This is a genomic window from Streptomyces specialis (assembly GCF_001493375.1).
Taxonomy (GTDB): domain Bacteria; phylum Actinomycetota; class Actinomycetes; order Streptomycetales; family Streptomycetaceae; genus Streptomyces; species Streptomyces specialis.
In genome coordinates, this window is the sequence record NZ_LN929757.1 from 115,344 (window position 1) to 172,340 (window position 56,997).

Here is a 56,997-nt window from a genome sequence, read left to right on the forward strand (position 1 = left end):
AGCCCGGCCAACGTGGCCGTCGGCCTGCACCGGCTGGAGCGGCCCGTCACCCTGCTGACGTCCTGGGGCGACGATCCGCCCGGTGAGCTGGTGCGCGACCACCTCGACGGCATCGGCGTGGACGTGCGGCGGGTGCCCGCCGGGCCGGGCCGCACCATCGTCGCGCTGGCGTACGTCGGGCCGGACGGCGCGGCGACGTACGACTTCCTCGCGTCGTGGGATCCGCGGGCGCTGGAGGTTCCGGAGGACACCGCGGTGCTGCACACCGGATCGCTGGCGGCCGTCGTGGAGCCGGGCGCGACGCGGGTGCTGGAACTGTGCGGCGAGCAGCGGCGGGCCGGCCGCGCGGTCGCCGCCGACCTCAACGTGCGCCCCGCCGTCCAGCCCGACCCGGACGCCTACCGCGCGGGGGCGGCGCGGCTGGCGGGGGCGGGGGACGTGCTGAAGGCCAGCGACGAGGACCTGGCCTGGCTCTACCCCGGACAGGAACCGACCGCCGCGGCCCGCGCGTTGCTGGCCGCGGGACCGGGGCTGGTCGTGGTGACGCTGGGCGGGAAGGGCGCGTTCGCGGTGACCCGGGACGGCGACGAGGTGTGGGTTCCGGCGCCGGGGATCGCGGTGGTGGACACCGTCGGCGCGGGCGACACGTTCCAGGCGGCGCTGCTGGACGCGATAGCCGAGCACGGCGGTCCGCCCACCGGACGGGAGGCGCTCTCCGCCGTGCTGACGCGGTGCGCGACGGCCGCCGCCATCACCTGTACGCGGGTGGGCGCCGACCCTCCGACCAGGGCCGAACTGACGGCGTTCAGCCAGCCTTAACAGCCTGGAAACGGGGCGTCCGTGAGGGGCGGTCAGGTCTCGTAACAGACTCCCGTGAGAAGGTTGTTGTTCGCCGCTCTGATGATACGATCGCCGGGCTTGCCAAACGGGCTGACAGCGCGTAAGGCCAACAGCCGACTCGTAAATGCAGCCGAGAGGGTTTCACCGAGGAGCACCATGCCGTCAGTAGGGCATATGGAGCCGAAGCGGCGGGGCGGCTGGCGGCGGTCGCCGTCGGCGCGGTCGAAGTCATCCTCCCAGGCTGAGCGGGCCCCGTCATCGCGTCAGGTCGGTTGGTAGGGCGGATCCGCGCGGGGGAGCCGGTTCCGCCGGCCGTGGCCCCCTCATATTCAAGTACCTGGCGGTCTAGCTTGAAGAGAATCTCATGACCCAATACCTACAGGATCCTGCCCTATGGGGCCTCGTCGCCGGAACTCCCCTGGCCGCATCGGTTATTTATCGGGGGCGGAGGACGAGCGCGAAGCTACGGAGACAGAATAGCGAGCTCGAAAACCGCCACCGGGAGCTGCAGAACACCTTCAACGAGGCTGTCGAGGACGCCCGCCTCCGCGCCGAAGAGGCCACGAAAACCGCTCTGAAGTCCGCCATGCGGACCCTCCAGGGCCTGGCCAACGAACAGCAGTTGGTCATCTCCAAGCTTCAGGGGAAGTACGGGGACCAGGAGATCCTTCAGGACCTCCTCGAAATCGACCACATGAACTCGCAGTTCGGCCGGCGCGCGCAGTCCGTCGCCGTGCTGTGCGACGGCTGGCTCGGACGGCAGCGCGCCGTCGCCTCCGTCTACGACGTCGCGCGCAGCGCCAAGGGCCGCATCCGCCACTACACGCGCGTCGAGATCCGTTCGCAGACGAACTTCGCGATCGTGAGCCAGGTCGTCGAGCCGGTCGCCCTGGTCCTGGCCGAGCTGCTGGACAACGCCACCAGCTACTCCGCGCCCGAGACCACGATCGACATCAACATCAGGACCGTCCCCAAGGGCGTCTGCGTGATCATCGACGACGCGGGCGTCGGCATGAACGAGGAAGAGAAGGCCAGGGCCTCCCGGCTGCTGTCGGGCGAACACCCGGTGGGCGTCACGGAGCTGGGCAACCCGCCGCAGTTCGGCTTCGCCGTCATCGGCGTGCTCGCCGCCCGCTACGGTTTCAGCGTCTCTGTGGACTCGGCGTCGCCCTACGGTGGGGTGCGCGCCGTGGTCCTCCTTCCCCAGGAGCTGCTCACCAGCATGCCCGAACCGCAGAACCCGACCGTGACCGACGCCGCCGCCCCGGTGGACGGCGACGAGGACGCCACGACGCCCGGGGGACTGCCCAAACGCCGCAGGAGAGGCGCCATCGCCATCGTGCCGCAGACCCGTTCGGGTGAGGACAGGGGTCCGGTGCGGTCCAGCGAGGAGACCGCGTCCATCATGGGCGCCTTCCAGCGCGGCACGCAGTCCGGCCGCAGCGCCGATCCGAGCAGGGAAGGGTACGAGAACCCGTGAACACCGAACTGTCCTGGATGCTGGAGAGCGCTCTCGAGGTCCCGGAGGCGCGCCACGCCATCCTGGTGTCGGCGGACGGTCTGCTCATGGCCCGTTCCAACGACGTCGACAAGGACGAGGCGGACACCGTGGCCGCGGCGATGAGCGGCATGCAGTCGCTGAGCCGCACCGTGGCCGGTTTCGCCGGCGGCGCCGCGATGCAGTGGCGCCAGACCGTGGTCGAGTTCGACGGGGGATGGGTGTTCCTGATTTCCGCCGGTGAAGGGGCGTACCTGGCGGTCTCGGCGTCCCCCCGCGTCGACATGGCCGACATCACTTTTCGGATGCAGCAACTCGTCGCACAGCTTGGCAAGGCACTGACCACCCCGCCCCGTGAGAATACTGGTATTCAGGCATGACAGCACCCGATGACGAGCTTGGGCCCGAGTCCGTGGAATTAGTACGGCCTTATGTCATCACCAACGGCCGTGGTCTGCCCGACCGCGACCGGTTCGACCTGATCACTCTGGTCACGGCGTCCGCCGGAGACAGGCGGACGGACCGGCTGGACCCGGAGAAGCGCAGCCTCGTCAAGCTGTGCGAGGGAGGCTATCTTTCCGTTGCCGAAATAGCGGGACATCTGCGCCTGCCGATCGGCATCGTCAAGGTGCTGCTCTCCGATCTCGCGGAGGCCGGTTATGTCCAGACCCGTACCCCGGTACCTCCGGCTCAGCTCGCCGACATTCAGGTTCTTCAGGAGGTGCTGGATGGACTCCAGGCGCGCTTTGGGTGACAACGTGCATCTGCCGGAGAAAGTGCAGATCGCCGCGAAGATCCTCGTCGTCGGGCATTTCGCGGTGGGGAAGACGACTTTCATCGGAACGCTGTCCGAGATCCCCCCGCTGCGCACCGAGGAAACGATGACGCAGGCCGGGGCGGATGTCGACGATCTGAAGGGCATCAGGGGCAAGACGACGACCACCGTCGCCATGGACTTCGGTCGGCTCACGCTCAACGAGAGGCTTGTCCTCTATCTCTTCGGAACCCCCGGCCAGCAGCGTTTCGTACAGGTGTGGGAAGACATGACCCGAGGCGCCCTCGGGGCGCTGATCCTGGTCGACCCGCAGCGGCTCAGGGAATCCTTCGCCGTCATGGATCTGGTGGAGAAGTACGGAATTCCCTACGCGATCGCCGTCAACCGGTTCGACGGTACGCCGAGCCGCGCCGACGAGGAGCTGAGGGAAGCACTCGACCTGCTTCCCGAGACTCCCATCGTCACCTGCGACGCGCGCGACGAGAGGTCATCGGCGAACGCGCTCATGGCCCTCGTCCGCTATTTGCAGAGCCGCACCCGATAGGAGAACACGATGAACTCTCATCCGGACTTCGCGTCACCACCCCCCGGTTGCCCCGCCCATCAGCACAGCGGGGAGGACGCCCAGGACCAGCAGGAGACCGAGGCGCCCGTCCCGCTGTACGGCCCCGAGTTCGCGGCGAGCCCGGAGTCCTACTACGACTACCTGCGGCAGTTCGGCCCGGCCGCCCCGGTGGAGCTGTCCCCGGGCGTCCAGGCCATGCTGGTCACCGACTACACGGCGGCCCTGCACGTCCTGCAGAACCCCGAGCGGTACTCGAAGGACGCCCGCCGCTGGCGCGACTTCAACGAGGGCCGCGTCAGCGAGGACAACCCGGCGGTGCCCATGCTGGGTTACCGGCCGAACTGCCTCTTCACCGACGGCGCCGAGCACATGCGGCTGCGCCAGGCCGTGACCGACAGCCTCGCCCGCGTCGACACGCACCGGCTCAGCCGCCACATCGAACGCGTCTCCACCTATCTCGTGGGCCAGTTCGCCCACCGCGGCACGGTGGACCTGCTCCACGACTACGCCAAGATGCTGCCGCTGCTGGTGTTCAACGAGATCTTCGGCTGCCCCCCGGAGATCGGCGACCGCCTGATCTACGGCACCTCCGGCATCTTCGACGCCGACGCCGACGCGGAGAACGCCAACAAGGAGCTGACGCAGGGCCTGCTGGAGCTGGTCGCGCTCAAGCGCGCCCACCCCGGCGAGGACATCACCTCGTGGCTGATGCAGCACTCGGCCAAGCTGACGGACGAGGAGATGATCCATCAGCTCGTGATGCTGATCAGCGCGGGCACCGAGCCGGAGCGCAACCTCATCGCCAACGGCCTGCGTCTGGTGCTGTCCGACGAGCGGTTCTCCGGTGGCCGGTACGGGGGTTCCCTGCTGGTCGAGGACGCCCTGGACGAAGTGCTGTGGGACGCCCCGCCGATGGCCAACTACGCGCCGCACTACCCGGTGCAGGACACCGAGTTGTTCGGCGTCCCGCTGGAGGCCGGCGAGCTGGTCCTGATCAGCTTCGCCGCCGCCAACACCGACCCCGCGCTCCCCTCGTCGCGGCACACCCTGAGCAAGCGCGCCCACCTCGGCTGGAGCGCGGGTCCGCACGCGTGCCCCGCCAAGGACCCGGCGCAGCTCATCGCGGTGATCGCCATCGAGAAGCTGCTCAACCAGCTCCCGGACATCGAACTGGCCGTCCCCGTCGACAGCCTGGTCTGGCGGCCCGGACCGTTCCACCGGGCCCTGGCCTCCCTGCCCGCCCGGTTCACCCCCTGTCTCCTACACCCATCTGACGCCCCCGACGAAGCGAGAGAGGCGAGAACGTAGCTGCTGTGTTATCATAGTAAAACACCGCGCTCACCGCGTGCCTTCCCGATCCTCCTCGTCTGCCGCGTCCGGTGGGGCCCGAAGAACCCCCCGACGGTGGGCGCCGCGCCGGCCGCCCGGCCCCAGGCGACGCAGGCCAAGCCCGAGAAGGGCAAGTGGTGGAGTTCGTTCCTCGACTGGTGGCGTGTGTAACGCAGGTAACAACTTGGCATATGTAGGAGGTATATGTATGAGTATTTAGTTATACGGGTAGTCGTATACGGATTCACGCCCGTGGCCGGAATATGCCGGTGACAGGCGTGAATCCATACGGTTGGCCTAGTGGGCATGAAGGGGTATCTCGTGGAATCCGCTGCTGACACAGCAATCAATCCACGTTCGGTTCTCTCCCGGATCTCGTATCTGCGCTCGCCGCGAGGACAGGCGAATCCCTACCCGATCTACACCGAGCTTCGCGAGATGGGGGATGTCGTCGCCGCACCCTGGGGTGCTTTCCTCCTCACCACGTACGACGTCTGCGACCACGTGCTCCGTAGCAAGACCTGGCTGGCACTCGACGGCGAATGGCGGGCGCGCCAAGGCGATGGAAATCGCTGGGCGGCGCCCGCTTCGCGTGAGCTGGGCCGGGCCCTCCAGGGACTCAACCCGCCCCACCACACCCGGTTCCGCCGGTCCGTCGGCCACATCTTCGACCGCGCCACCCTCTCCCGGCTCCGCGACCCGATCACCCGGACCGTCGACCGGCTCCTCGACGAGCTGGCCGTGCGGATGCGCGACGGCGAGGCCGACTTCGCCGACCTCGTCGGCGAGGAACTGCCGGTCGCCTCGATGGGACTGTGGCTCGATCTCCCCCGAGCCGACTACCCGTTGCTGCGCCACCTGGCCCACGAGCAGGGCTACGCGCAGGAGTTGCTCCCCTCCGCCAGCCAGATAGCCCGCTCCAACGCCGCGACCCTCGGCCTGCGCGACTACTTCGGCGCCCTGGTCCGCGAGCGCCGCGCCAGCCCCGGCGACGACATCGTCTCCGGCTGGCTGCGGACCTGGGACGAACTGGAGGACGGCGACCAGGACGCCGCCGACGAAGCGGTGTACCTCCTCACGATGTTCCTCGTCATCGCCGCTCTGGAGACCAGCTCCACCTTCCTGTCGGGCATGGTGTGGACCCTCGACCAGCACCCCGACCAGCTCAACTGGCTGCGCTCCAACCCCCAGGAGGTGCCGGGCGCCGTGGAGGAACTCCTGCGCTACGACGCCCCGGTCCACCTGACCACCCGGGCCGCCGCCGAGGACACCGTCCTGGCCGGAGTGCCCATCGCCAAGGACCAGTTGGTGCACACCCTGATCGCCTCCGCGAATCACGACCCCGCCCGGACCACCGACCCGGAGGTCTTCGACATCCGGCGGCCGGGCCGCCATCTGTCCCACCTCGCGTTCGGCGGCGGCATCCACTACTGCATCGGAGCGGGGCTCGCCCGGCTCCAGGCCCATGCGCTGCTGGAGGGAATCCTGCGGCGGTTCCCGACCCTGCGCGTCAGCGTCCCACCGGTGTGGGAGCCCCGGGTGGCGTTCCGCCGCCTCACCGCCCTCCAGGTCGTGGACCACTGACGGAAGAGGAACGAGCCCCCATGTTCGACAACGTCAAGCAGGTTCTCGACGTCCGCCAGGAACAGCACGTCGTGCATGTCCGGCTCAACACCCCGGAGAACGGCAACCTCGTCAACGAGCCCCTCCTCGACGGCCTGCTCGCCGTCTTCTCCGCGGTCCGCGACGACCCGTCGGTCCGCGTGCTCGTCCTCTCCGGCGCCGGGGACGACTTCTGCCTCGGCGTGGACCGCAAGGAGTACGACCGGCTCGTCGCCGAGGACCCCAGCGGGTCCCGCATCGCGATCATGGGAGCCAAGGCCCGCCAGGTCTGCGAGGCCATGGCCATGAGCGACGTCGTCACCGTCGCCCGGGTCCACGGCCGGGCGATCGGCGCCGGGCTGGCGTTCACCGTCTTCTGCGACCTGCGCGTCGGGTCGGACGACTGCCGCTTCCGGATGCCGGAACTGGCGCTGGGCATCCCCATCTCCTGGGGCGGCGCCCTGCCCCGGCTGCTCCAGGAGGTGGGCGCCGCGCGGATAAGAGAACTGATCCTCACCGGGGACAGTTTCGACGCGGCGACAGCGCGCGATTTGGGCGTACTGCACCGGGTCGTGCCGGAGAGCGAACTCGACGACGCCGTGGCGAAATGGGTCAGACCCATGGTGCGCAGGCCGGCCGGGGCGCTGCGCACGACCAAGGCCGCGATCAACGCCTACACCGCGGCCACCCGGCTCGCGGACGCCTCACTGCTGGAGGGCGAGGTACTGGCGTCGGCGTTCGCCGCCCGGTACCACCCGCGGGGCGGGGACTGACGCGGCGACCGGGGCGGGGCTCAGCCGTCGGCGCCGTCCTCCAGACGGAAGCCGACCTTGAGCCCCACCTGATAGTGCTCGACCGAACCGTCCACGATGTGGCCGCGGATCTGCGTCACCTCGAACCAGTCGAGCTGCCGCAGCGTCCGCGACGCCCGGTCGATCGCGTTGCGGATCGCGGCGTCGATCCCCTCGTGCGAGGAGCCGACGATCTCGGTCACCCGGTAGGTGTGGTCGCTCATGCTGGGCCTCCCGATGGCCTGGGGCACGGTGGGTACGGGCACATCCACCGTGCCCCAGGGGCCGGGATTCCGCGAGCGCACGGCGCGGGGGGCCCGAACGGCGATGCTAGGCTCGATCCGGGCCGTGACTGGCGCGTGAAGGATGGGACCAACCATCGGGGAGCGGCCCGCCGCCGAGCGATGAGGAGCCGTGCGCCTGGGCTGTCGCGACTCACGTCTAGGAGGCCCGAAGTGACCGCAGAACCGTCCGCGCGCACCACCGAATCCACCGCCTTCCGCAGCGGACTCGACGTCGTCCGCTCCGTCGAGCCGCGCATCGCCGACGCCATCGCCGCCGAGGTCGAGGACCAGCGCGCGTCCCTCAAGCTCATCGCCAGCGAGAACTACGCGTCCCCCGCCGTCCTGCTCGCCATGGGCAACTGGATGAGCGACAAGTACGCCGAGGGCACCGTAGGCCGCCGTTTCTACGCCGGCTGCCGCAATGTCGACACCGTCGAGTCCATCGCCGCCGAGCACGCCCGCGAGCTGTTCGGCGCCCGGCACGCCTACGTCCAGCCGCACTCCGGCATCGACGCCAACCTCGTCGCGTTCTGGGCGGTCCTCGCCCAGCGCGTCGAGAGCCCGGCCCTGGAGCGCGCCGGCGCCCGTCAGGTCAACGAGCTGAGCGAGGAGGACTGGGCGGCGCTCCGCCGCGACCTGGGCGGCCAGCGGATGCTGGGCATGTCCCTGGACGCGGGCGGCCACCTCACCCACGGCTTCCGGCCCAACATCTCGGGCAAGATGTTCGAGCAGCGCAGCTACGGCACCGACCCGGCGACCGGCCTGGTCGACTACGACGCCGTCCGCGCCGCCGCCCGCGAGTTCCGCCCGCTCATCCTGATCGCCGGGTACTCGGCCTATCCGCGGCTGATCAACTTCCGTGTCATGCGCGAGATCGCCGACGAGGTCGGCGCCACGCTCATGGTCGACATGGCGCACTTCGCCGGCCTGGTCGCGGGCAAGGTCCTCACCGGCGACTTCGATCCGGTGCCGCACGCCCAGATCGTCACCACCACCACCCACAAGTCGCTGCGCGGCCCGCGCGGCGGCATGGTGCTGTGCGACGACTCGCTCGCCGACCAGGTCGACCGGGGCTGCCCGATGGTGCTCGGCGGCCCGCTGCCGCACGTGATGGCCGCCAAGGCCGTCGCCCTGGCCGAGGCCAGGCAGCCCGCCTTCCGCGACTACGCCCAGCGCATCGTGGACAACGCGCGGGCGGTGGCCGAGGGCCTGACGCGGCGCGGCGCCCGCCTGGTCACCGGCGGCACCGACAACCACCTGGCGCTCATCGACGTCTCCGGCTACGGCCTCACCGGCCGCCAGGCCGAGGCGGCCCTGCTGGACGCCGGGATCGTCACCAACCGCAACGCCATCCCGCAGGACCCCAACGGCGCCTGGTACACCTCCGGCATCCGCATCGGCACCCCGGCGCTGACCACGCGCGGCCTGGGCACCGCAGAGATGGACGAGGTCGCCGAGCTGATCGACACCGTGCTGTCCCGCACCCAGCCGGGCACCGCCAAGAACGGCAAGCCGTCCAAGGCGGCCTACACGCTGGAGGACGGCGTGGCCACCTCCGTCCCCGCCCGCGCACCCGCGCTCCTCGGCTCCGCCGGCCGCCCGCGCGTAGCCCGCCCTGATCGACCTTCCGACTCGCACTGCCGCCTCCGCCTCCTGTCCCCTCCGTATCACCCAACGAGGCGCGCAGGTTCCCCCCGCGCGCCGCCACCACGACCCCGGCCTCGCGCAGCGCGGACTCCGCGCCGCCCAGCCCCGGCACCGCGACGATGGGGGAGTCCGCCGGGACCGCCGCCAGCCCCAGCCCCGCCAGCCCGTCCCGGAAACGGTGGGCCAGCCGCAGGCCGTGCTCCGCCATCGCGGCCCGGCCCGTTTCCTCGACCAGCTCCAGCGAACGCGCCGCCGCCACCCACGGCAGATAGCCGGGCGGCTCGTCGAACCGCCGCGCGTCCCCGGCCAGTTCACCGACCACTCCATAGGTGCTGTCCGCCAGGTCCTCGGCGGCCATCCAGCTCGCGTGCACCGGAACGAGCCCGCCGCCGTCCTCCGGCACCGTCAGGAACGAGGTGCCGCGCGGGCACAGCAGCCACTTGAACCCCGCGCACACCGTGAAGTCGAAGTCGCCGGAGGACAGCGGCAGCCAGCCCGTCGCGTGCGTGGTGTCCACCAGCGTCCGCGCCCCGTGGCGCCGGGCCGCCGCCCGGATCGCCGCCAGGTCCGCGACCCGTCCGTCCACCGACTGCACGGCGGACACCGCGACCAGCGTGGTACCCGGCCCGATCTCCCCGGCCAGCGCGGTCAGCTCCACCGCCCGCAGCCGCACCCCCTCGCGCTGCGCGAACGGCGTCACCAGCGAACTGAACTCCTGGTGCGGGTACAGCACTTCGGAGCCCGGCGGCAGCGAGGCGGCGATCACGGCGGTGTGCACGGCCACCGCCGAGCCGATCGCCACCCGCCCCGGCGCCACGCCCGCCACCCGCGCGAACGCGGCCCGCGCCGCCTCCACCTGGGCGAAGTACGCGTCGGTGTCGATCCGCCCGTCGCCCATCGCGGTGACGGCCGCGCGCAGGGCGGCCGTCGCACGGGCCGGCAGCAGGCCGTGCGCGGCGGTGTTGAGGTACGCCGTCTCGGGCGCGAACTCCCCCGGGGCCAGAGGTTCCACGACTGCTCCTCACCTGCGGGCGCGGAGGCGCCACGGCTTCGCCGCAAGTGTGGCACCGCCCCTGTCGCCTATACCCATCCGACGCCGCCGGCGCAGAGGGTGAGTGGGGTCCCGGTTGGTGGCGGCCTGCTCGAACGCACTCGTGGGCGGCAGCGTCAGAGGTGTATAAGGGACAGGGGTCCGGCGGACCGGTGATCCGGCCCGGAGGCGGAACGGCTGGGAGGAGGCCGCCGTGGAGGCGAGACCACTGCGCACCATCGGGGGCGACGGCCGGGAGATCACGCTCCCCTCGACGGTCCGCGACATCCGGGCGGCGCTCCCGGCGGACCGGCGTGAGGCGTTCAACGAGTCCATCGAGAACGCCAGCGTCTTCGACATCCACGCCGTGGTCCGCCGCTGGGTGATGGAGCTGCTGGAGCAGTACGACCCGCAGATGCGGCACGACCTCGACGAGCTGGCCCGGCGGGACCGCGACCGGGCGCCCGGCGCGGACGGAGACGCGTGATCCGTTACCGCCTCGTCTACGACCCCGTGGCGGAGAAGGCCCACGAGGCCATGGACGCGGCCGGCCGGACGCGCTTCGACGCCGCCCTCGCGGCCACGGTCGCGCTCGATCCGTACGGACATGGGTCGAGCGCGGTGAACGGCGAGCGCGACCGCAGGGACGCCACCGTGGAGGGCGTGATCATCCGCTACTACGTGGGCGGCTCCGTGTTGACCGTCACGGTGGTCCGGGTGGTCAGCCTCTGAGGCAACCCTTGCCAAAAAGTGAAACACGTTCTTAGAATCGCCCCGAAGTCACCGCAATGGCCGCGGCGCGCCTGGGGGTCCCATGACAACAGTGACAACGCAGGGCGAAGGCCCGCTGACCGGCGTGCGCGTCGTGGAGCTGGCCGGGATCGGACCCGGCCCGTTCGCCGCGATGCTGCTGGCGGACCTCGGCGCCGACGTCGTCCGGGTGGACCGTCCCGGCACCGCCGCGCTCGGGCTCGACCCGGCGCGGGACGTCACCAACCGGAACAAGCGGTCGGTCGTCCTCGACCTCAAGTCCGCTGAGGGCGCCGCGCGCGTCCTGGAGCTGGCCGCCCGGGCCGACGTGCTGATCGAGGGGTTCCGGCCCGGCGTCACCGAGCGGCTCGGCGTCGGCCCGGCCGACTGCCTGGCGCGCAACCCGCGCCTGGTCTACGGGCGCATGACCGGCTGGGGACAGGACGGCCCGCTGGCCGACAGCGCCGGACACGACATCGGGTACATCGCCACCGCCGGAGCCCTCGGCATGATCGGCCGGAGCGACGGACCGCCCGCGATCCCCGCCAATCTGCTGGGCGACTACGCCGGCGGCTCCCTCTACCTCGTCGTCGGCGTGCTGGCCGCTCTCCACCACGCCCGCGCCGCCGGGCGCGGGCAGGTCGTGGACGCGGCGATCGTGGACGGCACCGCCCACCTGGGCGCCATGATCTGGGGCATGCTCGACGCGGGCGTCTGGCAGGACCGGCGCGGCGCCAATCTGCTGGACGGCGGCGCCCCCTACTACGCCGTGTACGAGACGGCCGACGGCGGCTGGATGGCGGTCGGCGCGCTGGAGCCCCGGTTCTACGCAGAGTTCGCCGAGCTGCTGGACCGGGGCCCCGACGCCCCCGGGCAGAACGACTTCGCCCGCTGGCCCGAGCTGCGGGAGCTGATCGCCGCCCGGTTCAAGGCCCGCACCCGCGACGAGTGGGCCGCGGTCTTCACCGGCACCGACGCGTGCGTGGCGCCCGTGCTGTCGCTGCGCGAGGCCGCCGAGGACCCGCACCTCACCGCGCGGGGCACGTTCACCGAGCACGGCGGCGCCGTGCAGCCCGCGCCCGCTCCCCGTTTCTCGGAGACACCCGCCACCATCCGCCGCGGCCCGGCGATCCCCGGCGCCGACGCGGACGCGATAGCCCGTGACTGGGGACTGCCCCCGTTCACCACCCCGTAAGGACGATGCGATGAAGCGTCAGTTGTACACCGCCGAACACGAGGCGTTCCGGGAGACCGTGCGCACCTTCCTCGCCAAGGAGGTCATCCCGCACCACGAGCAGTGGGAGCGCGACGGCATCGTCTCCCGCGCGGCGTGGCTGGCCGCCGGCCGGCAGGGGCTGCTCGGCCTGGCCGTGCCCGAGGAGTACGGCGGCGGCGGGGTGGACGACTTCCGCTACAGCGCCGTACTGGGCGAGGAGTTCGCCCGCGCGGGCGCCAGCGGCTTCGCGATCCCGCTGCACAACGACATCATCGGCCCCTACCTGACGAACCTGGCCACCGACGAGCAGAAGCGGCGCTGGCTGCCGGGGTTCTGCTCGGGCGAGCTGATCACGGCGATCGCCATGACCGAGCCGGGCGCGGGCTCCGACCTCCAGGGCATCCGCACGACCGCCACCGACCAGGGCGACCACTGGCTGCTCAACGGCTCCAAGACGTTCATCTCCAACGGCATCCTCGCCGACCTGGTGGTCGTGGTGGCCCGCACCACCGCCGAGGGCGGGGCGAAGGGGCTGAGCCTGCTGGTCGTCGAGCGCGGCATGCCCGGCTTCGAGCGCGGGCGCAACCTCGACAAGATCGGCCAGAAGGCCCAGGACACCGCCGAGCTGTCCTTCACCGACGTCCGCGTCCCGAAGGAGAACCTGCTCGGCGAGCTGGACGGCGGCTTCATCCACCTGGTCACGCACCTCCCGCAGGAGCGGATGACCATCGCGTCCGGCGCCATCGCCATCGCCGAGCACCTGCTGGCCATCACCACCGACTACGTCAAGCAGCGCGAGGCGTTCGGCCGGCCCCTCTCCAAGTTCCAGCACATCCGCTTCGAGATCGCGGAGATGGCCACCGAGTGCGCCGTCACCCGCACCTTCGTCGACCGCTGCCTGACCGAGCTGGCGGAGGGGAAACTCGACGCCGTCCACGCGTCCATGGCCAAGTGGTGGGCCACCGAGCTGCAGAAGCGCGTCACCGACCGCTGTCTCCAACTCCACGGCGGCTACGGGTACATGTCCGAATATCCCATCGCCCGTGCCTTCACCGACGGGCGGATCCTGACCATCTACGGCGGCACGACCGAGATCATGAAAGAGATCATCGGCCGGTCGCTCCTCGCCGACTGAGGAACGCAAGGAGACCCAGCGTGACTGAAGCCTATGTGTACGACGCGATCCGCACCCCGCGCGGGCGCGGCAAGCCCGGCGGCGCCCTCCACGGCACCAAGCCCATCGATCTGGTGACCGGCCTCATCCGCGAGCTGCGCCGCAGGCTGCCCGAGCTGGACCCGGCCGCCATCGACGACGTCGTGCTCGGCGTGGTCAGCCCGCACGGCGACCAGGGCTCCGACATCGCCAAGATCGCCGCCATCGCCGCCGGCCTGCCCGACTCCGTGGCCGGTGTCCAGGAGAACCGCTTCTGTGCCTCCGGCCTGGAGGCCGTCAACATGGCGGCGGCCAAGATCCGCGCCGGCTGGGACGACTTCGTCCTGGCGGGCGGCGTGGAGTCGATGTCCCGCGTGCCGATGGGCTCCGACGGCGGCGCCTGGGCCATGGACCCCATGACCAGCTACGAGACGCGCTTCGTGCCGCAGGGCATCGGCGCCGACCTCATCGCCACCATCGAGGGCTTCAGCCGCCGCGACGTCGACGAGTACGCCGCGCTCTCCCAGGAGCGCGCCGCGACCGCGTGGAAGGAAGGCCGCTTCGAGCGGTCCGTCGTCCCCGTCACCGACCGGGCCGGCCTGACCGTCCTCGACCATGACGAGCACATGCGCCCCGGCACCACCGCCGACAGCCTGGCCAAGCTGAAGCCCTCCTTCGCCGACATCGGCGACCTGGGCGGCTTCGACGCGGTCGCGCTCCAGAAGTACCACTGGGTGGAGAAGATCGACCACGTCCACCACGCGGGCAACTCCTCGGGCATCGTGGACGGTTCGGCGCTCGTCGCGCTCGGCAGCAAGGAGGTCGGCGAGCGTTTCGGGCTCACCCCGCGCGCCCGGATCGTCTCGGCCGCCGTCACCGGCTCCGAGCCCACCATCATGCTCACCGGCCCCGCCCCGGCCACCCGCAAGGCGCTGGCCAAGGCCGGGCTGACGATCGACGACATCGACCTGGTCGAGATCAACGAGGCGTTCGCCGCCGTCGTGCTCCGCTTCGTCCGGGACATGGGCCTGGACCTGGCCAAGGTCAACGTCAACGGCGGCGCCATCGCCCTGGGCCACCCCCTGGGCGCCACCGGCGCGATGATCCTCGGCACCCTCGTCGACGAGCTGGAACGGCGCGACCTGCGCTACGGCCTGGCCACCCTCTGCGTCGGCGGCGGCATGGGCATCGCCACCGTCATCGAACGCGTCTGACGCGCCCACCCCTGGACCCCTGGAGAAGAACGACACCATGCCTGAGTCCACGCCACAGTCCGGGACGATCCGCTGGGACCGGGACGCCGACGACATCGTCACGCTCACCCTGGACGACCCCGACCAGTCCGCCAACACCATGAACGCCGCGTTCATCGCGTCCCTCACCGCGGTCGTCGACCGCCTGGCGGACGAGGCCGAGTCCGTGCGCGGCGTCATCGTCACCTCCGCCAAGAAGACCTTCTTCGCCGGCGGCGACCTGCGCGACCTCATCTCCGCGCGCCCCGAGCACGCCGAGTCCGTCTTCGAGGGCGGCATGCGCATCAAGCGCGCGCTGCGCAAGCTGGAGACGCTCGGCAAGCCGGTCGTCGCCGCGATCAACGGCGCCGCGCTCGGCGGTGGCTACGAGATCGCGCTCGCCTGCCACCACCGCGTCGCCCTGGACGCGCCGGGCTCCAAGATCGGCCTGCCCGAGGTCACCCTCGGCCTCCTGCCGGGCGGCGGCGGCGTCACCCGCACCGTGCGGCTGATGGGCATCACCGACGCCCTGCTGAAGGTGCTGCTGGAGGGCCGCCAGTACGCCCCCGCCCGCGCCCTGGAGGCCGGCCTCGTCCACGAACTCGCCGCCGACCGCGACGAGATGCTCGCCAAGGCCCGCGCCTTCATCGACGCCAACCCGGACGCGCGGCAGCCGTGGGACGTCAAGGGCTACCGCATCCCCGGCGGCACCCCCAGCAACCCCAAGTTCGCCGCCAACCTCCCGGCGTTCCCGTCCAACCTGCGCAAGCAGCTCAACGGCGCGCCCTACCCGGCGCCGCGGAACATCATGGCCGCCGCCGTCGAGGGCTCCCAGGTCGACTTCGAGACCGCGCAGATCATCGAGGGCCGGTACTTCACCGAGCTGGTGACCGGCCAGACGTCGAAGAACATGACCCAGGCGTTCTTCTTCGACCTCCAGGCCGTCAACTCCGGCGCCAGCAGGCCCAAGGGCATCGAGGAGCGCAGGGCGACGAGGATCGCCGTGCTGGGCGCCGGGATGATGGGCGCCGGCATCGCCTACACCTGCGCCAAGGCCGGGTTCGACGTGGTCCTCAAGGACGTGTCGACCGAGGCCGCCGAGAAAGGCAAGGCGTACTCGACGGGCCTGCTGGACAAGGCCCTGTCCCGGGGCCGCACCACGCCGGAGAAGCGGGACGCGCTGCTGGCGCGCATCACGCCGACCGGCGACCCCCAGGACCTGGCGGGCTGCGACGTCGTCATCGAAGCCGTCTTCGAGGACCCGGCGCTCAAGCACAAGGTGTTCCAGGAGATCGAGGGCGTCGTGGCGCCGGACGCGCTGCTGTGCTCCAACACCTCCACGCTGCCCATCACGCTGCTCGCCGAAGGGGTGCGGCGGCAGGCGGACTTCATCGGCCTGCACTTCTTCTCGCCGGTCGACAAGATGCCGCTGGTGGAGATCATCAAGGGCGAGCGGACCGGCGACGAGGCGCTGGCCCGCGCGTTCGACCTGGTGCGGCAGATCAGCAAGACGCCGATCGTGGTCAACGACTCCCGCGGCTTCTTCACCTCGCGCGTCATCGGCACCTTCATGAACGAGGGCGTCGCCATGATCGCCGAGGGCGTGGACCCGGCGACCGTCGAACAGGCCGCCGGCCAGGCCGGATACCCGGCCAAGGTGCTCTCCCTCATGGACGAGCTGACGCTCACCCTGCCGCGCAAGATCCGCCTGGAGACCCGGCGCGCGATCGAGGAGGCGGGCGGCGTCTGGCCGGAGCACCCGGCGGAGGCGGTCATCGACCGGCTGGTCGAGGAGTTCGGCCGCACCGGACGGGCCGGCGGCGGAGGTTTCTACGACTACGTCGACGGCAAGCGGGCCGGACTGTGGCCGGGCCTGCGCGAGCACTTCGGCACCGGGCAGGCGCCCGGGATCCCGTTCGAGGAGCTCCAGGAACGGATGCTGTTCGTCGAGGCGATCGACTCCGTGCGCTGCCTGGAGGAAGGGGTGCTGACCACGGTCGCCGACGCAAACATCGGCTCCATCTTCGGCATCGGCTTCCCCGCCTGGACCGGCGGCGTCCTCCAGTACATCAACGGCTACCCCGGCGGCCCGGCCGGCTTCGTGGCCCGCGCCAAGGAGTTCCAGGCTCGCTACGGCGACCGGTTCGCCCCCTCGGCGCTCCTGCTGGAGAAGGCCGAGCGCGGCGAGCGGTTCGCCGACGCGGAGACCGGCGCCTGACAGGCGGCGGCGCCGGGCATCCCGCGCCCGGCGCCGCCCCGCCCACGCCCCGGGGGCCGCCGCCTCAGTAGGCGGCGCGCTCCCCGCTCACCCGCACCCACACCCGCTTGCCCTCGTCCGTGAGCGCGAACCCCAGCCCGTCGGCCATCTCCCGCAGCAGCCACAGCCCCCGGCCCTCCTCGGCCGTCCAGTCCGGCAGCGTGATCTCCGGCAGCGCCGTGGAGCGGTCGTGCACGGTGACCTGGACGGTGCCGCCCACGAGCGACAGCTCCAGCGTGCAGTTCGGGTCGGGCACATGACGGGCGACGTTGGACAGCAGCTCGGTGACGCCGTGCAGAACGACCTCCGTCACGTCGGGGGCCTGCCGCCACTCCCGCATCGCCAGGGACGCCAGACGGCGGAAATGCGCCAGATCCTCCCTGCGGGCGGTGAGGAGCCAACTGTAGGAAAGGCGCTGGGTGGCGGAGTCCTGGCTGGTGAGCGTCATGGTCCCTCCGTGGCTGCACGGGATGTCATGGGGTGAGTGCACTGGGTTACTTCTCGCACCCTGCCCTTAACTCCCGGCAGTCCGCAAGGAATTCGCCTGCACATGTGCCGTTCATATCACTCGAAGGGGTGGCGCAGGAGTCTTCTCGGTGATCGCGTCACCCTTTCAGGGCCACCGCGACCGCGTCGGCGAGCGGGGTGGTCGGTCGGCCGATCAGCCGGGCCAGATCGCCCGTCGTCCGGGCCAGCCGGCCGCGCCTGACCGCGTCCTCGGCGTCCACCAGCGCCGCCACGTGCGCCGCGCCCAGACCCGCCGAGGCCAGCACGGCCGCGTACCGCTCCGGCGGCACGTCGGCGTAGACGATCTCGCGCCCGGACTGCCGGGCGACCTCGGCGGCGTACTCCGGCAGGCTCCACGCCGTGTCGCCGCTCAGCTCGTACGCCCGGCCCTCGTGACCCGTGCCGGTCAGCACGGCCGCCGCGGCGGCGGCGTAGTCCGCGCGGGCCGCCGAGGCCACCCGGCCGTCGCCCGCGGCGCCCAGCACCGCGCCGTGCTCCAGGACCGGGGCGAGGTGCCCGGTGTAGTTCTCGTGGTACCAGCCGTTGCGCAGGAACACGTACGGCAGGCCGGACTCCAGGATCATCCGCTCGGTGGCCCGGTGTTCGTCCGCGAGCGAGAAGTCGGCGTCCGGGCCGCCGAGAACGCTCGTGTACGCCAGCAGCGCGACCCCGGCCGCGGCGGCGGCGTCCACCACGGCGGCGTGCTGCGGGCCCCGCCGCCCGACCTCGCTGCCGGAGATCAGCAGCACGCGGTCCCCGGCTCCGAAGACGCCGCCGAGCGTCTCCGGCCGGTCGTAGTCCGCGACGCGGACCTCCACGCCCCGGGCGGCCAGGGGGGCGGCCTTGCGCCCGTCCCGGGCGACGGCCGCGATCCGGTCCGCCGGGACGGTCTCCAGCAGGGCGTCCAGCACGAGCCGGCCCAGGTGTCCGGTGGCTCCGGTGACGACAAACATGCGACAGGTCTCCCTCTGCTGCTTCGTGCGATGCGCCCTGTTCGACCGGGCGGGACCAGCGTAAGCAGCACACTCACCCTGCGTAAGTACCCACTTTGAAGTAAGGTACTGGTATGAGCGTGAGCTTCGAGCCCGATGTGAACGCCGCGGGCTGCCCGTCCCGCGCGATCCTGGAGCACGTCACCAGCCGCTGGGGCGTGCTGGTCCTCGCGCTGCTCCTTGACGACGACCGCCCCAGCCGGCGGTTCAGCGAGCTGCGCCGCGCCATCGGCGGCATCAGCGAGAAAATGCTCGCCCAGACCCTCCAGACGCTGGAGCGCGACGGCTTCGTCCACCGCGAGGCCCGCCCGGTGATCCCCCCGCACGTGGAGTACTCGCTCACCCCGCTCGGCACCGACGCCGCCCGCCAGGTCTGGGGCCTGGCCCGCTGGGTCGAGCAGCGGCTGCCCGAGGTGCTCGCCGGCCAGGAGCGGTACGACCGGCGCAAGTCCCGCCGGGCCGACGCCCGTTAGCCCCGCCCAGGACCGGCCGGACCCCGCCGTTCCTGGCCGTCGGCGGTGTCCGCCAGCCAGCCGCCGAGCACGGCCGAGGGCAGCAGCGACAGGCTCGACTCCACCCCCGCCATGAGACCCCCCAAGGTCCCGTCCCGGCGCCGCTCCCAGTCCAGCGCCGCGTGGATCGCCGACATGACGAACGCCCCGGCCAGCAGCACCGGCCGCCGGTCGCCGGCCTCCACCCCCCCGCGCCCGGCCAGCGCCCGCGCCAGGCGGTACTGGTCCTCGGCGGCGAACCGCAGCAGCACCACCCGCGCCTCCGGCACCGAGCACAGCACCCGCATCGCCACCAGATAGCGCTCCGGATGGCCCGCGGGCATCAGGGCGGGCAGGCTCACGAACGCGCGCCGCAGCGTCTCCAGCGGGGCCTCACCGGGCGGGCGCCGGATCACCTCCGCCAGCAGCAGATCGCTCGCCTCCCGCACCGGGTACAGGACCAGCTCTTCTTTGCTCGCGAAGTACCGGAAGAAGGTGCGCTCCGACACCGCCGCGTGCTGGACGATCTCGGCGACCGTCGTCGCGCCGTATCCCCGCCGCGCGAACAGCTCCAGGCCGGCGCGGAGCAACTCCTCGTGCGTGCGCCGCTTTCTGAGCTCCCGCGGCCCCGGCGGCTTCCCGTCGCCCTCCATGCACGCATCGTAGGGCGCGGGCGCCCGGCACGGCCCCGAGTTGACGCGGTCCGCCGGATCGGACCGCCCCGCCGCCCGCGCGCGCCTGACGGCGCCGCCGCCGGCCTTCGGTGCCAGAATGCACAGCGCGGCGCAGAGGGCGCCGGGAAAGCGGAGCGTTGATCGTGACACAGTCCGTCGCAGGCCGGTCCATCGAGAGCAGGATCGCCGAGGAGCTGGGCGTCAGGGAGGGGCAGGTGCGGGCGGCCGTCGGCCTCCTCGACGGCGGCGCCACCGTCCCGTTCATCGCCCGCTACCGCAAGGAAGTCACCGGCACCCTGGACGACGGGCAGTTGCGCGCCCTGGAGGAGCGGCTGCGGTACCTGCGCGAGCTCGAGGAGCGGCGCGAGGCGATCCTGGAGTCCATCCGCGCCCAGGGCAAGCTGGACGACGCCCTGGAGGCCACCCTGCGCGAGGCCGACACCAAGGCCCGCCTGGAGGACATCTACCTGCCGTACAAGCCGAAGCGGCGCACCAAGGCGCAGATCGCCCGCGAGGCGGGCCTGGAGCCGCTGGCCGACGGCCTGCTCGCCGACCCGTCGGTCGCCCCGCGGGCCGCCGCCGAGGCGTTCGTGGACGAGGCCAGGGGCGTGCCCGACGCCGACGCCGCCCTGGCGGGCGCCCGCGCCATCCTCACCGAGCGGTTCGGCGAGGACGCCGACCTGCTGGGCGAGCTGCGCGAGCGGATGTGGACCCGGGGCCGCCTGGTGTCCCGGGTGCGGGAGGGCAAGGAGACGGCGGGCGCCAAGTTCGCGGACTACTTCGACTTCGCCGAGCCGTTCACCGAGCTGCCCTCGCACCGGGTCCTGGCGATGCTGCGGGGCGAGAAGGAGGAGATCCTCGACCTGACGCTGGAGCCGGAGGAGCCCGCCGACGAGTCCGCCCCGGCCGGGCCCTCCTCGTTCGAACGCGTCGTCGCCCGCCGCTTCGGGATCGAGAACCGGGGCCGGCCCGGCGACGCGTGGCTCGCCGAGACGGTCCGCTGGGCCTGGCGCACCCGGCTGCTGACGCATCTGGGGATCGACCTGCGGACCCGGCTGCGGACGGCGGCCGAGGACGAGGCGGTCCGCGTCTTCGCCGCGAACCTCCGGGACCTGCTGCTCGCCGCTCCGGCCGGCACCCGGCCGACCATGGGCCTGGACCCGGGGCTGCGGACCGGTGTGAAGGTCGCCGTCGTGGACGCCACCGGCAAGGTCGCCGCCACCGCCACCGTCTACCCGCACGCCCCCCAGCGGCGCTGGGACGAGGCACTGGCGACGCTCGCCGGCCTCGCCGCCGAGCACGGCGTGGAGCTGATCGCCATCGGCAACGGCACGGCCTCCCGCGAGACCGACAAGCTGGCCGGCGAGCTGGTCGAGAAGCTGCCCGAGCTGAAGCTGACCAGGATGGTCGTCTCCGAGGCCGGCGCCTCCGTGTACTCGGCGTCCGCCTTCGCCTCCCAGGAGCTGCCCGGGCTCGACGTCTCGCTGCGCGGCGCCGTCTCCATCGCCCGCAGGCTCCAGGACCCGCTGGCCGAGCTGGTGAAGATCGACCCGAAGTCCATCGGCGTCGGGCAGTACCAGCACGACCTGTCCGAGGTGAAGCTCTCGCGCTCCCTGGACGCCGTGGTCGAGGACTGCGTCAACGGCGTCGGCGTGGACGTGAACACCGCCTCCGCGCCGCTGCTGGCCCGCGTCTCCGGCATCGGCGGCACCCTCGCGGAGAACATCGTGGCCCACCGCGACGCCCACGGCCCGTTCCGCGCCCGCACCGCGCTCAAGCAGGTGCCGCGGCTGGGCCCCAAGGCGTTCGAGCAGTGCGCGGGCTTCCTGCGCATCCGCGGCGGCGACGACCCGCTGGACGCCTCGGCCGTGCACCCCGAGGCCTACCCGGTGGTGCGGCGCATCGCGCGCTCCTCGGGCGCCGACGTCCCCTCGCTCATCGGGAACGCCACCGCCCTGCGCGCCCTGTCGCCCGCCGACTTCGTGGACGACACGTTCGGCCTGCCGACCGTCACGGACATCCTGCGGGAGCTGGAGAAGCCGGGCCGCGACCCGCGCCCGGCGTTCCGCACGGCCCGTTTCCTGGACGGGGTGGAGAAGATCGGCGACCTGACGCCCGGCATGGTGCTGGAGGGTGTCGTGTCCAACGTCGCGGCCTTCGGCGCCTTCGTGGACGTCGGTGTCCACCAGGACGGTCTGGTCCACGTCTCGGCGATGTCGAAGCGGTTCGTCTCCGATCCGCGTGAGGTGGTCAAGCCGGGGGACATCGTCACGGTGCGGGTCCTGGACGTCGACGTGCCGCGCAAGCGGATCTCCCTGACGCTGCGGCTGGACGACGAGCCGGCCGCCGGCGGCGGGCGGTCGCGGGCCCGCAAGGAGCGCCCCGGCCGGGGCGGTGGCGCCGGGGGCGGTGCGCCCAGGCAGCGTGTCCGGCGCGGCGGGCGGCGCGAGGAGAACGCGGGCCGGGGCGCGCCCCGGCGGGGCGACGCCGCGCCCGTCAACAGCGCGATGGCCGATGCCCTCCGCCGGGCGGGACTTGTCGACAAACGGCGCGGCAAAAAGTGACATATCGCGGTTAAGCATGCTGAAATCGCGGTGAGCCGCCGTGACTTCGGCCCCGCCGGCGGCCGGAACCGCACCGGTTCCGGCTGTCGGTGCCGCCCTTCCGGCCTGCGCTTCTTGCCAGACCGATGGGTAACAACTTACGGTGCCGTAACCTACGGACTCGTAGGTAGAACTGTCCGCCGACGCCAGGAGAACTCGTGACCTTCAGCCCCGCCTCCGTCTCCAAGCAGGAGGAGTGGACCGACGCGCGCCTGATCTACGCCTTGGAAGAGGTTGTCGAGCGAGAGCTCAACCGGCACCTGAAGGCCGCGAAGGACTGGATGCCGCACGAGTACGTGCCATGGAGCGAGGGACGGAACTTCGACGGACCGCTGGGCGGCGAGCCGTGGGCGCCGGAGCAGTCGAAGGTCTCCGACGTCGGCAGGATCGCCCTGGTCGTCAACCTGCTGACGGAGGACAACCTCCCCAGCTACCACCACGAGATCGCCAGCATTTTCGGCCGCGACGGCGCCTGGGGCACCTGGGTGCACCGCTGGACCGCCGAGGAGGGCCGGCACGGCATCGTCATGCGGGACTACCTGCTGACCACGCGCGCCGTGGACCCGGTGCAGTTGGAGAACTTCCGCATGGCGCACATGTCGGAGGGCTTCGAGTCCGACAACGCGCACTCGATGCTGCACTCCGTGGCCTATGTCGCCTTCCAGGAGCTGGCCACCCGTATATCGCACCGGAACACGGGGCGTGAGTCGGGAGATCCGGTGTGCGACCGTATGCTCGCGCGGATCGCCACCGACGAGAACCTGCACATGGTCTTCTACCGCAACCTGCTGCGGGCCGCGTTCGAGCTGGCGCCCGACCAGACGATGAAGGCCGTCCGCGACGTCGTCATCGGCTTCCGCATGCCGGGCCACGGGATGCCCGGTTTCGAGCGGGCCGCCGCGCGCATGGCGATCGGCGGGATCTACAACATGCGCATCCACCATGACGACGTCATCCAGCCGGTCCTGCGCTTCCTGCGGACCCTGGAGATGGAGGGCCTGGGCCCCGAGGGCCTCAAGGCCCAGGAGGAGCTCGGCATGTTCATGGAGGGGCTGGACAGCGAGGCCCGTGTCTTCGACGAGCGCCTCGCGGCCCGCCGCGCCCGCGCCGCCGCCCGCGCGGAGCAGAACGCCGCGAAGTAGCCCCCGCCGGGGCCCGGACCTTCCGGACGAGGAAATCCGGTTGCCCCGGCGGGAGTGCCGCCCTACCCTCGATCCCGGTCCTGTAGTCGATGTCGGGAGAGGCCGTTGTTCATCTGAGGTCGCGGACACCGTGAGCCCACCCGGCGGTGCGTTTCGAGTCCAGTCGGACTCCGCACCCGGCCGTGGCACACGGACGACCTCGGAGTGAACGGCCGCCTTCCCGGCCCGGCCCGGTGTCCGCACGTGTCGCCCTGATCCGTCACGCGCAGACCGGAGGGCCGCATGGCCGCTTCTCCCACCACATCCATCACCTGTGACCGTCTGGCCTTCTCCTGGCCGGACGGCACCCCCGTCTTCGACGGCCTCGACCTCGCCGTCGGCCCCGGCCGCACCGGGCTGATCGGCCTCAACGGCACGGGCAAGTCGACCCTGCTGAAGCTGATCGCGGGGGAGCTGACCCCCGCCTCCGGCACGGTCCGCGTCGCCGGGGAGATCGGGTACCTGCCGCAGAACCTGACCCTCGACACCGGCCGGCGCGTCGATCAGGTCCTGGGCGTGGACCGGATCCGCGCCGCGCTGCACGCCATCGAGGCGGGCGACCCGGACGAGGCGCACTTCGCCGAGGTCGGCGACGACTGGGACATCGAGGAACGCACCCGTGCCGTCCTCGACCAGCTCGGCCTGGAGGCGGTCGGCCTGGACCGGACCGTCGGCCAGGTCTCGGGCGGCGAGACGGTGCTGCTGCGGCTGGCCGCGCTGCTGCTGCGCCGGCCGGACGTGCTGCTGCTGGACGAGCCGACCAACAACCTCGACCTGCGCGCCCGCGAGCGGCTGTACGCGGCCGTCTCCGCCTGGCAGGGCCTGCTGGTCGTGGTCAGCCACGACCGCGAACTGCTGGAGCGCGTCGACCAGATCGCCGACCTCCGGGCGGGGGAGGTGCGCTGGTTCGGCGGCACCCTCTCGGCCTACGAGGAGGCCCTCGCCGTCGAACAGGAGGCCGCCGAGCGGATGGTCCGCGTGGCCGAGGCCGATGTGCGGCGCCAGAAGCGGGAGTTGATCGAGGCGCACGACAAGCTCGCCGGCCGGCAGCGGATGGCGAAGAAGGCGTACGAGACCAAGCGCGAGCCGCGCATCGTGATGAACGGCCGCAAACGCGCCGCCCAGGAGTCGGCGGGCAAGCACCGCCTGCTGCACGAGGACCGGCTCGTCCGGGCCAGGGAGCGGCTGACGGAGGCCGAGGGCGCGGTCAGGGAGGACGACGAGATCCGCGTGGACCTGCCGCACACGCTCGTGCCGCAGCGCCGCCGGGTGCTCAGCCTCCGCGCGGCGGAGATCCGCGGCGGCGCCCGGGCCACCCTGGAGGTGCTGGGACCGGAGCGGATCGCCCTGGTGGGCCCCAACGGCGCGGGCAAGACGACGCTGCTGAACGTGGTCGCGGGCCGGTCGGCACCCCTCTCCGGGGAGGTCACCGTCCACGTCCCGCTGCGGTACCTGCCGCAGCGGCTGGACATCCTGGACGAGTCGCTGAGCGTGCTGGACAACGTGCGGCGGCTGGCCCCGGACTCCTCCCCGCAGACCGTGCGCGCCCAGTTGGCCCGCTTCCTGTTCCGCAAGGAGCGGCCCGACCAGGCGGTGGGCACCCTGTCGGGCGGGGAGCGGTTCCGCGCGTCGCTGGCCGCCCTCATGCTGGCCGAGCCGGCTCCCCAGCTCCTGCTGCTGGACGAGCCGACGAACAATCTGGACCTGGCCAGCGTCCGGCGGCTGACCTCGGCCCTGGCGGCCTACCGGGGGGCGCTCGTGGTCGCCAGCCACGACCTGCCGTTTTTGCGCGGGCTCGGCATCACCCGGTGGCTGACACTGGACGGCGAGCTGGCCGAGTCCGGACCGCTGTGACACGCCGCGGGGCGCCCACGGACCCGTGGGCGCCCCGCGCTGCGGCGGCGCGGCTCAGGTCATCTGCGTCCCCTGGAGGCGGGCGTACGCCCCGCCGCGCTCGACCAGTTCCTCGTGGCTGCCGATCTCACAGATCCGGCCCTGGTCCAGCACCACGATGCGGTCGGCGCCGCGCACGGTGGACAGCCGGTGGGCGACCACGAAGACGGTGCGTCCGCGCATCAGGCGGTCCATGGCCTCCTGCACCAACGCCTCGGAGCGGGTGTCCAGGGCCGAGGTCGCCTCGTCCAGGATCAGGACGCGGGGGTCGCGGATCAGCGCGCGGGCGATGGCGATGCGCTGGCGCTGGCCGCCGGAGAGCCGGGCGCCGCGCTCGCCGACGACGGTGTCCAGGCCGTTGGGGAGCCGGTCGACGAACTCCAGGGCGTTGGCGTCCCGCAGGGCGTCCCGCACCATCTGGAGGTCCACGTCCCCCATGCCGTAGCCCACGTTCTCCCGGATGCTCCCCTCGAACAGCACCGACTCCTGCGGCACCACCGACAGGAAGCGGCGGTAGCTGCGCAGGTCGAGCGTGCTCATGTCGGTGCCGTCCAGCAGGATCCGGCCGCTGACGGGGCGGATGAAGCCGATCAGGAGGTTGAGGATGGTGGACTTGCCGGCGCCCGAGGCGCCGACCAGGGCGACGGTCTCGCCGGGCGGCACGGAGAGGCTGAAGTCGGTGACGGCGGCGGCGCCCTCGCCGTCGTACCGGTAGGTGACCGACTCGAAGTCGATCCGGCCCTGCACGGACCGGATCTCGGCCTTGCCCGCGTTGACCTCCAGGTCGGGGGCCTGGAGCACCTCGCCCGCGGAGCGGACCGATTCGAGTCCCTTGCTGATGATCGGGGTCAGGCCCATCAGCATGGTCATGGAGCCGGTGAGGGTGGTGAAGAAGGTGCTGAGCATCACCACGTCGCCGGGGCTGATGGGCAGCCACGCGTAGTACGAGAACAGCGCCGCGCCGGCCAGGAAGCCGATGCCGATGGCGTTGAGCAGGATCCACGCCAGCGCGCCGAAGTGCCCGTTGAGCAGGTCCAGCCGTATGCCCGCGGTGAGCACCTGACGCAGCGACCCGTCCACCCGGCCCAGGGCGGTGCGCTCCAGGCCGTGGGCGCGGGTGACCGGGATCAGCGTCGTCATCTCGCCCACGCGCGTCGACAGTTGCTCGACCTGGCGGCGGAAGTGCTCGTTGTGTCTGCGCAGCCGGCCGCGCAGGCGGCGGACGAGGAACGAGGCGGCGGGCACCACCAGGACGAACGCGGGCAGGGCGGCCGGGACGCGGACCGCGATGACGGCGAGGCCGCCGACGAGCGTGATGACCGCGGCCAGCCCGGTGTCCGCGCTCTGCTGGGCGGAGACCTCGATGTTCTCCACGTCGCGGATCACCTTGGTCTGCAGGGCGCTGGCGCTGACCCGGGCGTGATAGCCGATCGACAGCTCCTGCATCCGGCGGCACAGCGCCGAACGCAGCGCGGTGCCGACGCGGCGGACGCTGCCGTGCATGCAGCGCACGTACAGCAGGTGGGTCGGATAGTTCAGCATCAGGACGACGAGCAGCATCAGGGTGTTGGCGCCCAGCTCCGAGATCGGACGCTGCTCGACGACGATGTCGATGATGTTCGCGGTGACGAGGGGGAGCAGCCACACGGGGCTGTGCTTGACGATGAACGCCAGGACGGAGACGAGAAGTCTCCAGCGGTCGTCCCGGAAGAGGTAGGCGAGGGTCCGCACCGGGTGTTCCCCCTGGTAGCGATGCTCCAGGGGACCTTGCGGAAGAGCCATGGCAGGAGCACTCCAACGTGCAGGGGATCGGGTCGGGATGACCTTGCCCCCGAAGTCACTCGAACACTCTCCGAAATGTCGAGAGTAAGGAGGCTCTGCCCTTTTCCCTCTGGTTCGGGGTAATTCATATACATGGTGATAGTAGCCATGTATGGCGTCGCGGCGACCGGATCGGCCCAGGTGGGCCCTCGCGGCGATCCGATTTCTCAACTTCCGTATATTCGCGCCCCAGAGGCGCGGTGCGATCCGGCGCTTACGCCAGGGCGGCGGGCCGCCGCGCGTTCGCAACGGTGCGCCTCGCCCGGTCGGGTGACGGAGTGGACCCGAACCGCCCGCCGGAGGCCGGTCGGAAAACCGACTGATATGAAGCAAGTTGATCGGGGTACGCCTTATATGTGCTGAGTTGCGCTCTCCAGGTCGCGACGCCGTAGCCCATGCCGACACTCGGACGAGTGGATGACCGGGCGAGCGAGGAAGAGTGGGGTCGGACGCCCATGAACATGCGAGCGAGTACGTTGCGGGAAGACCGTGTTGAGGAAGCCGAGAGTGCCGGGGGCATCGAGGACGCGTCGGCCTGGCGGCTCACCGCCGCGCCGGTGGACGCGGCCGTGCCCGGCCTGCGCCACGCCGTACGCGATCTGGTCGTCGGACAGGGCGCCCCGGTGTCCGGGGCCCGGCTCCAGGACGCCCTGCTGATCGTCTCCGAACTCGTCACCAACGCCGTCCGGCACGCCGCCCTGCTCACCCCCGAGATCGTGGTGGAGGTGGTCATGGACGGCCGCTCGCTGCGGCTCGCGGTCGAGGACGGCCACCCGTACCGCCCCAAGGCGCTGCACCCGCACCCCGAGGAGCAGCGGCCCGGCGGGCGCGGACTGCTGCTGGTGAAGGCCATCGCCCTGGACGCGGGCGGCGACTGCGGCGTGGAACGGACCGCGTCGGGCGGCAAGGCGGTCTGGGCGACCCTGCCCTTCGACCGGCTCTGACCTGGCTCTGACCCCGGCTCTGACCCGGCTCTGGCCCCGGCCGCGCGGCGGGCCCGTCACCACCCGGCGGCGGCCCCCGTCGTCTCCCTGATGGCGGGCCGGGCCGCGTCCAGCACCGTGGGGAACCACGCGGAGAACGTTCCCCGGTCCCGCAGCGCGGCCAGCTCGGCCGGGGTGACGAAGGCGGTGTCGGCCACCTCCGCCGGGTCCGGCCGGGGCGAGGTGCGCACCAGCCCGGCGAAGAGATGGTTGTACTCCTGCTCGACCAGCCCCGAGGCGGGATCGGGGTGGTTGTACCGGACCGTGCCGGCCTCCCGCAGCAGCGCGGGCGCCACCCCCAGCTCCTCGGCCGTCCGCCGGGCGGCGGCCAGGAACGGCGCCTCGCCCGGATACGGATGGCCGCAGCAGGTGTTCGACCACACGCCGGGGGAGTGGTACTTGCCGAGGGCGCGGCGCTGGAGCAGCAGCCGTCCCGCCGTGTCGAAGAGGAAGACCGAGAACGCCCGGTGCAGCCGCCCCGGGGCCTGATGCGCGGAGAGCTTCTCCGCCGTGCCGATCGTCCGGCCGTCCTCGTCCACCAGTTCCAGCATGATCGGGTCCGCCGAGACGGCCGTACCGTGAGACATGTCCACCCTTTTCTGGCTCTTCCGGCTCTCGGGTAGTTCTGGCTTCCGGCCCCTGATTTCAGGCTCGCGACCAGTGTGCCCCACCGGCACGGGCCTTCGTCAGTCGCACAGACCCGGTTCGTGCGCCGCGTGGCCGGACGGTTCGAGCTGGAACGTGCAGTGCGCGACCGCGAAGTGCGACCCGAGGCATCCCTGGAGACTGTGGAGCATCCGCTCGTGCCCCCGCGCGTCCAGCTCCTCCCGGTCCACCACCACGTGCGCCGACAGCACCGGCATCCCCGAGGTGATGGTCCACACGTGCAGGTCGTGCAGGTCCTCCACGCCGGGCAGGCCGAGGATGTGCTCCCTGACCTCCGCGATCCGCACGTTCTTCGGCGCCGCCTCCAGCAGCACGTCCAGTGCCTCGCGCGCCAGCTTCACCGTCCGGGGCACGATCAGCAGTGCGATCAGCAGCGAGGCCGCCGGGTCGGCGCCCTGCCAGCCCGTCACGACGATGACCAGGGCGGACGCCACCACCGCGAGCGAGCCGAGGGTGTCGGCGGCGACTTCGAGGAACGCGCCGCGCACATTGAGACTCTCGCGCTGCCCGCGCATCAGCAGCGCCAGCGAGACCCCGTTGAGGACCAGGCCGAGCAGGCCGAACAGCACCGTCTGCCCGCCCGGCACCTCCGCCGGGTCGCGGAGCCGGTCGATCGCCTCGACCAGGATGTAGCCACCGACCCCGAGCAGGAGCAGGCAGTTCGCCAGGGCGGCGAGGATCTCCAGCCGGGCGTAGCCGAACGTCCGGCGGTCGCCCGCCGGTCCTGGCCGGTTCGCCACATGGATGGCGGCCAGCGCCATGCCGATGCCCAGGGCGTCCGTCGCGACATGGCCGGCGTCGGCGAGCAGGGCGAGCGAGCCGGTGGCCGCCGCGCCCGCGATCTCGGCGGCCAGCAGGACGACGGCGAGCGCCAGCGCCGTCCGCAGCCGCCCCCGGTGCGCGGCGCCCGCCGTGCCGTGCCCGGCCGGTGGCGCCCCGTGGTGGTGATGTCCGGCACCCATCGAATCCCTGCCTCCTTGGTCGGCACTCCCCCCCAGTCAACTACGGGAGGGGGGTATCCGACAACGCGGCACTGAACACCGTTGTCATGTGCTCTGACCTGGGCGTTCGCCGCTCCCGGCAGGCTACCGGTCGGCCTGGTGCCGCCAGCCGGCCCAGGCCGAGGTCACCATCTCGCGCAGGTCCCGGCGGGCCGTGAAGCCCAGCCGGTCCCGGGCCAGCGCCGCGGAGGCGACGACCCGCGCCGGGTCGCCCGGCCGGCGCCCGGCGACCTTCGCGGCCGGCTCCCGCACCCCGGTGACCTCCGCGACCAGCGCGGCCACCTCGCGGACCGACGCCCCGGTGCCGGTGCCGATGTTGAGCGTCAGGTCGTCACCCTCGCCGGGCGCCGGGGCCGGACGCCCCGCCAGATGCCGGGCCGCCGCGAGGTGGGCCTCGGCGAGATCGGCCACGTGCACGTAGTCCCGCACGCAGGTGCCGTCGGGCGTCGGGTAGTCGTCGCCGAAGATCACGGGCGCCTCGCCGAGCGAGATCCGCTCGAAGAACATCGGGATGATGTTCGCGGCGCCGGTGTCCGCCAGGCGGGGGGAGGCCGCGCCCGCCACGTTGAAGTACCGCAGGCAGACCGTCGCCACGCCGTGCGCCCGTCCGGCCGCCCGGACCAGCCACTCGCCGGCCAGCTTGGTCTCCCCGTAGGGATTCATGGGGAGGCACGGTGTCCGCTCGGTCACCGTGTCGGTGTCCGGCATGCCGTAGACGGCGGCGGAGGAGGAGAACACGAAGCGCCGCACCCGGGCGGCGGCCACCGCCTCCAGCAGCGTGGTCAGTCCGTGCACGTTCTCCCGGTAATAGGTGAGGGGCTCCGCCACCGACTCCGCGACCTGCTTCTTGGCGGCCAGGTGCACGACCCCCGTGACGCCGTGCTCCGCCAGCGTCCGGTCCAGCAGCGCCCGGTCCAGCACCGAGCCGGTCACCAGCGGGACGTCCGGGTCCAGCCGCGCCGCGATTCCGCTGGACAGGTCGTCCAGCACCACCACCCGCTCGCCCGCGGTCCCCATCGCCCGCACGACGTGCGCCCCTATGTACCCGGCACCACCGGTGATCAGCCAGCTCATGGCGGCAGCCTAACCGCTCCCTCGGACACGGGTGTTGCTTATCGTAACGGTTCGATCGCAGTGGGTCGCTTCCGCTAGGGTGGCCGACCCCGGGGCTGCGCCACCGACATGAACTCCGGGTTTCCTGATGTCAACGCCGTTATTTCCATGGGGTGGTCATCGGATAATCTCTGCCGACGTTCAGCCGCAGAGACGGTTCTGCCCCGAGGAGTGAATCACCCTGTCGACCGCCATCCTCACCGGTCCGCCCCCACCCGGGTCGCCTCTCGCGGACGATCTGCGCGGCCTGGGATTCGCCGTCCGGGTGGCCGACGAGAACGCCGGACCGGCGGCCACGCTGGCGGACGTCCCGGCCGGTGAACGGGTCGCCGTCGTCGATCCCCGCTTCGTCGGCCACCGCCACAGCCTGCGGCTCGGCCTCACCGACCCCCGCTTCCCCGCCTCGGCCGTCCCCGGCGCCGTCGCCGTCCAGCCCGCCGGACGCGCCGCGCTCGCCGCCGCCCTGGCCGGACTCGCCGCCGCCGCACCCGCCGCGTACGGCGACCCCGCGCCGGCCGGACACCCGGTCGCCGCACCGACCGTGACCGGCTGCCTGCCCGACCGGATCGCCGCGCGCCTCGAAACGGCCGGCACCCCCGTGCACCGCCCCGACCTCGGCCCGCTGGTGGCCGCCGTCCCCGCCACCACCGCCGACCGCGAGCGCGCCACCGGGGCCGTCGCCGCCGTGGACGACGAGGACGTACGGCTGCGCGCCGCCGTCAAGTCCCGCGACGGGTTCCTCACCACCCACGCCATCAGCCCCTGGTCCCGCTACCTCGCGCGCTGGTGCGCCCGCCGGGGCCTGACCCCCAACCAGGTCACCACCGCCTCGCTGATCACGGCCCTGATCGCGGCGGGCTGCGCCGCCACCGGCACCCGCGCCGGGTTCGCCGCGGCGGGCCTGCTGCTGCTCGCCTCCTTCGTCCTCGACTGCGCCGACGGCCAGCTCGCCCGCTACGCCCTGCGGTACTCCACCCTCGGCGCCTGGCTCGACGCCACGTTCGACCGCGCCAAGGAGTACGCCTACTACGCCGGGCTCGCCCTCGGCGCGGCCCGCGGCGGCGACGACGTCTGGGCCCTGGCCCTGGGCGCGATGGTCCTCCAGACCACCCGCCACATCGTGGACTTCGCCTTCAACGAGGCCCACCCGCCCGCGCCGGGCGCGGCCTCACCGGGCGCCACCGCCCTCTCCGGCCGGCTGGACCGGATCGGCTGGACCGTGTGGCTGCGCCGTGTGATCGTGCTGCCCATCGGGGAACGCTGGGCCCTGATCGCCGTGCTCACCGCGTTCACCACGCCGCGCGTCACGTTCACCGTGCTGCTGGCCGCCGGCGGCTTCGCCGCCTGCTACACCACCGCCGGACGCCTGCTGCGCTCACGGCGCCTGCGCTCCAGCGGCCCCCGGGCCGCCACCGCGCTCGCCGGACTCGCCGACAGCGGGCCCCTCGCGGACGCCGTGGCCCGGGCGCGCCCGCGCCCGGCCGGCGGCCGTGCCACCGCGCCGCTGTGGGCCCTGACCGGCACCGCGGCCCTGATCGGCGTGCTCCTGGCCACCGCGGGCGACGGCGGCTGGTACGGGGTCGCGGCGGCGGCCGGTTACGCCCTCTGCGCCGGGCGCGCCGTCGCCGCCCCCCTGGAGCGCCCGTTCGACTGGGGGCTCCCGCCGCTGTTCCGCTGCGGCGAATACCTGGCCGTTCTGCTCGTCGCCGCCCGCAGCGAGGTGAACGGAGCGTTGCCCTCGGCGTTCTTTCTGGTGGCCGCTTGCGCCTACCATCATTACGACACGGTGTACCGCCTCCGCGGCGGCGCCGGGGCGCCCCCCCGCCGGCTGGTCCTGGCCGCCGGCGGTCACGAGGGCCGCGCCCTGGCGGTCACCACCGCCGCCGCCCTCTGGGCGACCGGGCAGGGCCTCACCCTCGCGCTCGCGGTCCTCGGCGCGGCCCTGGCATCCCTGGTGCTGGGGGAGAGCATCCGCTTCTGGATCTCCTCCCGAGCACCCGCCGTACACGACGAAACTGGAGAACCCGCATGATCGGCCTCATCCTGGCCGCCGGCGCCGGTCGGCGTCTTCGCCCCTACACCGACACCCTGCCCAAGGCCCTGGTCCCGGTCATCGACCCGGACGGCGAGGACAGCAGGACGGTCGTCGACCTGACCCTGGCGAACTTCGCCGAGGTCGGCCTGACGGACGCCGCGATCGTCGTCGGCTACCGCAAGGAAGCGGTGTACGAACGCAAGGAGGCGCTGGAGCGCCGCTACGGCGTCCGCCTCACCCTCGTCGAGAACGACAAGGCCGAGGAGTGGAACAACGCCTACTCCCTGTGGTGCGCCCGCGACGTCATCGCCGAGGGCGTCATCCTGGCCAACGGCGACACCGTGCACCCGGTCTCCGTCGAGAAGACCCTGCTGGGCGCCCGCGGCAGCGGGAGGATCATCCTCGCGCTGGACACCGTCAAGCACCTGGCCGACGAGGAGATGAAGGTCGTCGCCGACCCCGAGAAGGGCGTCCAGCGCATCACCAAGCTGATGGACCCGGCCGAGGCCACCGGTGAGTACATCGGCGTCACCCTCATCGAGCCCGAGGCCGCCGCGGACCTGGCCGACGCGCTGCGCGTCACATTCGAACGCGACCCCCAGCTCTACTACGAGGACGGGTACCAGGAGCTGGTCGACCGCGGCTTCCGTGTCGACACCGCCCCCATCGGCGACGTGAGCTGGGTCGAGATCGACAACCACGACGACCTCGCCAGGGGACGGGAGATCGCGTGCCGGTACTGACCCGCCTCATCCCGTCCCCCGTCTCGGTCGACATCACCGCCGGGGCCCTGGACAACCTGGCGGGGCTCCTGGCCGACCAGCGCATCTCCTCCTCCGGCCGGCTGGCCGTCGCCATCAGCAACGGCTCCGGCGCCGCGCTGCGCGAGCGGCTGACCCCGGCGCTGCCCGGTGCCGACTGGTACGAGGTGGGCGGCGGCACCATCGACGCGGCCGTGCAGCTCGCCGACGCCATGCGCGCCGGCCACTACGACGCCGTGGTCGGCCTCGGCGGCGGCAAGATCATCGACGCCGCCAAGTACGCCTCGGCGCGCGTCGGCCTGCCGATGGTCGCCGTGGCGACGAACCTCTCGCACGACGGCATCTGCTCCCCGGTGTCGATCCTGGACAACGACGCCGGGCGCGGCTCCTACGGTGTGCCGACGCCGATCGCGCTGGTCGTGGATCTCGACGTGATCCGCCAGGCGCCGGTCCGGTACGTCCGCTCCGGCATCGGGGACGCCGTCTCCAACATCTCGGCCATCGCGGACTGGGAGCTGTCGCACCGGGAGACCGGCGAGCAGATCGACGGCCTCGCCGCGGCGATGGCCCGGCAGGCGGGCGAGGCCGTGCTGCGCCACCCCGACGGCTGCGGCGACGACCCCTTCCTCACCGTGCTCGCCGAGGCGCTGGTGCTCTCCGGCATCGCCATGTCGATCGCCGGGCACACCCGGCCGTCCTCCGGCGCCTGCCACGAGATCTCCCACGCGCTGGACCTGCTGTACCCGCGGCGCTCGGCGCTCCACGGCGAACAGGTCGGGCTGGGCGCGGCCTTCGCCATGCACCTGCGCGGGGAGTCCGGCCACTGCGGGCTGATCGCCGAGACACTGCGGCGGCACGGGCTGCCCGTGCTGCCCGACGACATCGGCTTCTCCGCCGACGAGTTCGTCACGGCCGTCGCCTTCGCGCCGCAGACCAGGCCCGGGCGGTACACCATCCTCGAACACCTCGACCTGACCAACGACCAGATCCGGGACGCGTACGCCGACTATGTCAAAACCATCGGTAGCTGAACTCCGCCCGGTCGTTCACCCGCCCGGGGTGAAGGACCGGCGCAGCGGTGAGCACTGGGCCGGGCGCCTGTACATGCGGGAGATCTCGCTGCGCTGGACCCGGCATCTGGTGGCGACCCGGATCACGCCGAACCAGCTCACGTACCTGATGGTCGTCGCCGGGATCGCGGCCGGCGCGGTCCTGCTCGTGCCCGGCCTCGCCGGGGCGCTGCTCGCGGCGCTGCTCATCCAGCTCTATCTGCTCCTGGACTGCGTGGACGGCGAGGTCGCCCGCTGGCGTGGGCAGACCTCCGTCACCGGGGTCTACCTGGACCGTGTGGGCCACTACCTGGCCGAGGCCGCGCTGCTGGCCGGTTTCGGGCTGCGGGCCGCCGACGTGTTCGCCGTCGAGGAGCCGGCGCCGAACTGGCTGTGGGCGTTCCTCGGCACGGTGGCGGCGCTGGGCGCCATCCTGATCAAGGCCGAGACCGATCTGGTGGACGTCGCCCGGACCCGCGGCGGGCTGTCCGCGGTGCGCGAGGAGGCGGCGACACCGCGTTCGCAGGGGCTGGCGCTGGCGCGGCGGGCCGCCGCCGCGCTGAAGTTCCACCGGCTGGTCGGCGGTGTCGAGGCGTCCCTGCTGATCCTCGCGCTGGCGGTGCTCGACATGTTCGGCGGCGACCTGTTCTTCACCCGGCTCGGGGTGGCGCTGCTGGCGGCGATCGCCGTGACGCAGACCCTGCTGCATCTGGTCTCCGTCCTCGCCTCCAGCAGGCTGCGGTGATCACGGTGACGTCGTCACGGCTCAAACTCGGCGCGGTCGTCCTCACGATGGGCGACCGTCCCGAGGATCTGGGTGCGCTGCTGGACTCGGTGGCCGCGCAGGAGGGCGAGCCGGTCGAGGTGGTGGTGGTCGGCAACGGCGCCGAGCTGGGGGGCCTCCCGAAGGGCGTGCGCAGTCTGGAGCTGCCGGAGAACCTCGGCGTTCCCGGTGGCCGGAATGTGGGCATCGAGGCGTTCGGCCCGGGCGGCCGTGACGTCGACGTACTGCTGTTTCTGGACGACGACGGTCTGCTTCCGGACAAAGGTACGGCCGAATTGATTCGCTCGGCGTTCGACGCCGACCCCCGGCTCGGCATCGTCAGCTTCCGCATCGCGGACCCCGACAGCGGGGTCACGCAGCGGCGCCACGTGCCCCGGCTCCGGGCCTCGGACCCGATGCGGTCCTCCCCGGTCACCACGTTCCTCGGCGGCGCGAGCGCCGTGCGGACCCGGGTCTTCCAGGAGGTCGGCGGGCTGCCGGACGACTTCTTCTACGCCCACGAGGAGACGGATCTGGCGTGGCGGGCCCTGGACGCGGGCTGGAACATCCACTATCGCGCCGATCTGCTCCTGCTCCATCCCGCCACCTCGCCGTCCCGGCACGCCGTGTACTACCGCATGATCGCCAGGAACCGGGTCTGGCTGGCCCGCCGCAACCTGCCGCTGCCGCTGGTCCCCGCGTACCTGTCGGTGTGGCTGCTGCTCACCCTGCTGCGCCGGCCGCCGCTGCCCGCGCTGAAGGCGTGGTTCAAGGGGTTCGCCGAGGGCTGGCGCACCGCGTGCGGTCCACGCAGGCCCATGCGTTGGCGTACGGTATGGCGCCTGACCCGGCTGGGACGACCTCCCGTCATCTGACAAGCTCGGGTCTGAGACCATCCTGAAGCCGCCCGATCGCGGCTTCTTCCAGCCTGTGCCCTGTGAGGACGATTTTCCAAGGTGAGTGAGACCACGCACGAAAGTGCGCCCACCCGTGAGGTGTCGCCGGCCGAACTGGCGGCGCAGTACGGACTGTCCGTCAGCGGTGCGCGCCCGTCGCTGCTGGACTACGTGCGGCAGTTGTGGGGGCGCCGGTATTTCATAGTCGCCTTCTCCCAGGCGAAACTTACCGCGCAGTACAGCCAGGCGAAACTGGGGCAGTTGTGGCAGGTCTTCACGCCGCTGCTCAACGCCCTGGTCTACTACCTGATCTTCGGGCGGTTGCTGGGCGGGCGCGGTGAAATGGGCGACGACGAATACATCCCGTTCCTGGTGACCGGGGTCTTCGTCTTCACCTTCACCCAGGCGTCGGTGCTCGCCGGGGTGAAGTCCATCTCGGGCAACCTGGGTCTGGTGCGGGCACTGCACTTCCCGCGCGCCTCGCTGCCGATCTCCTTCTCGCTCCAGCAACTCCAGCAGCTTCTCTTCGCGATGGTCATCCTGGTCGCCGTGATGCTCGGGTTCCGGCACTGGCCGTCGTGGACGTGGCTCCTGGTGATCCCCGCGCTGGTGCTCCAGTTCGTCTTCAACGCCGGGCTCGCCATGCTCTTCGCGCGGTGGGGCAGCCACACCCCGGACCTTGTGCAGCTCATGCCGTTCGTTCTGCGGACCTGGATGTACGCCTCGGGCGTCATGTTCCCCCTGCGCTACACGGTCGAGTCGACCGCGAAGTGGCCGGGCTGGGTGGCGGATATCCTGGAGGCCAATCCGGCCGCGGTCTACATGGACCTCATGCGGTTCTCCCTCATGAGCGGCCCCTATCACGACTCGATTCCGGCCAACACCTGGCTGCTGGCCATCGGCTGGGCGCTGGTCGTCGGGGTCGGCGGCTTCGTGTACTTCTGGCAGGCGGAGGAGCGGTACGGCCGTGGCTGACAAGGAGAACGCCACCGGGCTGGTGGCGGACGACGGCCGGGTCCCGACCGTCATCGCCGACGATCTGCACATCGTCTACCGCGTCTACGGCGGGGGTGGCCGGGGCAGTGCGACGGCCGCGCTGCGCCGCATCGTGCGCCGCGAGCCGAGCGCCCGGGTCCGCGAGGTGCACGCCGTGCGCGGCGTCAGCTTCGTCGCCTACCGGGGCGAGGCCATCGGCCTGATCGGCACCAACGGCTCGGGCAAGTCGACGCTGCTGCGGGCCATCGCCGGGCTGCTGCCCGCCGAGCGCGGCCGGGTCTACACCGACGGCCAGCCCTCGCTGCTGGGCGTGAACGCCGCGCTGATGAACGACCTGACCGGCGAGCGCAACGTGATCCTCGGCGGACTCGCGATGGGCATGACCCGCGAGCAGGTCCGGCAGCGCTACAACGGCATCGTGGAGTTCTCCGGGATCAACGAGAAGGACGACTTCATCAGCCTCCCGATGCGGACCTACTCCTCGGGCATGCAGGCCAGGCTCCGGTTCGCGATCGCCGCCGCCAAGGACCACGACGTGCTGATGATCGACGAGGCGCTCGCCACCGGCGACAAGAAGTTCCAGCGGCGTTCGGAGGAGCGCATCCGCGAGATGCGCGCCGAGGCCGGCACGGTCTTCCTGGTCAGCCACAACAACAAGTCGATCCGGGACACCTGTGACCGGGTGCTGTGGCTGGAGAAGGGGGAGCTGGTCATGGACGGCCCCACCGATCAGGTGCTGAAGGCGTACGAGGAGGAGACCGGCAAGTAGGCGACCGCCGGTCCGGCCGTACCCCACCGCCCCGAACCGCGTGTCCGGGGCGGCGCCCATCTGATCATTAGGTAAAAATACGAACATGACGGCAATGGTGAGGGTGGGCCGCACGTGCTGAGCGCAGCCGGGGACCGCCCCGCGGACGCGGTGCTGGCGAAGGCCGCGCACGAGAACTTCCCGGTCGCGCCCCGCTTCCTGCCCCGCGCCTGGCGGGACGACCTCATGGCCGTCTACGGCTTCGCCCGGCTGGTCGACGACATCGGCGACGGCGACCTGCCGCCCGGCGGCGCCGACGCCGCCCTGCTCGGCCTCGACGCCGCCCGCGCCGGCGACCGGCTCGCCCTGCTCGACGCGCTGGAGACCGACCTGCGGCGCGTCTTCGACACCCGGGCGGATCCGTACCACCCGCTGCTGCGCGGCCTGGTCCCCACGGTGCGCCGCGCCGGGCTCACCCCCGACCCGTTCCTCGCCCTCATCGAGGCCAACCGCCTCGACCAGCGGGTCCACCGGTACGCCACCTTCGAGGAGCTCCTCGGCTACTGCGAGCTGTCCGCCAACCCCGTCGGCCGGCTCGTCCTCGCCATCACCGGCACCGCGAGCCCCGCCGCCGTCGGCCGCTCCGACGCCGTGTGCACCGCCCTCCAGATCATCGAGCACCTCCAGGACGTCGCCGAGGACCTCGCCGCGGGCCGGATCTACCTCCCGGCCGACGCCATGCGCCGCTTCCGCGTCACCGAGGCCGACCTGGCGGCCCCCACCGCCAACGCCTCCGTGCGCACCCTGGTGGCACACCTGACCGATCGGGCACGTAGGCTGCTGGACGAGGGCGCGCCGCTGCTCGGCGACGCCCCCGGGCGGCTGAGGCTGCTGCTGGCCGGGTTCGTCGGCGGCGGCAGGGCGGCGGCCCAGGCCATCGCCGACGCCGGATACGACGTGCTGGCAGGGCCGCCCAGGGCGACCAGGGGCGGACTGCTGTACGCGGCGGCGACCACCCTGCTAAAAGGATCGTGAGCAGCAAGCCCGTGACCAAGAGCCCCCCGCTGCCGCCCCCCGTCGCCGCCGCGTACCGCTACTGCGAGACCGTCGCCGCCCTGAACTCCAGGAACTTCAGCTACGGTGTGCGCCTGCTGCCGTCCGGCAAGGTGCTCGCGCTGACGGCCGTGTACGCGTTCTCCCGGCGCGTGGACGACATCGGCGACGGCGGCCTGGACACGGACGTCAAGCGGGAACGGCTGGCCGGGGCCCGCGCGCTGCTGGACCGGGTCCGCGCCGGAGCCGTCACCGAGGACGACACCGACCCCGTCGCGGTCGCCCTCGCCCACGCGGCCGGCGCGTACCCCCTCCCGCTGGACGCCCTGGACGAGCTGATCGACGGCGTGCTGATGGACGTGCGCGGCACGACCTACGAGACGTGGGAGGACCTGCGCCTGTACTGCCGCCGCGTCGCGGGCACCATCGGCCGCATCTCGCTCGGCGTCTTCGGCGTCCGGCCCGGCGCGCCCGACGCGGACCGCGCCGCCGAGTACGCCGACACCCTCGGGCTCGCCCTGCAACTCACCAACATCCTGCGCGACATCCGCGAGGACGCCGACAACGGCCGCACCTACCTGCCCGCCGAGGACCTGCGGAAGTTCGCCTGCGCCGGGCCCGACCTGCTCGCCCCGGGCCCCGAGGCCGACTTCGCCGGGCTGGTCCGGTTCGAGGTCGTGCGCGCGCGGGAGCTGTTCGCGGAGGGCTTCCGGCTGCTGCCGCTCCTCGACCGCCGCTCCGCCTCCTGCGTCGCCGCCATGGCCGGGATCTACCACGGGCTGCTGGACCGCATCGCCCGCGACCCGTCCGCCGTGCTGCGCGGCCGGGTCACCCTGCCCGCCGCCCGGAAGGCGCTGGTCGCGGCCCGCGGCCTGACCGGCGTCGACGCCCGCCCGGCCGCCCGGCGGGCGGGGACATGAGCACCGCGCCCGGCCCGGCGCGGGCCGTCGTGGTCGTCGGCGGCGGGCTGGCCGGTGTCCCCGCCGCCCTGGACCTGGCCGACCGGGGGCACCGCGTCACCCTGGTCGAGACCCGGCCCCGGCTCGGCGGCCTCGCGTTCTCCTTCCGCCGCGACTCGCCCGTCGGCGCGCTGCGCGTCGACAACGGGCAGCACGTCTACCTGCGCTGCTGCACCGCCTACCGCGGCTTCCTCGACCGGATCGGCGGCACCTCGCTGGCGCCGCTCCAGACCCGTCTCGATGTCCCGGTGCTCGACCCGGGCACCGGGCGGCTGGGCCGCATCCGCCGCACCGCGCTGCCCGTGCCGCTGCACCTGGGCGCCTCGCTCGCCCGCTACCCCCACCTCTCGCCGGGCGAACGCGTCTCCGCCGCGCGCGCCACGTTCGCCCTGCGCCGCCTCGACCCCGACGACCCCGCGCTGGACGGGCAGGACTTCGCGGGCTGGCTGCGGCGCCAGGGCCAGACCGACCGCGCCGTCGAGGCGTTGTGGGACCTGATCGGAGTCGCCACCCTCAACGCCCGCGCCGGGGACGTCTCCCTCGCGCTGGCCGCCATGATCTTCCGCACCGGGCTGCTCACCGAACCCGGCGCGGCCGACATCGGCGTCCCCCGGGTGCCGCTCGGCGACCTGCACGACACCCTCGCCCGCGCCGCCCTCGACCGGGCGGGGGTGACCACGCTCCTCGCCACCAGGGCCGGCCGCCCGCGCCGCGCCCCCGGCGGCGGCTGGCGGGTCGCCCTGGCCGCCCGGGGCGGGCGGGACCGGCACGAGCTGACCGCCGCCGCCGCCGCCCCGGCCGCGCCGCCGGGCCCGGCGCCCCGGCTGCTGCCGGAGGGCGCGCTGGACCACCCCGGCCGGCTGCCGCGCATCGGCACCGCGCCCATCCTCAACGTGCACGTCGTCCTGGACCGGAAGGTGCTGCGCCGCCCGTTCTTCGCGGCCGTCAACAGCCCCGTCCAGTGGGTCTTCGACCGCACCACCTCCTCCGGTCTCTCCGGCCTGCCCGGCGGCGCCCGTGCCCAGTACCTGGTGCTGTCCCAGTCGGCGGCGGGGGAGGAGATCCAGCTCCCGGCGGACGTGCTGCGCAAGCGGTACCTGCCCGAACTGGCCCGGCTGCTGCCGCCCGTGGCCGGGGCGCGGGTCCTGGACTTCTTCGTCACCCGCGAACGGGCCGCGACGTTCGCCCCCGCGCCCGGCGTCGGCCGGCTGCGGCCGGGGGCGGTCACCCGCGCCCCGGGGCTGACCCTGGCCGGCGCGTGGACCGCCACCGGGTGGCCCGCGACGATGGAGGGGGCGGTGCGCAGCGGCCTGGCCGCGGCCCGCGCGGTGGCCGGCGGCGGGTCGGCCCCGACCCGCAGCGACGACCGACACGAGGAGAGTGTGTGAACCCGGCACAGCCACTGAGCGGCGCCGCCGTACCGGCACTGCTGGAACGGGCGCGGGCCCTGGTCGCACCGGCGCTGCGCGCCGCGGTCGGCCGCCTGGCCCCGCCCATGAACACCGTCGCCGCCTACCACTTCGGCTGGATCGACGCCGAGGGCCGCCCCTCGGACAGCGACAGCGGCAAGGCGGTGCGCCCGGCGCTCGCCCTGCTGTCCGCCGAGGCGGCCGGGGCCGCGCCGGAGACCGGCATCCCCGGTGCCGTCGCGGTCGAGCTGGTGCACAACTTCTCGCTGCTCCACGACGACCTCATGGACGGCGACGAGCAGCGCCGCCACCGGGACACCGTGTGGAAGGTGCACGGCGCCGCGCAGGCCATCCTCGTGGGCGACGCGCTCTTCGCGCTGGCCAACGAGGTCATCCTGGAGGACGGCACGACCGAGGCCGCCCGCGCCGCGCGGCGGCTGGCCGCCGCCAGCCGCAAGCTCGTGGACGGCCAGGCCCAGGACATCGCCTTCGAGCACCGCGAGCGGGTCAGCGTCGCCGAGTGCCTGGAGATGGAGGGCAACAAGACCGGGGCGCTGCTCGCCTGCGCCGCGTCCATCGGCGCCGTGCTGGGCGGGGCGGACGAGCGGCTGGCCGACACCCTGGAGCTGTTCGGCCACCACCTGGGTCTCGCCTTCCAGGCCGTGGACGACCTGCTGGGCATCTGGGGCGACCCGCGCAGCACCGGCAAGCTGACCTGGAGCGATCTGCGGCAGCGGAAGAAGTCGCTGCCGGTCGTCGCCGCGCTGACCGCCCAGGGACCCGCCGCGGAGCGGCTGACCGCGCTGATGACGGCCGACGCGAAGAAGAGCCAGCAGGAGTTCGACGACTTCGACGAGGCGGAGTTCGCCGTCAGGGCCGCGCTGATCGAGGAGGCGGGCGGGCGCGAGTGGACCGCGGCGGAGGCGCGGCGGCAGTACGACGCGGCCGTCGCTGCGCTGCACGGGGTCGCGATGCCCGACGCCGTCCGGGAGCGGCTGCTCGCGCTGGGCGACTTCGTCGTCGTCCGGCAGAAGTGACCGGCTCCCGGGCCGGTGTCCCGCGCCCCGGTGTCCCGGGGCCGGATCAGCCGTCGGTGAGCAGCCGCCCGCGCAGCCGTTCGCGGTCGGCGGCGGTGAGGCCGAGGCCCTCGGTCAGGTAGCGCTCGGTGCCGCCCCAGGCCGCGTCGATCTCGTCGAACGCCGCCTGGAGGTACTCGGCGCGGGCGTCGAACAGCGGGGCGAGCAGCTCGGCCACCTCGGCGGACAGCACGGTGCCGCCGCCCTCCGTGGCCGCGCCGCGCCGTACCAGGTACCGGCGGTGCGGCGCGTTGGACTTCAGGTAGTCGGCGGCGATGGACTCGCGTTCCACCCCCAGCGCGAGCAGCGTCACCGCGACGGTCAGCCCGGCCCGGTCCTTGCCGGCCGAGCAGTGCATCAGCACGGGCACGGAGCCGTCGGCCAGCGCGCGGATCACCCGGCCGTGCTCGGCGGGCTTGTTCCGGATCATCCAGCGGTACGAGTCGACCATCCGCCCGGCGGCCTGCCCGTCGTCCAGCGCGGCGCGCAGCTCGGTCAGGCTCCCGTCGCGGACCAGCGCCCAGAACTCGCCGCCGTCGGCCGGATCGGTCAGCGGCAGGTTCACGTTGCGCACGCCCGGCAGGGCGACGTCCTGCCCCTCCAGCGCCTGGTCGGCCGAGTTGCGGAAGTCGAAGACCGTGTGCAGCCCGAGCGAGGACAGGAACGCCTGGTCGGCCTCCGTGGCACGGGCCAGGTGACCGCTGCGGTACAGCCGGCCGTGCGCGACCCGCCGTCCGTCCACGGTGGGCAGGCCGCCCACGTCGCGGAAATTGCGCACTCCCGTCAGCACTGTCTCGGCAGACTGCTGCTGCGTCACGGGCTCTCCCTCCGTAGCGGCCAGGCTTCCAGGCTGACCATACGACAAGCCTCGTTGTAACAGTGCGGCCATACCACGCAACGTTTCACCGGTGACGGCGGGTGAGCGTCAGAGTGAATCCCTCGGGCATCAGGGTGAGGCGCTCGACGACCTTCAGCCGGTAGTCGGCGTGGTCGTGCAGGTCGTAGCGGCGCAGCAGCGTGCCGAGCACCAGCGTCGCCTCGTGCAGCGCGAACTGCCGGCCGATGCACGCCCGCTCCCCGGTGCCGAACGGCTTGAAGACGTGGCCCGGCCGGGCCCTGACCCGTTCCGGCAGGAAACGGTCGGGGTCGAAGCGCTCGGCGTCGTCGCCCCACACGGACGGGTCCCGGTGCAGCACCGGGATCAGCACCAGGGCCCAGGCGCCCGCGGGCATCGGGTACCGCCCGCCCAGCAGCGTGTCCTGGCGGGCGGCGCGGACGAAGCCCGGCGCGGTCGGCCACAGCCGCAGGGACTCGTCCAGCACCCGGCGCACGTACCGCAACTTGCTGACCTGCTCGTACGCCGGGACCTCGGCCTCGCCCCAGACCCGCTCCACCTCCTCGCGCGCCCGGGCCATCAGCTCCGGGTGCTTGGCCAGGTAGTACAGGGCGAACGACAGGGCGCCGGAGGTCGTCTCGTGGCCCGCGACGAGGAAGGTGATGACCTGGTTGCGGATGTTCGCCACGTCCAGGCGGTGGCCCGTGCCGGGCTGGGCCGTGTTCAGCATCAGGCCCAGCAGGTCGTCGGTGCGGGTGTCGCCGGCGGAGACCCGTTCCCGGATGATCTCGTCCACCACCGACGCCATGTACCCGGTGTACGCGGCGTTCCGCCGGTCGGCGCGGCGGGCCTGGAACCGGCCGATCACCGGAGCCGTCACCACCCGCTGCTGCGCGGTGCTCAGGGCGCCGACCATCGCCGTGACGAACGGATGCGGCTCGTCGCGCTCGAACGACCCGAAGTCGTAGCCGAACCCGGTGTTCCCGATCGTCTCCAACGTCAGCTTGGTCATGTCGCCCGACACGTCCACGGGCGTCCCGGCGTCCGCCCGGGAGTCCCAGACCTCCGTCAGCCGCGCGGCCATCTCCAGCATCGTCGGGTGGTACCGCCGCATCGACTCCTGGGTGAACGCGGGGGCGAGGATGTCGTGGGCCCGCTGCCAGTTCGGCTCCTCGTTGTGCGCCGTGAACAGGCCGTCGCCGCCGACCGAGCGCAGGGCCCTGACCCCCAGGACCACGCGTTTGGCGAACCGCGACTCGTCCACCAGCTCGGCGACCAGATCGGCGCCGGAGACGAAGACGATCTGCTGGCCGAAGATGTTCCGGTGGAAGATCGGGCCCAGCTCGGCGGCCAGCCGCATCGAGCCCTGCACCGGCCGCTTGGGGGAGGTGGCCAGGATGTCGCCCAGGAACGGAACCCGGCGGCGGGGGTGGGGGATCTCGGCGATCCCCGGCCAGGACACGTTCGTGGTGGTGGTGGTCGCGGTCGCCGTCACGGTGCTTCCCCCTCGGACCGGGTTATTGAACTCGATTCAACAGAACCTTCAGCTCTCGCCGGACCGGTGTCAAGTAGTCTGTCGGGGTGACCGAGAAGGCCGTGCGACAACCGGGTGCCGGACGGGCCCGCACCCGGCTGGACACCGAGCGGCGGCGGGAGCAACTGTTGCGGGTGGGCGTTCAGTTGTTCGCCGAGCGCCCCTACGAGGAAGTCTGGATCGAGCAGGTCGCCGAGCTGGCCAACGTCTCCCGCGGCCTGCTGTATCACTATTTCCCCACCAAGCGGGACTTCTTCCTCGCCGTCGTCCGGCGCGAGGGCGAGCGCATCCTCGCCATGACCGACGCCGACCCCGGCCTCCCCACGGACCAGCGGCTCATGGCCGGCCTCGACGTCTACCTCCTCTTCGCCGAGGAGCACTCCCAGGGCTACCGCGCCTTCCACCGCGCCATGGCCACCGGCGACCCCGAGATCCGCGCCATCTACCAGGAACTGCTCGACGCCCAGGCCGCCCGCATCGTCGCCGCCCTGGAGCACGTCCCGTGCCCGCGCCCCGACGCCCTGCGGCTGGCCGTGCGCGGCTGGCTGTCGTTCGTCACCACCGTCTGCCTGGACTGGCTGGAGACCCGCCGGCTGACCCGCGACGACGTCCGTGACCTGTGCGCCCGCGCTCTCCTGGGCGCCGTCGGCGGCTGAGCGCCACCCCCCTTCCGCACCGCCTTCCACCCCCCGGCCCTTATCCACATCTGCCCCCGCCCCCCGACCGGGCACCTGCACCTCCCGCGCTCGACGCGCGTGCTTACGATCCAACGGACTTTCTTTCTGTTCAAGCGGAGGAGGCCATACGAGATTTCTGCCGGTCTCGTGGGCGGGGAGATGGGTATAGTGTATAGGAGCCAGGGTGAGCGATATGCCGACCGGGCTGCCGACCGATGTGTCCTGGCTGCTGACCCGCCTGGTGGAACGGGTTCCGCACGCCCGCGGCGCCTGCCTGCTGTCCGTCGACGGCCTGCTGCGGGCCGCCCACGGCCTTCAGGCCGACACCGCCGAACATCTGGCCGCCGTGGCCTCCGGCCTCCACGCCCTCGCCGGCGCCGCCGGCCGCCGCCTCCCCGACTGCGGGGCCGCGCGCCAGGTCGCCGTCGAGCTGGAGAACGCCCTGCTGTTCGTCTCCGCCACCGGCCAGGGCGCCTGCCTGGCGGTGCTCGCCGGCCGGGAGACGGACGCCGCCCTGCTGGGACACGAGATGACCCTGCTCATCAGGAGCGTGCGGCCGGTCCTGGCCGCGCCGCCCCGCCGATGCGCGGAACGGTGGGACGCGTGACCGACCCCGCCCCGGACGACCTCCTCATCGACGACGAGGCGGGCCGCCTGACCCGCCCCTACACCGCCAGCGGCGGCCGGACCCGGCCCGCCGCCCGGCTGGACCCGCTGACCCGGGTGAAGGCCACCGGGCGCGGGATCCGCCGCCAGGCGGGACCCGACCACGACCTGGTGCTCGGCCTGTGCCGGCGGCCGGTCTCGGTGGCCGAGATCGCCGCCCGGGTACGGCTCCCGGCCACGGTCACCATGGTCCTCCTGTCCGACCTGCTCGCCTGCGGCGCCGTGACGGTCGACGCGCCCGCCCCGGCGCGCGGCGCCCGGAGCGAACGCGCCCTGCTGGAGGCGATCCTCCACGGGCTGCGCGAACGGCTCTGACGCCCCGCCCCGCCCCCTTTCCCGCCTCCGGTCCCAGCCAGCGAAGGAGCGCACCATGCTGACCATGACATATGCGGCGTACGGCCGCATGATCCGGGACTGATGTGTCGTTAGCGACGGCCCCCCCCCCCCCCCCGCCCCCCCCCCCCCCCTCCGCCGGCAGCGCCAGAGGTGTATAAGAGCCAGTCCCCCCCCCGCCGGACCGCCCCCGGCGCATGCCCTGCCGCAGGTCAAGCCGACGGGCCGTGGCCGGAGTTTCCCGGCGCTCATTCACTCATTGGGAGGTGGCGAAGGGTGGCGAATGCCGGAACTATGCCTGTTCGCCTCCCTGTTGACCCATAGCGTTGCCTTACGCACAACTTGGCCCGCCTGATGGGACCCGCCTGATGAGGACAGCGAGGCCACAACAGCTCCGCCCCCGGGCGCGCCCCTTCCGCGACGGCCGGGCTGCCGCGGGCGGGCCGGCGGGCGGGGCGTGCGGCTCCTGGCACCACCTGCCGCGGCTCGCGGTGGTCCCCGCCGCGCTGGTCGCCGTCATCGCCGCCACCACCGTGGCGTACGTCCTGGGCGACGAGCGGCGCTCCGGCACGCACCGCGGCGACGGGCTCCTGTGGGGCGTCCTGGCCGGAGCCGCCTGCCTCACCGCCGCGGTGCTCGCCGTCGCCGCCTCCGTCGCCGCCGCCCGCGGCCGGGCGCTCGCCGCCCGGCTCGCCGCGCTGCGCAGACAGGCCGCCCAGGGGCGCGTCGAACTCCAGGCGCTGCTCGCCAAGGTCGAGCGCGGCGAACGCGTCCGGCCACCGGACGGACCCCCGCCGCCCGTCTCCGGCGAGGATCCCCTCGACCGGCTCCGCTGCGAGATCGCGTCGGCCCGGCACGCCGCCGAGTCGGCCGTCTTCCAGGCCGCCGCCCGGGCGACCGCGGCGGGCGGCGGCGACGAGCGGGTCGAGGTCTTCGTGCACCTCGCCCGCCGCATGCAGTCCTTCGTCCACCGGCAGATCGAGTACCTCGACGAGCTGGAGGCCGAGGTCGAGGACCCCGAACTGCTGAAGGGCCTGTTCCACCTCGACCACCTGGCCACCCGTGTCCGGCGCCACGCCGAGAACCTCGCCGTCCTCGGCGGCGCGGTCTCCCGCCGCCAGTGGAGCCGCCCGGTCTGCGTCTCCGAGGTGCTGCGTTCCTGCGTCGCGGAGGTCGAGCACTACGCGCGGGTCCGGCTGGTGCCCCCCATCGAGGGCACCGTACGCGGCCACGCCGTCGCCGACGTCGTGCACCTGCTGGCCGAACTCGTGGAGAACGCGACCGAGTTCTCCGCGCCGCGGACCCAGGTCCTGCTGCGCACCCAGTGGGTGGCGGCCGGACTCGCGGTCGAGGTCGAGGACCGCGGGCTCGGCATGACCGCCGACGAGCAGCGCCGGATGAACGCCGTGCTCTCCGGCACCGAGCGCCTCGACGTCACCGAACTGCTGGACGCGGGCCGGGTCGGGCTGTTCGTCGTCTCCACCCTCGCCCGGCGGCACGACATCGTCGTCCAGTTGCAGAGCAACATCTACGGCGGCGTGCAGGCCGTGGCCGTCCTGCCGCACGAACTGCTCGGCGACGAGGTCGCGGGCCGCCTCACCCCCGGCCTGGCCACCGGGGCGCCGCCCGATCCCCCGGAGGAGCCCCGGCCGCCGCTGCCGCGCCGCAGGCGCCGGGAGCACCTGGTGCCCCACCCGGCCGACGGCGCCCCGGCCGAGCCGTGCCCCGAGGCGCCGGACCCCGGCCTGCTGGCCTGTCTCCTACACACATCTGCCGCCGCCGCCGAAGCGGATATTGTATTCCCCGGGTACGCCCGGGTCTTTCCCACCAAACTTACACCACCGCCTGCCGACCCTTTCATCCACGGTGTTCCCAACCCCCTCCGCCGGCAGCGTCAGTTGTTTAAAAGCGCTCACCCCCGAGGACCCGCATGTGCCGTGCCGGATCAGGCGCCTGAGCGAACTCGGCATCGGCCTCGGCACCGAGCCCGTCCCCGCGTTCGACGCGGCGGCGCGCGCCCTGGCCGGCGCGGCCGGGTCGCCGTGGGCGGCGGTGACGTTCCTCGACGCGCACCGCCAGTTCCTCCGCGGGCTCCACGGCCCGGACGGCGAGCAGCGGCCCCGGGCGATGGCCAGGGACCACGGGTTCTGCGCGTACGTGGTGGTGCGCGGCAAGGCGCTGGTGCTGGACGACGTGCGGGACTACCCGCGGTTCGCCGGCAACCCCGCCGTGCAGGAGCACGGCGTCCGCTCGTACCTCGGCGCCCCGCTCCTCGACCCGTCGGGCATGGCGCTGGGCACGATCAGCGTGTTCGACCGGATGCCGCGGCCCTGGGGCAGGCGGGGCCTGGAGACCATCAAGGCCGCGGCGGCCGAGCTGACCGGCCGGATCCTCGCCGCCGCGCCACCGGGAGCCGGCGGCGCGGACTGAGACGGCGGACCGGCGAAGGTCACTCCTCCTGGCCGCCGAACCGCTCCCGGTAGGCGGCGAGGTCGTCCTCCGTGATCTTGGCGAAGAGCACCGGCGGAACGGTGAACGGCGTCCCCGCCGGCACCGCGTCCAGCGCCCGCGCCTCCCCGGGCGCGACCCAGCGCCCCACCGGCCGCTCCAGCGCGAACACCGACCGCAGCGCCTCCGCCGTGAACGGGATGATCGGCTCGGAGACCACCGCGTAGAGCTGGATGAGGTTCATCGCCGTGCGCAGCGTCAGCGCGGCGGCCTCCTGGTCGCTCTTGATCTCCTGCCAGGGAGCCTTCTCCTCCAGGTAGGAGTTCCCCGCGCTCCACAGGGCGCGCAGCGCGAAGGCCGCCTTGCGGAACTGGAGCGCCTCCAGGTGCTCCTCGTACTCCGCCAGCAGCCGCGCGCCCTCCTCGCCGAGCCGCCGCTCCGCGTCGCCCGCCGCGTGCCCGGCCGGCACCGCGTCACCGAACCGCTTGCGGGAGAACGACAGCACCCGGTTCACGAAGTTCCCCAGGGTGTCCGCGAGGTCCTTGTTGACCACCGACGCGAACAGCTCCCACGAGAACGACGCGTCGTCCGACTCGGGCGCCCCCGCCATCAGGAAGTACCGCCAATAGTCGGCGGGCAGGACCTCCAGGGCGGCGTCCGCGAAGATGCCGCGGTTCTGCGAGGTGGAGAACTTCCCGCCGTAGTACGTCAGCCAGTTGAACGCCTTGACGAAGTCGACCTTCTTCCACGGCTCCCGGGTGCCGAGCTGGGTGGCGGGGAACATCACCGTGTGGAACGGCACGTTGTCCTTGGCCATGAACTCGGTGTACCGCACGGAGTCGTCCGCCTCGTACCACCACGAGCGCCAGTCGCGCTCCTCGCCCTCACCGGCCGCGTCCGCCCACTCCTTGGTCGCGCCGATGTAACCGATCGGCGCGTCGAACCAGACGTAGAAGACCTTGCCCTCGGCCGCCAGCTCGGGCCACGCGTCGGCCGGGACGGGCACGCCCCACTCCAGGTCACGGGTGATCGCGCGGTCGTGCAGGCCCTCGGTCAGCCACTTGCGGGCGATGGACGACGCCAGCGTCGGCCACTCCTTGCCGTTTTCGTCGACGAACGCCTCGACCTCGCGCTCCAGCTTCGACTGGAGGAGGAACAGGTGCTTCGTCTCCCGCACCTCCAGCTCCGTGCTGCCGCTGACCGCGGAGCGCGGCTGGAGCAGGTCGGTCGGGTCGAGGACCCGCGTGCAGTTCTCGCACTGGTCGCCGCGGGCCGCCTCGTACCCGCAGTAGGGGCAGGTGCCCACGATGTAGCGGTCGGGGAGGAACCGGCCGTCCGCCAGCGAGTACACCTGGCGGGTCGAGCGCTCCTCGATGAACCCGTTCTCCTTCAGGCGGCGGGCGAAGTGCTGGGTGATCTCGACGTTCTGCGCGGAGGACGTGCGGCCGAAGAAGTCGAAACGCAGGCCGAAGGCGTCGTACACCGCCTTCTGGGCGTCGTGCTGCCGGGCGCAGAACTCGGCCACCGGCAGACCGGCCGCCTTGGCGGCCAGCTCGGCGGGCGTGCCGTGCTCGTCGGTCGCGCAGATGTAGAGCACCTCGTGGCCGCGCTGCCGCAGATACCGCGCGTACACGTCGGCGGGGAGCATCGAGCCCACCATGTTCCCCAGGTGCTTGATCCCGTTGATATAGGGCAGCGCACTGGTGATGAGGTGTCGGGCCATCCTCGGATGCTCCAATGGTTGAGTAGAGATAGCGGGGTGAAAGACGTCACCGACCGTGACGGATCGCCGAAATGGACTTCACTCATCCTACCGAGCCGCCGACCAGCGCTCCCACGCGGTTTTCGCCCGTCCGGCCGTGGCGGGTGATCGGGATGCTGAGCGGTACCTCGCACGACGCGGTGGACGCCGCGCTCGCCGAACTGACGTTCTCGGGCCCGGAGATGGGCGGCGAGATCGTGCTGCGTCCGCGCGGTCTGCACACCGAGCCGTTCCCCGCCGCGCTCCGCGCGGATCTGGCGCGCTGCCTGCCGCCGGCCACCGTCACGCTCGCGGACGTGTGCCGGCTGGACACCGCGCTGGGCCGGTTCTTCGGGGAGGTCGCCGCCCGCGCCGACGCCGCCCTGGCGGGCGGCACGGCGGACCTCGTGGTCTCCCACGGCCAGACCGTCTACCACTGGGTGGACGGCGCCCACGCCCTGGGCACCCTCCAGCTCGGCTCCGCCGCCTGGATCGCGGAGGCCACCGGGCTGCCGGTCGTGTCCGACCTGCGCACCCGGGACATCGCCCGGGGCGGCCAGGGCGCGCCGCTCGCCGCCCTGCTCGACGCGCTGCTGCTGCTCGGCGGCGGCGGCGCCCCGGCGGGCGCGGCGCTGAACCTCGGCGGCATCGCCAACATCACCGCCCGCGACGCGGACGGCCGGATCGTCGCCTACGACCTGGGCCCCGGCAACGCGCTCATCGACGCCGCCGTCGCCGACGCCACCGGGGGCGCCGCGCGCATGGACACCGGCGGCGCCCGGGCGGCACGCGGCACGGTCGACCGGGAGCTGCTCGCCCGCCTGCTGGCCGAGCCGTACTACCGGCTGCCGCCGCCGAGGACCACCGGCAAGGAGCTGTTCCCCGCCGCCTCCCTGCGGGAGCGCCTCCCCCCCCCGGCGCCGCCCGCCGACGACGTGGTGGCCACCGTCACCGAGCTGACCGCCGAACTGGTGGCCGCCGCCTGCCGCGCGCACCGGCCGGACCGCCTGGTCGTCTCGGGCGGCGGCGTGCGCAACCCGGTCCTCATGGGCCGCATCGGGGCCCTGGCCGCGCCGGTGCCGATCGTGCCCGTCGAGGAGTTCGGCCTGCCCGCGCAGGCCAAGGAGGCGTACCTGTTCGCGCTGCTCGGCTTCCTCACCGTGCACGGCCTCGCCGGGAACGTGCCGTCGGCGACCGGTGCGAGCGGTCCCGCCGTCCTGGGCTCGCTCACCCCGGGCGCCGGTCCGTTGCGGCTGCCGGAACCCGAGACCCGGCCGCCGCGCGCGCTGCGGATCGCGCCGTGAGACCGCTCGCGCCGCCGAACGGGCCGGGTCAGACCGCCTCCGGCAGCCGTTCCGGCGGGCCCGGCTTGGCGTAGTACCAGCCCTGCGCCGAGTCGCAGCCCAGCTCCCTGAGCTGCTCGGCCTGCGCTGAGGTCTCCACGCCCTCGACCGTCACCGAGAGCTGGAGCGTGTGGGCGAGCGAGACGATCCCCTCGACGATCTTCAGATCGACCGGGTCGGCCGGATCCCGCTGGAGCCCCTGGGTGAAGGAGCGGTCCAGCTTCAGCGTCGTCGCGGGCAGCCGGCGCAGGTTCGCCAGGTTGGAGTACCCGGTGCCGAAGTCGTCCAGCGCGATGCCCACCCCCAGCTCGGCCAGCTCGCGCAACGGGCGCAGCTCGTTCTCGTCGGCGCTGATCATCGCCGTCTCGGTGACCTCCAGGCAGAGCGAACTCGGTGGCAGCCCGGCCTCCTCCAGCACCGCGACCGTGTCCTCGACCAGCTCCGGGTGGTGGAGCTGGCGGGGGGACAGGTTGACGTTCACCTTCAGGGCCCGCGTGCCCCCTATGCCGCGCACCTGCCACTGGCACGCCTGGCGCACGGCCTCCTGGAGCACCCAGCGGCCCAGCGGCACGATCAGCCCGGTGTGCTCGGCGAGCGGGATGAAACGGTCCGGGCCGAGCACGCCGTGCCGGGGGTGGCTCCAGCGCACCAGCGCCTCGGCGCCCTCCAGGCTGCCGTCCTCCATCTTGACCAGCGGCTGGTACTCGATGAAGAACTCCGCGCCCTTCAGCGCGGCCGGCAGGTGGTGGGTGAGGTGGTGCCGGCTGATCGCGCGGGCGTCGGAGTCCGGGTCGGCCACCGCGTACCGGTTGCCGCCCTCCGCCTTCGCCCGGTACATGGTGATGTCGGCGCTGCGCAGCACCTCGGCCGAGGTCAGGTGCCGGGTGGCGCCCTCCACGATGCCGATGCTGGCCCTGACCAGCAGCTCCCGGCCGCCCACCTCCACGGGGGTCGCCAGCGCCTCCAGCGCGTGCTCGGCGACCTCGACGACGGCCTGGGACGACGGCGGGTCGATGACCAGGGCGACGAACTCGTCGCCGCCGATGCGGGCCAGCATCTGCCCGGGTCCTGAGACGCACGCCTGGAGCCGTTCGGCCACGGCGATCAGGAGCTGGTCGCCGACGGCGTGGCCGAGGCTGTCGTTGACCGCCTTGAAACCGTCGAGATCCAGGTAGCACAGCCCGATCCGGGCCGGGCCCGAGCCGGGGGCGAGGGTCTGCTCCAGCCGCTCGAAGAACAGGGAGCGGTTGGGCAGGTCGGTCAGGGCGTCGTGGGTGGCCTGGTAGCGCAGCCGCAGGTTCAGCAGGCGCCGCTCGGAGACGTCCTCCAGCATCGCCAGCATGTACCGCGGCCTGCCCTCGGCGTCGCGCAGCAGCGAGACGGTGAGGTTGGTCCACAGCACGGTGCCGTCGGTGCGGTGGTAGGGCTTCTCCACCTGGTAGTGCTCGCGTTCGCCGCGCATCAGCTCGCGCTGCATCCGCCACACCTCGGGGGAGTCCTCGGGGTGCGTCCAGCTCAGGACGTTGCGGCTGCGGACATCCTGCTCGGAGCCGCCGAACATCTCGGCGAGCGCGTCGTTGACGTCGAGGATCGTGCCGTCCATGTCGGCGATCCCTATGCCGAGCGGGGCGTCCTTGAACACGGCGCGGAACCGCGTCTCGCTCTCGTGCAGCGCCTTGGCGATCTCCGCCTGGGCGGTGAGCGCGGCGCGCGAGACCGCCTCCTGCTCGGTGCGGGTCCGCTCCTGGAGGGCCCCGGCGAAGCCGGCGGAGACGGCGTGCTGGAGGCGGGCGCAGCGGCTGCGGCCCTCCTCCGGGCTCAGCCGGTCCGGGTCCGCGCAGTACAGCAGCAGATAGGAGTCGATGACGCCGAGGACACCCGGGAGCGCCTCCGGCGCGGTGCAGTGGGCGGCGACGAGGGCCTTGCCGACCGCCCGGCCCGGGGCCGGGTCGAAGCGCGGCGCGTGCAGGGCGTCGGAGAGGCGGCCGGCCAGATCCAGCAGGAGCGCCTCGAACTGCGGCCTCGTCATCGACGTGGCGGTGGCCGGATACACGGCACGGCACCACAGGGTGGCGAAACGCCGCAGGCCGTCGGGGGATGGCGAGGGTCTCACGCTTTGCGTCCTACTCCCGCGTAGCCGGCGTACACGTTCGGATCCTCCTGGTCGGACGGGCTCTCCGGCCGCCAGTCCGGCATCGGGACCAGGCCGGGCGCGACGAGCGGGAAGCCGTCGAAGAAGCGGGCGATCTCCTCGCCCGAGCGCATCGCGAAGGTGGCGCCGCCGTCCCGGTAGATCCGCTCCAGCTCGGCGCCCTGCTCGCGGGTGGCCGGGGCGTGGTCCATGGAGGCGTGGCTGAGGATCAGCAGGCTGCCCGCGGGCAGCGCGTCCCGCAGCGTGGCGACCTTCTCCCGAGGCTCGTCGCCGTCCCCGAAGAAGTGGAGGAGCGCCACCAGCATCAGGGCCACCGGCCGGTCGAGGTCGAGGAGCCGGTGGACGGGGTCGCTCTTCACGATCGGCAGCGGGTCGAGGAAGTCGCCGTGCAGGATCTCCGCCCGGTCGTCACCGTCCAGCACCGCCCGGCCGTGCGCGACGGCCACCGGGTCGTTGTCGACATACACCACACGGGCGGCGTCGCTCGCCGCGCCCGCCACCTCGTGGACATTGCCGAAGGTGGGGATGCCGGAGCCGATGTCGAGGAACTGGGTGACGCCTTCGGAAATGGCGTAACGCACCGCGCGGCGCATGAAGGCACGATTCGCCTGGGCGATCTTGGGAATCCCCGGGAAGGCGTCCATGGCCCTGCGGGCGGCCACGCGGTCCGCCTCGAAATTGTGGGAACCGCCCAAGTAGTAGTCGTACATGCGGGAAACACTCGGGACGGACAGATCCATGCCCGGCGGCGCCCATGCCGGTCGCTCCATCGACGCCTCCAATGTCCCCTGCATATGCGCGAATTGGCCCCCGAGGGACGAGAGTACTGACTCCGCGGCGGTTGAGGGAAGGAAACGCCGGATCAACATCCCCCCGCTGGGGGATTACCTGGGTATCTGTCCCGATAGGTCGGCGGGAATCCCGCCCACATCAGGCCAGATCCTGGCCGGATCGACGGCGACCGGTTCCCGGGGAACCGTTCCCCGGGAACCGGTTTCACGAAGAGCGGCGCGCGCCGGTCAGAGCGAGACGCCGTTCTGCCGGAGGTAGGCCAGCGGGTCGACGTCCGTGCCGAACGACTCCCCGGTGCGGACCTCGAAATGCAGGTGCGGGCCGGAGGAGTTGCCCGTGGAGCCGGAGCGGCCGAGCTGCTGGCCGCTGACGACGGGCTGGCCCTCGGAGACGGAGATGGCCGAGAGGTGGGCGTACTCGCTGTACATCCCGTCGGCGTGCTTGACGATCACCTCGTACCCGAAGGAGTCCGACCAGCCGGCCGAGACGACCTGGCCGTCGGTCACGGACTTCACCGAGGTGCCGGTGGCGACCGGGAAGTCGACGCCGGTGTGGTAGCCCAGGGACCAGGAGCTGCCGGTGGCGTGGTAGGCCGTGCCGACGCCCGCGCTGACCGGGGCGGTGTAGGCGGTCTGCTGGGACTGCGCCTCGCGTTCCGCCTCCGCCCGCTCGGCCTCCGCCGCGGCCTGGGCCTCGGCTTCGGCCGCTTCCGCCTCGGCCTGCTCGCGTTCCCGCTGCTCGGCCTCGGCGCGCTCCTGCTCCTCGCGCTCCTCCTGTTCGCGCTGTTCGCGCTCCTCCTGCTCCCGTTGCTCCTGCTCCCGCTCCTCGTCCGACGCCTCGGCCTCCGCTTCCGCGGGCTCGGCGGGCTCTTCGGGGGACGCGGAGTCGGGGGCGGCCTGGTCGTCCAGGGCGAGGCGCTGGCCGGGGAAGATCAGGTTCGGGTCGGAGCCGACCGTGGCCCGGTTCAGCTCGTACAGGGACTGCCAGCCGCCGCCCACGCCGTTCGACTGGGCGATGCCGAACAGCGTGTCCCCGCTGACCACCTCGTACAGGTCGCCGCTGTCGGCGGCCGGTGCCTGCGGGCGGGTAAGGGTCTCGGTCGCGGCCGGTGCGGCGGCCGGTGCCGCCTGGGCCGCCGCGGGCGCGGTCCCGGGTGACACGTCGGGGGTGACCCCGTCGCGGGTCAGGCCGGCGACGTCCGAGCAGGTGGGCCACGCGTCGGGACCCTGGCCCTCCAGCACCTTCTCGGCGACGGCGATCTGCTGGTCACGCGTCGCGAGGTCGGCGCGCGGGGCGTACTCGGTGCCGCCGTACGCCTCCCACGTGCTCTGCACGAACTGGAGGCCGCCGTAGAAGCCGTTGCCGGTGTTGATGTCCCACTGGCCGCCGCTCTCGCACTGGGCGACTTCTTCCCAGGTGTCCACGGAGGCGGCGCTCGCGCCGGAGGCGCTGATCAGCGGCAGCGCGAGTCCGGCACCGCTCGCGGTGACGGTGAGCGAGGCGCGGGACACGGCACTCGGCCGGTAGCGGCGGTGTCGTCCACGTGCGGTCATGGGCGGTTCCCTCCCCGAGCCGTCTGCTCCATGCCCCGTCAGATGATCTCGTGATCACGGGAGTTGTACGGCGGATCAAAGATAGGGGCCGGGTAACCGCACGGCAAGGGAGCGTGGGCAAGGCGCCATTGGCGCGGTCGGCGCCCGGTGTTACGGTCGATGCGCTCGCCAGGAATCGCACCCAGGGAGCCACGGATGGAAGCCTTGTCGGATCTCGTTCCGCGCCGGGCCGGAGAGTTCGTCGTCGAGCCCCGCGTCCCCTTCGACACCATCGAGCAGGCCGC

50 protein-coding genes, 3 pseudogenes and 1 riboswitch (2 of these 54 running past the window's edge) are annotated in these 56,997 nt (G+C 72.6%); of the genes and pseudogenes, 38 read left to right on the forward strand and 15 right to left on the reverse strand.

What is annotated here, in order from left to right; translation table 11 throughout:
* From BN2279_RS01780 to BN2279_RS01815, 8 genes are all read left to right on the forward strand, one after another.
* Window positions 1-819 carry the 3' portion of a carbohydrate kinase family protein gene (locus BN2279_RS01780; protein ID WP_059005907.1) on the forward strand. 78 nt of this gene lie to the left of the window's left edge, so only the last 819 of its 897 coding nucleotides appear in the window; its start codon lies off the left edge, out of view; the stop codon is at window positions 817-819.
* A gap of 385 nt (window positions 820-1,204) precedes the next feature.
* Window positions 1,205-2,320: an ATP-binding protein gene (locus tag BN2279_RS01785; protein WP_059005908.1), complete on the forward strand. Its 1,116-nt coding sequence runs from the start codon at window positions 1,205-1,207 to the stop codon at window positions 2,318-2,320.
* The gene (locus BN2279_RS01790) at window positions 2,317-2,718 is read left to right on the forward strand and encodes a roadblock/LC7 domain-containing protein (protein WP_059005909.1); all 402 of its coding nucleotides are present in this window, start codon (window positions 2,317-2,319) and stop codon (window positions 2,716-2,718) included. The genes BN2279_RS01785 and BN2279_RS01790 overlap by 4 nt, the downstream gene beginning before the upstream one ends.
* Window positions 2,715-3,092 carry a DUF742 domain-containing protein gene (locus BN2279_RS01795; protein ID WP_059005910.1) on the forward strand — a complete coding sequence of 126 codons (378 nt, stop codon included), beginning with the start codon at window positions 2,715-2,717 and terminating at the stop codon, window positions 3,090-3,092. Before BN2279_RS01790 ends, BN2279_RS01795 begins: the two co-directional genes overlap by 4 nt.
* The gene (locus BN2279_RS01800) at window positions 3,067-3,657 is read left to right on the forward strand and encodes a GTP-binding protein (RefSeq protein WP_059005911.1); all 591 of its coding nucleotides are present in this window, start codon (window positions 3,067-3,069) and stop codon (window positions 3,655-3,657) included. The genes BN2279_RS01795 and BN2279_RS01800 overlap by 26 nt, the downstream gene beginning before the upstream one ends.
* A gap of 9 nt (window positions 3,658-3,666) precedes the next feature.
* Window positions 3,667-4,986 carry a cytochrome P450 gene (locus BN2279_RS01805; protein WP_234347285.1) on the forward strand — a complete coding sequence of 440 codons (1,320 nt, stop codon included), beginning with the start codon at window positions 3,667-3,669 and terminating at the stop codon, window positions 4,984-4,986.
* Between the two features lie 459 nt (window positions 4,987-5,445).
* The gene (locus BN2279_RS01810) at window positions 5,446-6,591 is read left to right on the forward strand and encodes a cytochrome P450 (protein ID WP_059005912.1); all 1,146 of its coding nucleotides are present in this window, start codon (window positions 5,446-5,448) and stop codon (window positions 6,589-6,591) included.
* Between the two features lie 20 nt (window positions 6,592-6,611).
* Window positions 6,612-7,382, forward strand: coding sequence for an enoyl-CoA hydratase/isomerase family protein (locus tag BN2279_RS01815; RefSeq protein WP_059005913.1), 771 nt, complete (start codon window positions 6,612-6,614; stop codon window positions 7,380-7,382).
* Window positions 7,383-7,402: 20 nt separating this feature from the next.
* Here the strand turns inward: BN2279_RS01815 and BN2279_RS01820 are convergent, their stop codons facing one another.
* A complete protein-coding gene (locus BN2279_RS01820; RefSeq protein ID WP_059005914.1) occupies window positions 7,403-7,624 on the reverse strand; it encodes a dodecin in 222 nt (73 codons plus the stop codon).
* 114 nt (window positions 7,625-7,738) lie between these two features.
* Window positions 7,739-7,833, forward strand: a riboswitch (ZMP/ZTP riboswitch).
* Between the two features lie 22 nt (window positions 7,834-7,855).
* On the opposite strand from BN2279_RS01820, the pseudogene BN2279_RS01825 reads away from it, so the two are divergent.
* Window positions 7,856-9,274, forward strand: a pseudogene (locus BN2279_RS01825) (glycine hydroxymethyltransferase); the annotation flags it as partial.
* 262 nt (window positions 9,275-9,536) lie between these two features.
* Here the strand turns inward: BN2279_RS01825 and BN2279_RS26975 are convergent.
* Window positions 9,537-10,229, reverse strand: a pseudogene (locus tag BN2279_RS26975) (aminotransferase class V-fold PLP-dependent enzyme); the annotation flags it as partial.
* Between the two features lie 346 nt (window positions 10,230-10,575).
* Between BN2279_RS26975 and BN2279_RS01835 the strand changes: the two are divergent.
* From BN2279_RS01835 to BN2279_RS01860, 6 genes are all read left to right on the forward strand, one after another.
* Window positions 10,576-10,848: a hypothetical protein gene (locus tag BN2279_RS01835; protein WP_059005916.1), complete on the forward strand. Its 273-nt coding sequence runs from the start codon at window positions 10,576-10,578 to the stop codon at window positions 10,846-10,848.
* 50 nt (window positions 10,849-10,898) lie between these two features.
* On the forward strand, window positions 10,899-11,093 hold the full coding sequence (locus tag BN2279_RS01840; protein ID WP_104530904.1) for a hypothetical protein: 195 nt from the start codon (window positions 10,899-10,901) through the stop codon (window positions 11,091-11,093).
* Window positions 11,094-11,175: 82 nt separating this feature from the next.
* A complete protein-coding gene (locus tag BN2279_RS01845) occupies window positions 11,176-12,306 on the forward strand; it encodes a CaiB/BaiF CoA transferase family protein (protein ID WP_059005917.1) in 1,131 nt (376 codons plus the stop codon).
* Window positions 12,307-12,316: 10 nt separating this feature from the next.
* Window positions 12,317-13,462, forward strand: a complete 1,146-nt coding sequence (locus tag BN2279_RS01850; RefSeq protein WP_059005918.1) for an acyl-CoA dehydrogenase family protein — start codon at window positions 12,317-12,319, stop codon at window positions 13,460-13,462.
* 20 nt (window positions 13,463-13,482) lie between these two features.
* On the forward strand, window positions 13,483-14,694 hold the full coding sequence (locus tag BN2279_RS01855) for an acetyl-CoA C-acetyltransferase (protein ID WP_059005919.1): 1,212 nt from the start codon (window positions 13,483-13,485) through the stop codon (window positions 14,692-14,694).
* A 37-nt stretch (window positions 14,695-14,731) separates the two neighbouring features.
* Window positions 14,732-16,930, forward strand: coding sequence for a 3-hydroxyacyl-CoA dehydrogenase NAD-binding domain-containing protein (locus BN2279_RS01860; protein ID WP_059005920.1), 2,199 nt, complete (start codon window positions 14,732-14,734; stop codon window positions 16,928-16,930).
* A gap of 64 nt (window positions 16,931-16,994) precedes the next feature.
* Here BN2279_RS01860 and BN2279_RS01865 read toward each other — a convergent pair whose 3' ends face one another.
* Together BN2279_RS01865 and BN2279_RS01870 are read right to left on the reverse strand one after the other, a co-directional pair.
* Window positions 16,995-17,417, reverse strand: a complete 423-nt coding sequence (locus BN2279_RS01865; RefSeq protein ID WP_059005921.1) for an ATP-binding protein — start codon at window positions 17,415-17,417, stop codon at window positions 16,995-16,997.
* Between the two features lie 157 nt (window positions 17,418-17,574).
* Complete coding sequence (locus tag BN2279_RS01870) at window positions 17,575-18,429, reverse strand: NAD(P)H-binding protein (protein WP_059005922.1); 855 nt, start codon at window positions 18,427-18,429, stop codon at window positions 17,575-17,577.
* A gap of 113 nt (window positions 18,430-18,542) precedes the next feature.
* On the opposite strand from BN2279_RS01870, the gene BN2279_RS01875 reads away from it, so the two are divergent.
* Window positions 18,543-18,941, forward strand: coding sequence for a winged helix-turn-helix transcriptional regulator (locus tag BN2279_RS01875; RefSeq protein WP_059005923.1), 399 nt, complete (start codon window positions 18,543-18,545; stop codon window positions 18,939-18,941).
* On the opposite strand, the gene BN2279_RS01880 is transcribed toward BN2279_RS01875, so the two are convergent.
* Window positions 18,938-19,612, reverse strand: a complete 675-nt coding sequence (locus BN2279_RS01880; protein ID WP_059005924.1) for a TetR/AcrR family transcriptional regulator — start codon at window positions 19,610-19,612, stop codon at window positions 18,938-18,940. The two genes, BN2279_RS01875 and BN2279_RS01880, sit on opposite strands and share 4 nt — an antisense overlap.
* Window positions 19,613-19,776: 164 nt before the next feature.
* Here BN2279_RS01880 and BN2279_RS01885 point away from each other — a divergent pair, with 164 nt between their 5' ends.
* The 3 genes from BN2279_RS01885 to BN2279_RS01895 all read left to right on the forward strand — a co-directional run bounded on the left by BN2279_RS01885 (window position 19,777) and on the right by BN2279_RS01895 (window position 25,271).
* The gene (locus BN2279_RS01885; RefSeq protein WP_059006005.1) at window positions 19,777-22,197 is read left to right on the forward strand and encodes a Tex family protein; all 2,421 of its coding nucleotides are present in this window, start codon (window positions 19,777-19,779) and stop codon (window positions 22,195-22,197) included.
* Window positions 22,198-22,394: 197 nt separating this feature from the next.
* A complete protein-coding gene (locus BN2279_RS01890) occupies window positions 22,395-23,378 on the forward strand; it encodes an acyl-ACP desaturase (RefSeq protein WP_059005925.1) in 984 nt (327 codons plus the stop codon).
* Between the two features lie 282 nt (window positions 23,379-23,660).
* Window positions 23,661-25,271 (forward strand): ABC-F family ATP-binding cassette domain-containing protein, encoded by a 1,611-nt coding sequence (locus tag BN2279_RS01895; RefSeq protein WP_059005926.1) that lies wholly within the window; start codon window positions 23,661-23,663, stop codon window positions 25,269-25,271.
* Window positions 25,272-25,325: 54 nt separating this feature from the next.
* On the opposite strand, the gene BN2279_RS01900 is transcribed toward BN2279_RS01895, so the two are convergent.
* The gene (locus tag BN2279_RS01900; protein WP_059005927.1) at window positions 25,326-27,092 is read right to left on the reverse strand and encodes an ABC transporter ATP-binding protein; all 1,767 of its coding nucleotides are present in this window, start codon (window positions 27,090-27,092) and stop codon (window positions 25,326-25,328) included.
* A 500-nt stretch (window positions 27,093-27,592) separates the two neighbouring features.
* Between BN2279_RS01900 and BN2279_RS01905 the strand changes: the two genes are divergently transcribed.
* The gene (locus BN2279_RS01905) at window positions 27,593-28,075 is read left to right on the forward strand and encodes an ATP-binding protein (protein WP_079031754.1); all 483 of its coding nucleotides are present in this window, start codon (window positions 27,593-27,595) and stop codon (window positions 28,073-28,075) included.
* A gap of 56 nt (window positions 28,076-28,131) precedes the next feature.
* Here the strand turns inward: BN2279_RS01905 and idi are convergent, their stop codons facing one another.
* The 3 genes from idi to galE all read right to left on the reverse strand — a co-directional run bounded on the left by idi (window position 28,132) and on the right by galE (window position 30,855).
* The gene (idi, locus tag BN2279_RS01910) at window positions 28,132-28,701 is read right to left on the reverse strand and encodes an isopentenyl-diphosphate Delta-isomerase (protein ID WP_059006007.1); all 570 of its coding nucleotides are present in this window, start codon (window positions 28,699-28,701) and stop codon (window positions 28,132-28,134) included.
* Window positions 28,702-28,800: 99 nt separating this feature from the next.
* Window positions 28,801-29,742, reverse strand: a complete 942-nt coding sequence (locus BN2279_RS01915) for a cation diffusion facilitator family transporter (RefSeq protein WP_059005928.1) — start codon at window positions 29,740-29,742, stop codon at window positions 28,801-28,803.
* Window positions 29,743-29,865: 123 nt separating this feature from the next.
* Entirely contained in the window at window positions 29,866-30,855 is a 990-nt protein-coding gene (galE, locus tag BN2279_RS01920; RefSeq protein WP_059005929.1) for a UDP-glucose 4-epimerase GalE, read from the reverse strand.
* Between the two features lie 220 nt (window positions 30,856-31,075).
* Here galE and BN2279_RS01925 point away from each other — a divergent pair, with 220 nt between their 5' ends.
* The 11 genes from BN2279_RS01925 to BN2279_RS01975 all read left to right on the forward strand — a co-directional run bounded on the left by BN2279_RS01925 (window position 31,076) and on the right by BN2279_RS01975 (window position 42,600).
* The gene (locus BN2279_RS01925; RefSeq protein WP_079031737.1) at window positions 31,076-32,926 is read left to right on the forward strand and encodes a DUF5941 domain-containing protein; all 1,851 of its coding nucleotides are present in this window, start codon (window positions 31,076-31,078) and stop codon (window positions 32,924-32,926) included.
* Window positions 32,923-33,672, forward strand: coding sequence for a phosphocholine cytidylyltransferase family protein (locus BN2279_RS01930; RefSeq protein ID WP_059005931.1), 750 nt, complete (start codon window positions 32,923-32,925; stop codon window positions 33,670-33,672). The genes BN2279_RS01925 and BN2279_RS01930 overlap by 4 nt, the downstream gene beginning before the upstream one ends.
* Window positions 33,660-34,721 carry an iron-containing alcohol dehydrogenase family protein gene (locus tag BN2279_RS01935; protein ID WP_059005932.1) on the forward strand — a complete coding sequence of 354 codons (1,062 nt, stop codon included), beginning with the start codon at window positions 33,660-33,662 and terminating at the stop codon, window positions 34,719-34,721. Before BN2279_RS01930 ends, BN2279_RS01935 begins: the two co-directional genes overlap by 13 nt.
* Entirely contained in the window at window positions 34,699-35,484 is a 786-nt protein-coding gene (locus tag BN2279_RS01940; protein WP_079031738.1) for a CDP-alcohol phosphatidyltransferase family protein, read from the forward strand. The genes BN2279_RS01935 and BN2279_RS01940 overlap by 23 nt, the downstream gene beginning before the upstream one ends.
* A 47-nt stretch (window positions 35,485-35,531) precedes the next feature.
* Window positions 35,532-36,377, forward strand: a complete 846-nt coding sequence (locus tag BN2279_RS01945) for a glycosyltransferase family 2 protein (protein WP_059006009.1) — start codon at window positions 35,532-35,534, stop codon at window positions 36,375-36,377.
* Between the two features lie 81 nt (window positions 36,378-36,458).
* Window positions 36,459-37,373 carry an ABC transporter permease gene (locus tag BN2279_RS01950; protein ID WP_059005933.1) on the forward strand — a complete coding sequence of 305 codons (915 nt, stop codon included), beginning with the start codon at window positions 36,459-36,461 and terminating at the stop codon, window positions 37,371-37,373.
* Window positions 37,366-38,163, forward strand: a complete 798-nt coding sequence (locus BN2279_RS01955) for an ABC transporter ATP-binding protein (RefSeq protein ID WP_059005934.1) — start codon at window positions 37,366-37,368, stop codon at window positions 38,161-38,163. The genes BN2279_RS01950 and BN2279_RS01955 overlap by 8 nt, the downstream gene beginning before the upstream one ends.
* 114 nt (window positions 38,164-38,277) lie before the next feature.
* Complete coding sequence (gene hpnC / locus BN2279_RS01960; RefSeq protein WP_059005935.1) at window positions 38,278-39,177, forward strand: squalene synthase HpnC; 900 nt, start codon at window positions 38,278-38,280, stop codon at window positions 39,175-39,177.
* Window positions 39,178-39,188: 11 nt separating this feature from the next.
* Entirely contained in the window at window positions 39,189-40,115 is a 927-nt protein-coding gene (hpnD, locus tag BN2279_RS01965) for a presqualene diphosphate synthase HpnD (protein ID WP_059006010.1), read from the forward strand.
* Complete coding sequence (gene hpnE / locus BN2279_RS01970; RefSeq protein ID WP_059005936.1) at window positions 40,112-41,542, forward strand: hydroxysqualene dehydroxylase HpnE; 1,431 nt, start codon at window positions 40,112-40,114, stop codon at window positions 41,540-41,542. The genes hpnD and hpnE overlap by 4 nt, the downstream gene beginning before the upstream one ends.
* Complete coding sequence (locus BN2279_RS01975) at window positions 41,539-42,600, forward strand: polyprenyl synthetase family protein (protein WP_059005937.1); 1,062 nt, start codon at window positions 41,539-41,541, stop codon at window positions 42,598-42,600. The genes hpnE and BN2279_RS01975 overlap by 4 nt, the downstream gene beginning before the upstream one ends.
* Window positions 42,601-42,646: 46 nt before the next feature.
* On the opposite strand, the gene BN2279_RS01980 is transcribed toward BN2279_RS01975, so the two are convergent.
* Both BN2279_RS01980 and BN2279_RS01985 read right to left on the reverse strand, forming a co-directional pair.
* Window positions 42,647-43,456: a tyrosine-protein phosphatase gene (locus tag BN2279_RS01980; RefSeq protein WP_059005938.1), complete on the reverse strand. Its 810-nt coding sequence runs from the start codon at window positions 43,454-43,456 to the stop codon at window positions 42,647-42,649.
* Between the two features lie 85 nt (window positions 43,457-43,541).
* The gene (locus tag BN2279_RS01985; protein ID WP_104530899.1) at window positions 43,542-44,969 is read right to left on the reverse strand and encodes a cytochrome P450; all 1,428 of its coding nucleotides are present in this window, start codon (window positions 44,967-44,969) and stop codon (window positions 43,542-43,544) included.
* An 86-nt stretch (window positions 44,970-45,055) separates the two neighbouring features.
* Here BN2279_RS01985 and BN2279_RS01990 point away from each other — a divergent pair, with 86 nt between their 5' ends.
* The 5 genes and pseudogenes from BN2279_RS01990 (at window position 45,056) to BN2279_RS02010 (ending at window position 49,114) form a co-directional block, all read left to right on the forward strand.
* Entirely contained in the window at window positions 45,056-45,664 is a 609-nt protein-coding gene (locus BN2279_RS01990) for a TetR/AcrR family transcriptional regulator (RefSeq protein WP_059005939.1), read from the forward strand.
* 214 nt (window positions 45,665-45,878) lie between these two features.
* The gene (locus BN2279_RS01995) at window positions 45,879-46,292 is read left to right on the forward strand and encodes a roadblock/LC7 domain-containing protein (protein WP_059005940.1); all 414 of its coding nucleotides are present in this window, start codon (window positions 45,879-45,881) and stop codon (window positions 46,290-46,292) included.
* Window positions 46,268-46,666: a DUF742 domain-containing protein gene (locus tag BN2279_RS02000; RefSeq protein WP_059005941.1), complete on the forward strand. Its 399-nt coding sequence runs from the start codon at window positions 46,268-46,270 to the stop codon at window positions 46,664-46,666. Before BN2279_RS01995 ends, BN2279_RS02000 begins: the two co-directional genes overlap by 25 nt.
* A gap of 971 nt (window positions 46,667-47,637) precedes the next feature.
* Window positions 47,638-48,189, forward strand: a pseudogene (locus BN2279_RS31125) (ATP-binding protein); the annotation flags it as partial.
* Window positions 48,190-48,550: 361 nt separating this feature from the next.
* Entirely contained in the window at window positions 48,551-49,114 is a 564-nt protein-coding gene (locus tag BN2279_RS02010; RefSeq protein ID WP_059005943.1) for a GAF domain-containing protein, read from the forward strand.
* 19 nt (window positions 49,115-49,133) lie between these two features.
* Here the strand turns inward: BN2279_RS02010 and metG are convergent, their stop codons facing one another.
* Entirely contained in the window at window positions 49,134-50,855 is a 1,722-nt protein-coding gene (gene metG / locus BN2279_RS02015; RefSeq protein ID WP_059005944.1) for a methionine--tRNA ligase, read from the reverse strand.
* A 152-nt stretch (window positions 50,856-51,007) separates the two neighbouring features.
* On the opposite strand from metG, the gene BN2279_RS02020 reads away from it, so the two are divergent.
* A complete protein-coding gene (locus tag BN2279_RS02020; protein WP_059005945.1) occupies window positions 51,008-52,177 on the forward strand; it encodes an anhydro-N-acetylmuramic acid kinase in 1,170 nt (389 codons plus the stop codon).
* A gap of 28 nt (window positions 52,178-52,205) precedes the next feature.
* On the opposite strand, the gene BN2279_RS02025 is transcribed toward BN2279_RS02020, so the two are convergent.
* The 3 genes from BN2279_RS02025 to BN2279_RS02035 form a co-directional block, all read right to left on the reverse strand.
* Entirely contained in the window at window positions 52,206-54,329 is a 2,124-nt protein-coding gene (locus BN2279_RS02025; RefSeq protein WP_059005946.1) for a putative bifunctional diguanylate cyclase/phosphodiesterase, read from the reverse strand.
* Window positions 54,326-55,138, reverse strand: a complete 813-nt coding sequence (locus BN2279_RS02030; RefSeq protein ID WP_059005947.1) for an SAM-dependent methyltransferase — start codon at window positions 55,136-55,138, stop codon at window positions 54,326-54,328. The genes BN2279_RS02025 and BN2279_RS02030 overlap by 4 nt, the downstream gene beginning before the upstream one ends.
* A 249-nt stretch (window positions 55,139-55,387) precedes the next feature.
* Window positions 55,388-56,713: a transglycosylase family protein gene (locus tag BN2279_RS02035; protein ID WP_059005948.1), complete on the reverse strand. Its 1,326-nt coding sequence runs from the start codon at window positions 56,711-56,713 to the stop codon at window positions 55,388-55,390.
* Window positions 56,714-56,908: 195 nt separating this feature from the next.
* Between BN2279_RS02035 and BN2279_RS29005 the strand changes: the two genes are divergently transcribed.
* On the forward strand, window positions 56,909-56,997 hold the 5' portion of the coding sequence (locus BN2279_RS29005; protein WP_159037020.1) for a hypothetical protein. Its footprint extends 88 nt past the window's final position; only the first 89 of its 177 coding nucleotides appear in the window; it begins with the start codon at window positions 56,909-56,911; its stop codon lies off the right edge, out of view.

Coding starts and splice junctions, on each gene's coding strand:
- BN2279_RS01785 (WP_059005908.1), top strand. CDS start 1,205: ATGACCCAATACCTACAGGATCCTGCCCTATGGGGCCTCGTCGCCGGA.
- BN2279_RS01795 (WP_059005910.1), top strand. CDS start 2,715: ATGACAGCACCCGATGACGAGCTTGGGCCCGAGTCCGTGGAATTAGTA.
- BN2279_RS01800 (WP_059005911.1), top strand. CDS start 3,067: ATGGACTCCAGGCGCGCTTTGGGTGACAACGTGCATCTGCCGGAGAAA.
- BN2279_RS01805 (WP_234347285.1), top strand. CDS start 3,667: ATGAACTCTCATCCGGACTTCGCGTCACCACCCCCCGGTTGCCCCGCC.
- BN2279_RS01810 (WP_059005912.1), top strand. CDS start 5,446: ATGGGGGATGTCGTCGCCGCACCCTGGGGTGCTTTCCTCCTCACCACG.
- BN2279_RS01815 (WP_059005913.1), top strand. CDS start 6,612: ATGTTCGACAACGTCAAGCAGGTTCTCGACGTCCGCCAGGAACAGCAC.
- BN2279_RS01820 (WP_059005914.1), bottom strand. CDS start 7,624: ATGAGCGACCACACCTACCGGGTGACCGAGATCGTCGGCTCCTCGCAC.
- BN2279_RS01840 (WP_104530904.1), top strand. CDS start 10,899: ATGGACGCGGCCGGCCGGACGCGCTTCGACGCCGCCCTCGCGGCCACG.
- BN2279_RS01845 (WP_059005917.1), top strand. CDS start 11,176: ATGACAACAGTGACAACGCAGGGCGAAGGCCCGCTGACCGGCGTGCGC.
- BN2279_RS01850 (WP_059005918.1), top strand. CDS start 12,317: ATGAAGCGTCAGTTGTACACCGCCGAACACGAGGCGTTCCGGGAGACC.
- BN2279_RS01860 (WP_059005920.1), top strand. CDS start 14,732: ATGCCTGAGTCCACGCCACAGTCCGGGACGATCCGCTGGGACCGGGAC.
- BN2279_RS01865 (WP_059005921.1), bottom strand. CDS start 17,417: ATGACGCTCACCAGCCAGGACTCCGCCACCCAGCGCCTTTCCTACAGT.
- BN2279_RS01870 (WP_059005922.1), bottom strand. CDS start 18,429: ATGTTTGTCGTCACCGGAGCCACCGGACACCTGGGCCGGCTCGTGCTG.
- BN2279_RS01875 (WP_059005923.1), top strand. CDS start 18,543: ATGAGCGTGAGCTTCGAGCCCGATGTGAACGCCGCGGGCTGCCCGTCC.
- BN2279_RS01880 (WP_059005924.1), bottom strand. CDS start 19,612: ATGGAGGGCGACGGGAAGCCGCCGGGGCCGCGGGAGCTCAGAAAGCGG.
- BN2279_RS01895 (WP_059005926.1), top strand. CDS start 23,661: ATGGCCGCTTCTCCCACCACATCCATCACCTGTGACCGTCTGGCCTTC.
- BN2279_RS01900 (WP_059005927.1), bottom strand. CDS start 27,092: ATGGCTCTTCCGCAAGGTCCCCTGGAGCATCGCTACCAGGGGGAACAC.
- BN2279_RS01905 (WP_079031754.1), top strand. CDS start 27,593: ATGCGAGCGAGTACGTTGCGGGAAGACCGTGTTGAGGAAGCCGAGAGT.
- idi (WP_059006007.1), bottom strand. CDS start 28,701: ATGTCTCACGGTACGGCCGTCTCGGCGGACCCGATCATGCTGGAACTG.
- BN2279_RS01915 (WP_059005928.1), bottom strand. CDS start 29,742: ATGGGTGCCGGACATCACCACCACGGGGCGCCACCGGCCGGGCACGGC.
- galE (WP_059005929.1), bottom strand. CDS start 30,855: ATGAGCTGGCTGATCACCGGTGGTGCCGGGTACATAGGGGCGCACGTC.
- BN2279_RS01930 (WP_059005931.1), top strand. CDS start 32,923: ATGATCGGCCTCATCCTGGCCGCCGGCGCCGGTCGGCGTCTTCGCCCC.
- BN2279_RS01940 (WP_079031738.1), top strand. CDS start 34,699: ATGTCAAAACCATCGGTAGCTGAACTCCGCCCGGTCGTTCACCCGCCC.
- BN2279_RS01945 (WP_059006009.1), top strand. CDS start 35,532: ATGGGCGACCGTCCCGAGGATCTGGGTGCGCTGCTGGACTCGGTGGCC.
- hpnE (WP_059005936.1), top strand. CDS start 40,112: ATGAGCACCGCGCCCGGCCCGGCGCGGGCCGTCGTGGTCGTCGGCGGC.
- BN2279_RS01995 (WP_059005940.1), top strand. CDS start 45,879: ATGCCGACCGGGCTGCCGACCGATGTGTCCTGGCTGCTGACCCGCCTG.
- BN2279_RS02000 (WP_059005941.1), top strand. CDS start 46,268: ATGCGCGGAACGGTGGGACGCGTGACCGACCCCGCCCCGGACGACCTC.
- metG (WP_059005944.1), bottom strand. CDS start 50,855: ATGGCCCGACACCTCATCACCAGTGCGCTGCCCTATATCAACGGGATC.
- BN2279_RS02020 (WP_059005945.1), top strand. CDS start 51,008: ATGCTGAGCGGTACCTCGCACGACGCGGTGGACGCCGCGCTCGCCGAA.
- BN2279_RS02030 (WP_059005947.1), bottom strand. CDS start 55,138: ATGGAGCGACCGGCATGGGCGCCGCCGGGCATGGATCTGTCCGTCCCG.
- BN2279_RS02035 (WP_059005948.1), bottom strand. CDS start 56,713: ATGACCGCACGTGGACGACACCGCCGCTACCGGCCGAGTGCCGTGTCC.